The organism is Pseudonocardia phyllosphaerae, assembly GCF_046546475.1.
Taxonomy (GTDB): domain Bacteria; phylum Actinomycetota; class Actinomycetes; order Mycobacteriales; family Pseudonocardiaceae; genus Pseudonocardia; species Pseudonocardia phyllosphaerae.
In genome coordinates this window covers 225,747-282,633 of the sequence record NZ_JBKGXS010000008.1, presented here as the reverse complement: position 1 = coordinate 282,633, position 56,887 = coordinate 225,747, and the positions used below count along the sequence as shown (strand labels likewise).

Below are 56,887 nucleotides of genomic sequence, written 5' to 3'. Positions count from 1 at the left end.
TGACGTTCCGGCAGGAGGATCTTCCAGATGTCGACGTGGGCCCTGATCGGGCTGTTGGTGGTGGTGCTGGTGGCCGTCGGTATCGCGACGCTCCTGCGGTGGTTGAAGGGGCGGAAGAAGACGACCCCGGCCCCGGAGGACGAGGAGCGGCGCACCGTCGCCGACCTCGTCGACAACCGTGCGCGCGGGCAGTCGGACGAGGCCCGGCCGCAGGACGGTCCCGCCGAGCCGGACGCCGCCACGCAGGCGCCCTCGGCCGAGGACACCTCCGGATCCGGTACGGAACCCGACCGCGCGTACGCGATCGGGTCGACCCAGTCGTCGGCGCCGGACATCACCGACGCCCCCGACGACACCCCGGACGACGACGCGGCCACCCCCGCGCCCACGCGTTCCGGCCCGCGGGTCACGCCGGACGTGAGCGCCGGGCCCGTCGGACCGCCGTGGTCGCGCGGGTTCAAGGACGGTAAGCCGGTGGAGCCGGTGGAGCGCCGTCCCGCGCCGCACCCGGCCTCGCCGGCCGACTCGGCCGTCTCCGGGGCAGTCGCCTCGGACGAGGCCGTCTCGGGCGGCTCTGCCTCGGACGAGGCCGCCGTCTCGGGCGGCTCTCTCTCGGGCGGCTCTGTCTCGGACGGGGCTGCCTCGGACGCGACCGGTACGGAGGCGACCGCTACGCACGCGACCGGCACGGACGCGAGCGCCACGGACGCGGCCGCCACGGACGCGCCCGGTTCCGAGGCGCCTGGCCCCGACACGACTGGCCCCGACACGACGGGCTCCGAGGCGACGCCGGCGGGCTCCGGTTCGTCCGCCGCTGCCGACGGCTCCGGCACGACCGCGACTTCCGGCTCGGCGGCGGGAACGCCCGCGACCGAGCGGCCCGAGGGGGCCACCTCGGCTGCCGGCACCACGTCGTCCGGTGACACGTCGTCGGACACCACGTCGTCGACCGCCACACCCGGGACATCCGGAGCCGGGATCGCCGCCGGAGCGGCGGCGGTCGCGGGAGCCGGTGCCGTCGCGGCGACGAGCCGGCGCGGGACGGACGAGAGCTCGCCCGACTCCACCGCCGCGCGTGACACCGCCACCCGTGACGAGGCCGGGTCCGGCGACAGCGCCGACACCGCCACCGATGCGACCGCCACCGACACGACCTCCGCAGGCCGGGCCACAGCCGATACGACCAGCTCGGCGGCCACGGGTCCCTCGGCGGAGTCCGCGTCCGGTGGGGACACCGGCACGGCCGTGACCGGGGAGCCGGATGCCGCCGGTACGTCCGGGGCCACCAGCACGGGCACGACCGGCACCGACGTGACGAGCGCGGACGCCCCGGCCACCGGCGGTTCGGCGACCGAGCCGCGCACCGAGGACCCGGACGCCGCCGCGGACGCCGACCGGCCGTCGGCCCCGGCCCGCGGCGACTCCCGCAGCCCGGTCGACCCGGACCTGGTCAAGCGGGTCACGGCCGTCCCCTCCGACCGCGCCTCGTCCCGGACAACCGCGTCCCCGGACACCGAGCGCGAGTACCGCGAGGCCCGCGACCGCATCGCCGGCCAGTCCTGGCGCGTCCCGGAGCAGGCGACGTCGTCGGACCACGCCGGCCGCGGCGTGCCCGGCACCCGGCCGGCCACCCCGGTCGACCGGTCCCGTTCCACCGACACCGACGACCGTCCCGACGACGACGGCGGCGACGGGGAGCGCTCCGGCCGGTCCGGTGCCCGCACCGCCGCCGGTGTCGGCCTCGCCGCAGGCGCCGCCGGTCTCACCGGCTACGCCGTCTCCCGGAGCACCCGCGACGCGTCGTCGTCGGAGGGCGCCGCCACCCGTCGTGCGCCCGGCGCCGACGAGGAGGTCACCGACGACCCGGACCTCGTCTCCGACGAGCCCGCGCCGCGCCCGGCACCGCGGGTGCTGCGGTCGGCCCGGTCGGCCACCGGCGGACCCACCCCCGCACCGAGCACCCCGCAGCAGAGCAGTACCCCGCAGCAGAGCAGTACCCCGCAGCAGAGCAGTACCGGGCAGCAGAGCAGCACCCCGGCACCGGCCACCCCGGCCCGGAGCAGCGCTCCGGCACCGGGCACGGCGCCCGCCCGGAGCTCCGCCCCGGCGCAGCCCGCGGGGGCACCGGCCGAGGAGGAGACCGCGTACGGCACCGGCGGCCCCGCCGGCCGGAATGCGGCACCGGCCGGGACCGGACCGCAGGGCCCCCGCGGCCCGCTGTCCGGGCTGGGCACCCCGCCGCCGGCGCGCCCGTCGCTGCCGGACCCGGACGAGACGGTCGTCATGAGCGTCATCCGGCCCGACACCCCCGACCCGCGCCTGGAGCGGCCGACGTCGCCGCAGGACATCGAGGTCCACGTGACCGGCCAGGACGGCGACGTCCTCACCGGCGCCGCCGTCAGCGTCCGTGACCGCGCCGGTGCGGAGCTCGGCTCCGCCACCACCGGCACCGACGGCGTCGCCCGGATCTCCGCGCCGGGCACCGGGCAGTACGTCGTCGTCGCGACGCTGACCGGGCACCGGCCCGGGGTGTCGGCGGTCGTCGTCGGCGACGCGACCGCGTCCACGACGCTCACGCTGCGCCGTGCCGCGGCCGTCCACGGCACCGTCCGGACGAGCTCGGGGGACACCGTCGCCGATCTCCCGGTCGCGCTCGAGCAGGACGGTGAGGCGGTCGCCGCCGCCCGTACCGGCTCCGACGGCACGTTCCGCGTCACCGACCTCGACCCGGGCTGGTACCGGCTCGTCGCCGAGACCGGGGGAGCGGAGCTGACCGCATCGGTGCAGGTCGTCGCGGGCACCGAGGTGGAGCAGGACCTGACCGGCGAGCCGCGGCCGTGACATCGCCGGGCGTACGCGCCCCCGACGTCGACGGGACGCTGACCGGCGTCGACGACGTCGAGCTGTACTGGCAGGGCTGGCTGCCCGGCGGCACGCCCACCGGTGTGCTGCTGGTCAGCCACGGGATCGGCGAGCACTCCGGGCGCTACGGCGACGTCGTCGACACCCTGGTGCCCGACGGCTGGGCGGTCTACGGCCTGGACCACCGCGGGCACGGCCGCTCCGGCGGCACCCGGGTGCACGCCCGCCGCTACGACGACCTGCTGGCCGACTTCGAGACGTTCCGCCGCGAGATCGCGTCCCGGCACCTCGGCCTGCCGGTGTTCCTGCTGGGGCACAGTCTCGGCGGACAGATCGCACTCGCGTTCGCGCTGCGCCACCAGGACGAGCTGGCCGGACTCGCCCTGTCCGCGCCGGCGCTGGCCAGCGACACCGTCCCGGCTCCACTGGTACCGGTGCTGCAGCTGGTGTCGCGGTTCCTGCCGACCGCGCGCCCGGTCGGGATCGACGATTCGGCGATCAGCTCCGACCCGCTGGTCGTCGCCGACTACCGCGCCGATCCGCTGGTCCACCACGGCAAGCCGACACTCGCCCTCGGTGCGGCGATCTACGCCGAGATGGCGACGCTGCCGAAGCGGGCCGCCGAGCTGCGGATCCCGCTGCTGATCCAGCACGGCACCGCCGACCGGCTCGCCGACCCCTCGGGCACCCGCAGGCTCGACGAGGCCAGCGGCTCGGCCGACACCACGGTCCGCTGGTACGACGACATGTGGCACGAGATCTTCCACGAGCCGGGCCGCGCGGAACCGCTCGCCGACCTGCGCACCTGGCTCGACGACCATCGCGACCGCGGCTGAGGTCCGCCCCGGCCTGCGCGGCCACCCGGTCGATGGTGGGATTCTCGGAGCACGACGAGGGATCCGCGACGGGAGTGGCCGGCAGGGTGGGTAGTACCGACGAACGGGCGGCACACGGCGCCGTCTCCGCGCGCACCCTGCTGGAGACGACCGACTGGTCCGCCACGCCCCTGGGGCCGCCCGAGAGCTGGTCGCGCAAGCTCGCCGACACCGTCCGGTTCATGGAGGCGAACCGCCAGCCGCTGGTCGTGTGGTGGGGTCCCGAGCTCGTCCTGCTCTACAACGACGCGTTCGCCGAGCTCGCCGGCAACCGGCATCCCGCGGCGTTCGGGCGCCCGGCCGAGGAGGGCTGGCCGGAGATCGTCGAGCACCTCCGGCCGGAGCTGCCGCGGCTGTTCTCCGGTGATCACGAGGGCATCTACCGCTCCGCGGACCGCATCGTCCTGGGTCGGTGGGGGCGGCCCGAGGCGACCTGGTGGACCTACTCGACCACGCCGGTGCGCGAGGCCGGCGCGAGCGAGGCGCTGGGGCTGGTCACGATCGCCTCGGAGGTCACCGAGGGTGTCGTCGGCACCCGCCGCATGGAGGTGCTCGGCGAGCTCGGCGAGGTCCTGCGGGACGCCCCGACCGTCGAGGTGGCGGTCGAGCGGCTGACCGACGTGCTCGAGCGTGCCCACGACGACATCGGGTGCGCGCTGGTCTCGTTCCCGGGGCAGCCGTCCTCGACGCCGATCGCGGTGCGGACCGCGAACGTGCCCGACGCCCGGCTGCCGGAGGACCCCGGCCCCGGCGTCGGGTCGGCCGTGGAGTTCGTGCCTGCCGGTCCCGGGCGGGACGCCACATCCGGTCCCGACGAACTGGCCCGCGCCGTCGCCCACACCGTCGACGGGACCCGCGCCGTCGCGATCACCGTCGGGGCCGCTCCGCTGCTTCAGCTCGATGAGCCGCAGCGCGCGTTCCTGCGCCTGGTCGTCGGGAACATCGGGACGGTGCTCACCGACGCGATCTCCCGCGAGGGGGAGGGCGACCGGCGCGACGTCGCCGACGATGCCGCGCACTCCCGCGCCGAGTACTACGCCGGCCTCGGGGACGAGATCCGCGACCCGCTGACGCTGGTCCTCGGCCCGCTCGACCGGCTGACCGAGTCCGTCGGCGCCGACGACCGCACCCAGGTCGACCTCGCGCGCCGCAACGCCGAGCGCATCCTCAAGCTCGTCGACAGCCTGCGGGACGTCTCGTCGCTGAGCAACGGCCGGCACGACGGCACGTTCTCCGCCACCGAGCTGGGCACCACGACCGCCGAGCTCGCCGCCACGTTCGCCCCGGTCACCGAGCGTGCCGGGCTGGCCCTGGAGGTCTCCTGCCCGCCGCTCGCCCGGCCCGCCTGGGTGGACCGCGACGCCTGGGAGAAGATCGTCCTCAACCTGCTCAGCAACGCGGTCAAGTACACCCACACCGGTGGGATCTCGGTCGAGCTGGAGCAGCTGGGCGAGCACATCGTCCTGACCGTCGCCGACACCGGCACCGGCATCCCCGAGGACGAGATCGACCACGTCTTCGAGCGCTACCGCCGCCCTGGCAGCTCACGCGGGCGTACCGGCGAGGGCAGCGGCCTCGGGCTGCCGCTGATCCGCCAGCTCGTCCGGCTGCACGCCGGCACCATCGACGTCCGGTCGCGCAGCGGAGGCGGTACCGAGTTCACCGTCCGGATCCCGCTCGGGTTCGCGCACCTGCCCGAGGATCGGCTGGCCCGCTCCCGCACCGACGCGCGTACCTCGCCGCACCTCTACGCGCCCTACGTCGCCGAGGCGCTGCGCTGGCTGCCCGACCAGGACGAGGCGGGCGAGCGCCGCGACGACACCGCGGCCCGTGCCGCAGGCCGCGGGCGCTCGGTCGACAGCTCGGTCGTCGACGGGCTGGACCTGAGCCGGTCGGACCGGGTGCTCGTCGTCGACGACGACCGGGAGATGCGCGGCTACCTGCGCGACCTGCTCTCCGAGCAGTGGTCGGTGCAGACCGTCGCCGACGGCACCGCCGCGATCGAGGCCGCCCGCGCGGACCCGCCGGACCTCGTCGTCGCCGACGCGGCCCTGCCTGCCAGCGGCGGCATCGAGCTGCTGCGGGCACTGCGCTCGGACCCGCGCACCGTCGGGGTGCCGGTGGTGCTGCTGTCGTCGCGGGCCGGGGAGGAGGCCGCCGTCGAGGGCTTCGCTGCCGGCGCCGACGACTACCTGGTCCGCCCGTTCTCCCCGCGCGAGCTGCTCGCCCGCGTCGCGAACCACCTGCAGCTGGGCCGGGTGCGCCGGGCCGCGGAGCTGCAGTTCCGCGCCATGGCCGACTCGACGCCCGCGCTGATCTGGGTCGACGACCCGGGCGGGCACCGGCTGTTCGTCAACCGGGGCTGGCTGGACTTCACCGGCGTCGAGGACCAGTCCAGCGAGCTGGGCCTGGACTGGCGGCGTCGCATCCACCCCGACGACCGCGACCGCTACCGCTCGGTGACCCTCGCCGCCGCCCGCGCGCACGCGCCGTTCGAGGTCGAGTACCGGCTGCTCGACCGCACCGGGCACCACCGCTGGGTGCTCGACCGCGGCGCCCCGGTACACGACGGCGAGCGTTCCGCCGGGTACGTCGGCGGCTGCCTCGACATCGACGGACGGCACCGTGAGCAGCGCCGCCACCGGCTCTACTCCGAGGTCGCGAGCCAGCTCGAACGCGAGATCACCCGCACCGGGCGCACCGACCAGCTGGCCCGGGCCGTCGTCGACGACCGGCTCGCCGACATCGCCGTCGTGCACGACGCCGACCCGGAGGCCCCCGGCGCGACCCTGGCCGTGGCCGCCGAGCGGTCGGCGCTGGAGCCGTCGCTGTGGCGGCTGCGCCCGCTCGTCGACCTCGACCAGCAGGACGGGACCCCGGAGATCATCGGGCCGGACCGGCTCGACCAGCTCCTCACCCGGCTCCCGCCGCTGCAGCGCCGCGCCTGGGGGCGGCTCCGGATCCGGTCGGCGATGATCGTCCCGCTGCCCGCCCGCGGCCGGACGTCGGCGGTCCTGACCGCCGTGCGCGTCCAGCCGCAGGAGGCGTTCACCACCGACGATCTGGAGCTGCTCACCGAGATCGGCCGCCGGGCGGGCCTGGCGGTGGACAACGCACGGCTGCTGGAGCAGGAGCGGTCCTCCGCGCAGCGGCTCGGGCTGCTGCACCGCGCGACGGCGAAGATGTCCGCCGCCGCCACCCCCGGCGAGGTCGCCGCGATCGCCGCCGACCACATCGTGGACCTGCTCGACGCCGACTACGCCGGGCTGTGGGAGATCCGCGGCCAGTGGCTGGAGGCGCTCACCGGGCACGGCTGGGACGCCGAGCTGTGGCGGCGCGCCGGGCGCATCCCGGTCGACGCCGCGATGGCCTTCGGCGACGTCATCGACGGGCGTGAGCCGCTGTGGTTCCACGACGCCGCGGACTGGGCGGCGCGCTACCCGGCACAGATCGGTGTCGCGCCGGACCACGCGCAGACCATCGGCTACCTGCCGCTGGTCGCCGGTGGCCGGGTGCTCGGGGTGCTGTCGGTGACGATGCTGGTCGCCCGCCGCCTGTCCGACGCCGACAAGGAGGCCGCGGTCGCCGTCGCCGAGCTGGCGGCGCAGGCGCTGGACCGCGCCTCCATGCTCGACGCCGAGACCGAGGCCCGCCGCCTCGCCGAGAACCTCGGTGCGGTCGCGACCGGGCTGGCGCGGGCCACGGACCTGGAGTCGGTGGCCGAGGTCGTCGTCGAGCACGGGCGGAGCTCGATCGGCGCCGACGCCGTCGCGCTGCTGGTGCTGGACGACAACAACATCCTGCAGCTGCTCGGCGAGGCCGGCTGGCCCGAGGACGGCCCGGCGATGACCGTCCCGGCGCGCAGCCACCCGCTGCGGCGGGCGGTGTCCACCGGCGAGCCGGTGTGGAACGCCGGTGAGCGGGGCAGCGACGCGGTGCGCCGCTACCCGGTGCAGACCGCGGTCCCGCTGATGGTGGCGGCCCGGCCGATCGGCGTCCTCGGGTTCCGCTTCCCGCAGGAGCCGGACTTCACCCCGGAGCAGCAGCGGTTCGTGCTCACCCTGGCCAACCAGTGTGCGCAGGCGATCGTGCGGGCCCAGCTGCACCAGGCCGAGCACGAGGTCGCGGTCACCCTGCAGCGCAGCCTGCTGCCGCAGAAGCTGCCCGAGCTCGACCGGCTCTCGATCGCCACCCGCTACCGCCCCGGCACGCAGGGCACCGAGGCCGGCGGCGACTGGTTCGACGTGCTGGACCTCGCCGACGGCACCGTTGCGCTCGTCGTCGGCGACGTCGTCGGCCGCGGACCCGCGGCGGCCGCGGTGATGGGCCAGCTGCGCAGCGCCGTCGCGTCCAACCTGGTCAACGGCCAGCCGCCGGCCGGTGCGCTGGAGCAGCTCGACCAGTACGCGCTACGGGTCCGCGGCGCGATGGCGTCCACGGTCGCGATCGCGACGATCGACCTGGACTCCGGCGAGATCCGCTACGCCAGCGCGGGGCACCCGCCGCCGCTGGTGTGCGGCGCCGACGGCGTCCGGACGCTGAGCAGCGGACGTGGTGTGCCGCTGGGGATCTCGGGGCGTCCGCCGTTCTCCGAGGCGACCGCGCACATGGCACCCGGCGAGACGATCCTGCTGTGCTCGGACGGCCTGTTCGAGCGGCGCGGCGAGGTCATCGACGACGGCCTGGCCCGGCTGGCCGCCGCGTTCGACGACCTGGGGGAGACCCAGCCCCGCGAGATGGCCGACACACTGCTGAACCGGATGTCGGAGGGCCTGGCGATCCCGGACGACACCGTCGTCGTCGTGGCCCGGCTGATGCCGCCGCCGTTGCGGCTGTCGGTCGGCGCCGACCCGAAACGGCTGTACGCGCTGCGCCGCGCCGTCACCAGCTGGACCACGAGCTGCGGCATGGGCCCGGACGCGGCCAGCGACCTGCAGCTCACCGTCGGCGAGGCCGTCACCAACGCGATCGAGCACGCCTACCTGCCCGAGGACACCGACTCCGCGGCAGGCGTCGACCTGGAGCTGGCGCTGACCCCGGACGGCGCGGTGTCGGTCGTCGTGACCGACGGCGGCCGGTGGCGCCCACCGCCGCCGGACCCCGGCTACCGCGGCCGTGGTCTCGCGCTGATCCGGGAGCTGGCCGAGGACGTGCACGTCGAGCCGGGCGACTCGGGGACGACGGTCCGGTTCCGGCTGCCCGCCACCCCGGTCGAGATCGGCACGCCGGGTGCCGCGCCGCCGGTCGAGTTCGTGGCGGGCGAGGCGGGCTCCGACCGCGATCCGACGGTCGCCGTCGCCGCCGGGATCGAGCCGCAGGCCGAGCGCTCGACCCGGCTGCGGATCTCCGCCGACGCCGACAGCGTCCTGCTCTCCGTGCTCGGGGACCTGGACCTGGGCGGGGTCGCGGCGATCCGCCGGCAGCTGATGGAGCACGTCGACCGCCGGGTCCCGATCACGCTGAACCTCGGCGCGGACACCTTCGTGAGCAGCGCCGGGATAGCACTGCTGTCCGAGATCGCCCGGCGGATGCGGGCGGCCGGGCTCGCGCTGACCCTGGTCGCCCCGGCGGGCAGCCAGTCCCGGCGCGCGCTGGTGCTCTCCGGTCTCGACACCGTGATCGGCATGTCCGACGGCGGCGCCACCGGCTGAGTGGTGCCGCGCACCGCCGAGCCTGTTGTCCGGACAGGCGTGCGTGGGTCCCGGGCGATGGACGTCTCCTTGATGCGTCATCGGGCATGTGGTGACATCGTCGGTGTGAGTCAGGCAGCGACCCTCGGCCCCCTCTGGGGCACTCGTCGTGCCGACCACTTCGACCAGGGCTGTCGCCCGAGCTGAGTTCCTCCGCTTCCCGCTCGGTCCCTTCGCTGTTCCCTGGAGTCCCCGCATGTCCGCGCCCGTCCGCGCCTCCCGTCCTGCCCGCCTGACCGGTGCCCGTCCCGTCCCCGCCCGCCCGGTCGTCGCCCCGACGCCGTACGGGCTCGACGACCTGCTCGACCTGACCCGCGAGATCGCCGCCGAGGTCCGCGCCGGCCGGCACGAGGTCGTCGTCGACCCCGAGCGTCGCTGGTACAAGCTGCTGCGCAGCGACGGCCTGCTCGACGTCTGGCTGATCAGCTGGGCCACCGAGCAGATCGCCGAGTTGCACGACCACGCCGGTTCCATCGGCGCGCTGACCGTGGTGTCCGGGACGCTGACCGAGCGCCGCTGGTCCGGCCCGTCCGGGCTGCGGACCCGGTCGCTGCGCCACGGCCGCGGCGCCGGTTTTCCGCTCGGCCACGTGCACGACGTCGCGAACACCGCCGACGAGGCCGCGGTCAGCGTGCACGCGTACTCGCCGCCGCTGTCGGCCATGTCCTACTACGACGTCGAGGACGTCGCCGGAACCACCGGGCACCACCGGCTGCGGCGCACCCGCACCGAGCTCGTCCAGCCGGGTCAGGGCGTCGGATGACGCCGGGCGCGACACCGCGGCGCACCGTCGCCGACAAGCTCGCCGCGGCCCGGGAGCGGCTCGACCGCCCCGGCCCGCAGCGGGCGGCCGAGCTCGCCGCCGACGGCGCGTACCTCGTCGACACCCGGCCGGGCTGGCAGCGGGTCGAGGAGGGGGCGATCCCGGGGGCGCTGCTGATCGAGCGCAACCACCTGGAGTGGCGGCTCGACCCGGCGTCGGACGCGCGGATCCCGGAGGCCGTCGACCACGACGTGCGCTGGATCGTGCTCTGCTCCGAGGGCTACAGCTCCAGCCTGGCCGCGGCGTCGCTGCAGGACCTGGGCCTGCACCGGGCCACCGACCTCGACGGCGGCTTCCGCGCCTGGGCCGCTGCGGGGCTGCCCGTCGAGCCGGGCCGTGACGGCCCGTCCGACGCGACCCGGCCGCCGGCCGCACGCTCGGCCCACTGATCCCGCCCGGCTCGTACCGCGGGCCGGACGTGCCCCGAGCCGATCGCCCGGCCGCCGGCACGCGGCCGGGGCGATCGGCTCAGCTGAACGCGCCGATGCCGGTGATGTCCCGGCCCACGATCAGCGTCTGGATGGTCTCCGTCCCCTCGAAGGTGTGGATGGCCTCGATGTCGGCCCAGTGCCGCACGACGTGGTGCTCCAGCAGGATCCCGTTGCCGCCCAGCAGGTCCCGTGCCTCGGAGAGGATCGAGCGGGCGGTGCGGGTGTTGTGCATCTTCGCCAGCCCGGCGACGGTCGGGGACAGCTTCCCGGCCTCGGCGAGCCGGGCGATCTGCATGCAGTAGAGCTGCATCCCGGTCAGGTCGGCAAGCATCTTCACCAGGCGTTCCTGCACGATCTGGAAGCTCGCGAGCGGCTTGCCGAACTGGGTGCGTTCCTTGGCGTAGCGCAGCGCGGCGTCGTAGCCGGCGGTGGCGTGCCCGAGCGCCATCCACGCGCACGTCGAGCGGGTGGTGGCGAGCACGGCGGCGCAGTCGGCGAACGTCCGGGCGTTCACCAGCCGGTTCTCGTCCGGGACGTACACGTCCTCCAGGGTGATGTCGGCCTGCCACAACGCCCGCAGCGACACCTTCCCCGGAATCACCGACGCCGAGTAGCCCTCGGCCGGGGTCTCGACGACGAAGCCGAGCACGTCACCGGAGTCGGTGTCGCGCGCCCAGACGACGACGAGGTCGGCGACCGTGCCGTTGCCGATCCAGCGCTTGGCGCCGTTCAGCCGCCAGCCGTCGCCGTCGCGGGTCGCGGTGGTCTCCAGGGCGACCGAGTCCGAGCCGTGGTCGGGTTCGGTGAGCGCGAACGCCCCGGTCCGCTCCAGCGTCGACATCGACGGCAGCCAGCGCTGCTTCTGTTCCTCCGAACCGCACATCGCGATCGACTTCATGGCCAGCCCGGCGTGCACTCCGAGGAACGTGCCGAGCGAGCCGTCGCCGCGGTGCAGCTCCATGTGCACCAGGCCGAGCGCGAGCGGGCTCATCGCCGCGGCGCCGTAGCCCTCGATGTTCTCGCCGACGATTCCCAGCTCCGGCAGTCTGCGGAACAGGTGCCAGGGCAGCTCCGCCCGCTCCCAGTACTCGTTGATCTCGCCGAGCACCTCGTGGTCGACGAACTTGCGGGTGTCGGTGAACCGCTCCCACTGCTCGTCGGTGAACTGGTCACGGACGGAGAAGAAGTCGGTGCCGAGCGACTCGCCCAGCTCGGTGTACGGGGTGGTCGGTGCGGTCATGTGCCGGCTCCCTCGCCGTCGACGCCGTCGTCACATCCGATCGTCACATCGCCGGGCCGCCGCCGCTGCCTCTGGCCGCTATCGGTCAGGAGGCGGACTCGTGGGCCCGGCTCGTGAGCTGGGCCGCCCGCTGGTACGAGATCCCGAGCACCTTCCCGAGCTCACGTACGGACATGCCGGTCCGCTTGAGCTCGACGGCAGCGGAACGGAGCTGGGTCGCGGCGTCCGTCCGTGCGGCGCGCTCGGTGGCGCGAGCCTGCTCGACGAGGTCGAGCTTCGTTCGCACGGAGTGGGGCAGCTCGATCGCGACCTCGACCTCGACCTCGACAGGGTCCTGTTCGGTCAGTATCACCACCAGGTCGCGGGCCATCGACTCGATCTCGTCCACGGTCCGGGCCTGGGTGTACCGCTCGACCTCGGGCACATGAATCAGCCAGTATCGGCCGTCCCTGGTCGCATTCGCGTGGTAGGTCACCGTCGCCACCAGCCCTCCCCCAACACGATCTGACACTCGCGATAGATCTGTTCGGTCATCCGTTCGCCGATGTCCCGATGGCGAGGGATCGGGATCATCACGTCGCCCAGCAGGTAGAGCGTGTGGTTCGCGCCCTCGCGCTGAAGGACGAAGCCCACGCCCTGCCGGAGTGCCTCCCGGCGGATTGTCTTCACGATAACGCGGGGCGGAGTCATCGTCTACCCCGATATCGACGCAGACTGTCTATATCGGGGTAGACGATCATGCCTTCACCAGGCAGAACGGATGCCCGATCGGATCGAGGAAGACCCGGAAGTTCTCCGGGGCCGGCTGCACGTCGTGCTTGCGGGCGCCGATCTCCAGCACCGCGGCCTCGCCGGCATCGAGGTCGGGGACGTCGAAGTCGAGGTGCCCGCGCTGCGGCCGGACTTGCCCGGGCCACTCGGGCGGGACGAAGTCGCCCTCGGCGATCTGCTGGAACGCCAGGGTCGCGCCGGCGCCGCCGGAGTCGAGCTCGGCCCAGTCGGCGTGCCGCTGCGGGGTGACCGGCCAGCCGGTGATCCGCGAGTAGAAGCGGGCGAGGGCGAGCGCGTCCGGGCAGTCCAGTGCGAACAGCGAGAACGTCGCGATCGGGGTGGTGCGCTGCGCCGTGGAGGCGGTGGAGGAGGTCATGGCCGAAGTGTGCCCCGGACCACCGACAGGAAAGCCGCGACGGAACCGGCGCTCAGCCCGGCGGTGGCAGCTCGTCGATCGCCTTCTCGATGCGCTGCACCGAGATCGGGTAGCGGGTCTTCAGCGGGTGCGAGTACAGCGAGACCCGCAGCTCCTCGATCATCCAACCGATCTCGCGCAGCTGCGGCGACGGCTCGAGACCGTCCGGCAGCGCAGCGAGCAGCCCGCGGTACTCGACCTCGACCGGTGCGATCTCGGCGGTCCAGCGGGCGTCGCGGCCGGGATCGGCGTGCAGCTTGTCGAGCCGGATCTCCAGGCCCTGCAGGTAGCGCTTCAGGTCGCCGAGCCGGGTGGCGCCGGTCGCGGTGACGAACCCGGGTGCCACCAGCCGGTTCATGATCGCCTTGACGTCGGCGACACCGTCGCGGGATGCGGGCCCCTTCAGGTCGGCCAGCTTCGCACCGACCCGGTGCCACACCTCCAGGACGCCGCGGACGGCGTCGAGGACCTGCAGCGTCGTCGACGGCAGCCGCATCTTCAGCAGCTCGGCGAGCCGGTCGAACTGTGCCCGGTCGAACGGGTCGCCACCGCCACGGTTCATCAGGTGGTCGGCCGCCGCGGTGGTGCAGTCCTCCAGCAGCGCGTCGAGCGAGCCGTGCGGGTTGCGCGACAACGCCAGCCGCGCCCGGTTGTCCAGCCCGCGCTGCACCTGCTTGCCGGGGTTGGTGGTGCCGAGCATCAGCAGCCGGCGCGCACCGCGATGGTGCTGCGGGTCGCGCTCGGCGGGGGTCGCGAACACCCGGACGTCGGCGGTGGAGCCTCGGTCGCGCAGCCCCGGAAACCCGGTGACGACGTGCGCGCCGCGCCGGATCGGCAGCTCGCGCGGCAGGTCGCCGATCGTCCACGACGTCAGCCCGGACGCCTCCACCTCGGTCCCGGCCGACGCCAGCTCCTCGCGCACCTTCGGCGCGAGCCGGTGGCGCAGGCGGTCGAGGTCGGTGTCGCGGTCCAGCTCGGTGCCGGCCTCGTCGAGCACCCGGAACGTGACGGTCAGGTGCTCGGGCAGCCGCTCCAGCTCCCAGTCCTCGCGGCGGATCTCGACGTTGCGCATCCGGCCGAGCTCACGCTCCAGCCCGTCGAGCAGCGGCCGATCGGTATCGATGCCCGCTCCGCCTGCGCTCCGCGGGGTATCGATGCCCGCTCCGCCTGCGCTCCGCGGGGTTTCCGCCCGCAGCCGGGCCAGCACCGCCTTCGCGTGGTCCGGGGCGGGCGAGAAGTTGCGGCGCAGGTTGCGTGGCAGGGTGCGGATCAGTGCCGTCACCAGCTCCTCGCGCAGGCCGGGGACCTGCCAGGTGAACGGCGTCGGGTCGACCTGGTGCAATGCGGCGACCGGGACGTCGACGGTCACGCCGTCGTCCTGGGCACCCGGTTCGAACGCATACGACAGCGGCAGCGTCAGCCCGCCGGCGTCGACGTGGTCGGGGTAGTGCTCACGGTCGATCTGCTTCGCGGCCTCGGTCGCGAGCATCTCCTCGGTGAAGTCGAGCAGGTCGGGGTCGCGGCGCGACTCCTGCTTCCACCACCGGTCGAAGTGCTTGCCGGACACGACGTCGGCGGGGACGCGTTCGTCGTAGAACTCGAAGAGTGTGTCCTCGTCGACGACCAGGTCGCGCCGCCGCGCGCGGTGCTCGAGCTCCTCGGCGTCGTCGAGCAGCTCGCGGTTGGCGTGGAAGAACGGGTGGCGGGTGTCCCAGTCGCCCTCGACGAGCGCGTGCCGCAGGAACAGATCGCGGCTCACCTCGGGGTCGATGCGGCCGTAGGCGACGGTCCGGTCGGCGACCAGCGGCAGCCCGTGCAGCGTGACGCGCTCGGTCGCGACCGCGCTCGCCCGCTTGCGTGACCAGCGCGGTTCCGAATAGGTCTTCTTGACGAGATGTGCCGCGAGCGGCTCGATCCACTCGGGCTGCACCGGGGCGACGGTGCGCGCCCACAGCCGGCTGGTCTCGACGAGCTCGGCGGCCATCACCCAGCGCGGCGGCTTCTTCGCCAGCGCCGAACCGGGCCAGATCGCGAACTTCGCACCGCGGGCACCGAGGTACTCCTTCGGCCCGCGCCGCTCCTTCTTGTCCTTGGCCGCGGGAGCGCCCTTGCGGGTCTCGACGACCTCCTGCATGCCGACCTGGGAGAGCAGCCCGGACAGGACCGACTGGTGGATCCGGTCGGCGTGGGACGCCCAGTCCGGGTTCTTCTCGTTCAGGTCCATTCCCGACGACCGCGCGGCCTGCCGCAGCTGCCCGTGCAGGTCCCACCACTCGCGGATCCGCAGGTAGTGCAGGAAGTCCTCGCGCAGCTCGCGGCGGAACTTGCTGCCGGACAGCGCGTCCTTGCGCTCTTCGACGTGGTCCCAGAGGCGCAGGTAGGCCAGGAAGTCCGAGCCGTCGACACCGAAGCGGCGGTGTTTGTCGTCGGCGGCCTGACGCTGCTCGGTGGGCCGCTCGCGCGGATCCTGCACCGACAGTGCGGCGGCGATCACGAGGACCTCCCGCAGGCAGCCGTTGCGGTGCGCCTCGACGAGCATCCGGCCCAGCCGCGGGTCCACCGGCAGCCGCGCCAGCGACTGTCCGACCGCGGTCAGCGAGCGGCGGTCCGGGCGCAGCGCGCCGAGCTCGTGCAGCAGGTCGAGACCGTCGGTGACCGACCGCTTGTCCGGCGGCTCGACGAACGGGAACTCCGAGATCTCGCCCAGGTCCAGCGCGATCATCTGCAGCACGACCGAGGCCAGGTTGGTGCGCAGGATCTCCGGGTCGGTGAACTCGGGGCGTGCGTCGAAGTCGTCCTCGGCGTAGAGCCGGATCGCGATGCCGTCGCTGGTGCGCCCGCAGCGCCCGGCGCGCTGGTTCGCCGAGGCCTGGGAGATCTTCTCGATCGGCAGCCGCTGCACCTTGAGCCGCCGCGAGTAGCGGGAGACTCGTGCGGTGCCGGTGTCGACGACGTAGCGGATCCCGGGCACGGTCAGCGAGGTCTCGGCGACGTTGGTCGCGAGCACCACGCGGTTGCCGGCGTGCGGCTGCCAGACCCGCTGCTGCTCGGCCGTCGAGAGCCGGGCGTAGAGAGGGAGGATCTCGGTGTTCGGCAGGTTCCGCTCGGCCAGCGCGTCCGCGGCCTCGCGGATCTCGCGCTCGCCGGGAAGGAAGACGAGCACGTCGCCGGGGCCCTCGCGCTGCAGCTCGACGACGGCGTCGCCGATCGCGTCGTCCAGGCGGCGGTCGGGATCGGCGTCCGGGTCGTCGGGGTCGACGACGGGCCGGTACCGGATCTCGACGGGGTAGGTGCGCCCGGAGACCTCGACGATCGGGGCGGGCTCGAGCTCGCCGCCCGCGGTGCGGTGGGCGAAGTGCTCGGCGAACCGCTCGGGGTCGATCGTCGCCGAGGTGATGATGACCTTGAGATCCGGGCGGCGGGGGAGCAGCCGGGTCAGGTACCCGAGGATGAAGTCGATGTTCAGGCTGCGCTCGTGCGCCTCGTCGATGATCAGGGTGTCGTAGGCGAGCAGGTCCTTGTCGCCGGCGAGCTCGGCCAGCAAGATCCCGTCGGTCATCAGCTTGACCAGGGTCGAGTCGCCGATCTGGTCGGTGAAGCGGACCTTCCAGCCGACGGCGCCGCCGACCTCGACGTCCATCTCCTCGGCGATCCGCGCGGCGACGGTGCGGGCGGCGAGCCGGCGCGGCTGGGTGTGCCCGATCATCCCGCGTACCCCGCGGCCCAGCTCCAGGCAGATCTTCGGCAGCTGGGTGGTCTTGCCCGACCCGGTCTCACCCGCGACGACGACGACCTGGTTGTCCCGGATCGCGTCGGCGATCTCCTCGCGGCGCGCCGATACCGGCAGCACGGCGGGGTAGCTGATGTGCGGCAACGCCTCACGGCGGCGCGCGATCCGGTGCTCGGCGGTGCCGACGGCGTCGGCGACGCGCTGCTGGGCGCGTCCGTCCCGGGCCCGGTCGAGGCGCCCGCGCAGCCGCTCGGCCTCGGCGGGGCCGAGGTCGTCGAGGCGGGTGTGCAGGTCGGCGAGCTCGTCGTCGGACAGCGCGGGGAGCGGCGGCTCGGACGCGGGTGGGTGGTCGCGGTCGGGGCCGCGACCACCGTGCTGGTCGGGGCCGGCCGCCGTGACGGCAGCGCGCCGGCCCCGCGGCCCGCGGCGGCGCTGCGAGGTGCGGCGCTCCTGCCCGCGGGCCGGGCGGCCGCGCGCGGCGCCCTCCGTCCCGGGGGCGGCCTGCGCTGCGGCCTGGTCTGTGGATGGATCGGTGTCCTGCGTGCGGTCCTGCGGTGCCGCGCCGTCGCGTGGCGCGGTGCTCCGCTGCTCGGTGTTCCTGGACCCGGTGCGGCGGCCGCGCCGGCGGCGGGGCCGATCCGGGTGGCCGGCGCCCTGCTCGGGGCGCTCTCCCGGATTCGTCGGAGACGGGGCGGATTCGGAGGACATCGTTCGTTCAGTCTGCCTGGTCGCCCGCGGGACCGCGGACGACGACCATGGTGACCGCGCTCGCACGGGCGGACAACCGGATTAGCTCAGGGACGGCTTCGGCCTGGATGAGTGGGTGCCCGAACCGGGTGCCGGTCGCCTCGCGGCGAGTGGCACACCGCGGCTCCAGCCGGACGGTATTCCGCGGCGGCAGTTATCCATTGCGGCCCGGGGACTCGTGTCACCCGGCTCGGACCTTCTCTGCAACGGGCGGGGTGCGGAGTTCATTCCCCGTTCGCCCGCGAGGTCCGGAGATTTTTCGGCAGGTGCCGTCGTCGCAGGTCAGCCGCGCAGGGCGTCCAGCACCCCGTCGGTCCACGGTGTCCAGGAGTCGACCGCCCACTGCCCGAACGCCCGGTCGGTGAGCACGACGGCGGCCGCGCGCACCTCGGGGTCCACCCACAGGAACGTGCCGGACTGGCCGAAGTGCCCGAACGTGCGCGACGACGACGTCGTCCCGGTCCAGTGCGGGGACTTGCCGTCGCGGATCTCCAGGCCCAGCCCCCAGTCGTTCGGGCGCTGACGGCCGTAGCCGGGGAGCAGGCCGTCGAGCCCGGGGTAGGCCACGGTCGTCGCCTCGGCGACGGTGCGCGGGTCGAGCAGCGTCGGGGCCTGCAGCTCGGCGGCGAACACGGCGAGGTCGTTCGCGGTGGAGACCGCACCGGAGCCGGCCGGGCCCTCGAGCCGGGTGCCGGGCAGCCCGAGCGGCTCGGCGACGGCCTGGTGCAGGTAGTCGGCGAACCCGATCCCGGTGGCCTCGGCGACGGTGTCGGCGAGCACCGCGAACCCGGTGTTGGAGTAGATGCGGCGCTCGCCGGGGGCGGCCTTGACCTCGTCGGTGTCGAACGCCAGCCCGGAGGTGTGCGCGATCAGGTGCCGCACGGTCGACCCGGGCGGCCCGGCCGGGTCGTCCCAGTCCAGCGCGCCCTCCTCGACGGCGACGAGCACGGCGTAGGCCGACAGCAACTTGGTCACCGAGGCGAGCCCGAACTCCCGGCCGGTGTCGCCGGCGTGGGCGAGGACGGCGCCGTCGGCGGAGACGACCGAGGCGGCGACGTGGTCGACCGGCCAGTCGAGGACGCGGCGGACGGCCGGGGCGAGCCCGGTCATCGGGTGGCGGGGGATCGGCGGTCCATCCGCCCATCCTCGCAGCGGCTGCCCGGGCCGGGACGCGGGAGCCCCCAGGCCCCGGACCCGGGAGTATCAGCCCCGGACCCGGGAGTATCAGCCCCGGACCCGGGAGTCTCAGCCCCGGACCCGGGAGTCTCAGCCCTGGATCCGGGAGTCGCCGCGCCCGGCCCACTCCTTCTCGCGCAGCTCGAACTTCTGCACCTTGCCCGTGGAGGTCTTCGGCAGCTCGGCGACGATCTCCACCAGCTTCGGTGCCTTGTAGCGGGCGATGCGCGACTTCACGTGCTCGATCAGCTCGTCCGGCTCGGCGCTGCGGCCGTCCTTGAGCACGGCGAAGGCCTTGCAGACCTCGCCCCACTTGTCGTCCGGGATCCCGACGACGGCCGCCTCCAGCACCGCGTCGTGCGACACCAGCGCCTGCTCGACCTCGACGGTGGAGATGTTCTCCCCGCCGGAGATGACGACGTCCTTGGCCCGGTCGCGCAGCTCGACGTAGCCGTCCGGATGGACGACGCCGAGGTCGCCGGAGTGGAACCAGCCGCCACGGAACGCCTCGGCGGTCTTCTCGTCGTCGAGGTGGTAGCCCTTCATGACGTTGTTGCCGCGCATGACGATCTCGCCCATCGTCGTGCCGTCGGCGGGCACGTCGGCCATCTGCTCGTCGACCACCCGGACCCGGTCCGCGCAGATCATCCCGACGCCCTGGCGGGACTGCAGCCGGGCGCGCTCCTCGGCGTCGAGGTCGTCCCAGGCGTGCTGGTACTGGTTCACCGAGTACGGGCCGTAGGTCTCGGTGAGGCCGTAGACGTGCACGATCCGGAAGCCCATCCGCTCCATCTGCAGGATCGTGGTCGGCGACGGCGGCGCCCCGGCCGTGGTGATCACCAGCGGGCGGTCGAGCTCGACCGCCTCCGGCGCGTTCATGATCGTCGTGACGACGGTCGGCGCCCCGTTGAGGTGGGTGACGCCGTGCTCGGAGATCAGCGCCCAGATGACGTCGCCGCGGACCTCGCGCAGGCAGACGTGCGTGCCTCCGATCGCGGTGACCGCCCACGGGGTGCACCAGCCGTTGCAGTGGAACATCGGCAGCGTCCACAGGTAGACGCTGTCCGGGGTGTGCGTGGAGTGCACGATCTCGCCGAAGGAGTTCAGGTACGCGCCCCGGTGGTGGTACTCGACGCCCTTGGGGCTGCCGGTCGTCCCGGACGTGTAGTTGATCGAGATGGTGGCGCGCTCGTCGTCGACGGCCCACGGCAGCGGCTCGTCGGAGCCGAGGGCGAGCAGGTCGGCGTAGCTCGTGCCGGAGCCGACGCCGTCGCCCGGCGCGGCCGGGTCGGTGACCGTCACGATCTCGCGCACCGTGCGCAGCTCGCCGGCGACCGGGCGGACGGTGTCGTACAACGCGTTGTCGACGACCAGCACCGTCGCGGCGGAGTGGTCGAGGATGTAGCGGACCTCCTCGGTGGACAGCCGCGTGTTGATCGCGACCAGGACCGCCCCGGCCAGCGGCACCGCGAAGTGCGCGACGAGCATCTCCGGGACGTTGGGCAGCAGGTAGGCCACCCGGTCCCCGGGCTCCACACCGGACGCGCGCAGCGCGTGCGCCACCCGGGTCGCCTCGGCGGCGAACTCGGCGTAGGTGTGCCTGCGGTCGCCGTGGACGATCGCCGTCTTGTCGCCGAACACGCCCGCGGACCGGCCCAGGAAGGCGAGCGGTGTCAGCGGGGTGGTCCAGACGTCATCGGTTCCGGTCACGGTCGGCTCCTTCGCAGGCGGTGCACGGCCGAGCGATCCTCGCCGCCGATCACCGGCGGGGCAACCGCGGTCAGCGGGAGGCGCCGGTCCAGGTGGGGAGCGGCAGCGGGTTCGGCGCGGAACCCGTCGCGGCCGGGGAGGCGCTGCCGGGCGGGGTGGGGAGGACCGTGGTCGTGACCGGGGTCAGCTTCGGCGTGGTGAGGCCGGTCGTCAGGTTCGGGAACTCCGGCGACGGCAGCCGTCGCGAGGGGACCGTGTCCTGGCCGAGCACCGCGGCGGCGGCCAGCGCGGCGGCGATCGCCAGCGGGGCGACCAGTGCGACCAGGCGCGTGCGCGAGCGGTCCATCGTGTACCTCCACCTCGGTCGACGACCGTGTGGAGCGCGGGGAGCGGAACGGTCGTCGTCAGTGGATCGCCGCCGCCGTCCCGGGCGTTACCCGGCCGCTCCCGGGCGGTCAAGCGCACACGGCGCGGACCACCCGGGAGACGGGCGGGTTGTCACCGACCGGAGTAACCGTCCGGAGCAGTTGCGCCTCGAAAGGGCTCCGTCCGGGCGATGCCTGTCACTCCTTGCGCAGGACCGGGCGGAGGGTGTCGAGCACGGACGCGTCGTCGATGGTGGAGGGGACGGGCTCGTCGGCGCCGTCGGCGATCCCGCGCATCGTCTTGCGGAGGATCTTGCCGGAGCGCGTCTTCGGCAGGGCCGGGACGACGGCGACGTCCTTGAGCGAGGCGACGGCGCCGATCTGCTCGCGGACCAGCTGCACCAGCTCGCCGCGCAGTTTCTCCTCGTAGCCCTCGGCATCGCCGTCGACACCGGACTTGAGCACGACGAACCCGCGCGGGACCTGGCCCTTCATGGTGTCCGCGACGCCGATCACCGCGCACTCGGCGACGTCCGGGTGCGAGGCGAGGACCTCCTCCATCCCGCCGGTGGACAGCCGGTGCCCGGCCACGTTGATCACGTCGTCGGTGCGGCCCATGACGAAGACGTAGCCGTCGGAGTCGAGGTGGCCGCCGTCGCCGGTGAGGTAGTAGCCGTCGAACGCCTTCATGTAGGAGTTCACGTACCGGTCCTCGTCGTTCCACAGCGTGGGGAACGCGCCGGGCGGCAGTGGCAGCTTCGCGACGATCGCGCCGTCGGTGCCCGGCTCGGCGGGCGCGCCGGTCTCGTCGAGGATCTGCACGTCCCAGCCGGGCATCGGCCGGGTGGGCGAACCGGGCTTGATCTCCAGCAGCTCGATACCTGCCGGGTTCGCCGCGATCGCCCAGCCGGTCTCGGTCTGCCACCAGTGGTCGATCACCGGGATGCCCAGCAGGTCCGCGGCCCACCGGTAGGTCTCCGGGTCCAGGCGCTCGCCGGCGAGGAACAGGTACTGCAGAGACGACACGTCGTACTGCTTCAGGAACTCCCCGTCCGGGTCCTCCTTCTTGATCGCCCGGAACGCCGTCGGCGCGGTGAACAGCGACTTCACCCGGTTCTCCTGCACCACCCGCCAGAACTGCCCGGCGTCCGGGGTGCCGACCGGCTTGCCCTCGTAGAGCACGGTCGTCGCCCCGGCCAGCAGCGGCGCGTAGACGATGTAGGAGTGCCCGACGACCCAACCCACGTCGGACGCGGTGAAGATCGTCTCGCCGGGGCCGACGTCGTAGATGTTGGGCATCGACCAGGCCAGCGCGGTCGCGTAGCCGCCGGAGTCGCGCACCACGCCCTTGGGCTTGCCGGTGGTGCCCGAGGTGTAGAGCACGTAGAGCGGGTCGGTGGACTTCACCGCGACCGGATCGGCCGGCGTCGCGGCCGCCGTGAGCTCGGCCCAGTCGTGGTCGATCGCGCCCAGCTCGGCCGTGGCCTGCTCGCGCTGCAGGATCACCGTCGCCGACGGCGTGCTCGACGACAGCTCGATCGCCTTGTCCAGCAACGGCTTGTACTCGATGACCCGGGTGCCCTCGATCCCGCAGGACGCCGAGACCACGACCTTCGGCTCGGCGTCGTCGATCCGGACCGCCAGCTCCTTGGCCGCGAACCCGCCGAAGACGACCGAGTGGATCGCGCCGAGGCGGGCGCAGGCCAGCATCGCGACCGCCGCCTCGGGGATCATCGGCATGTAGATCACGACGCGATCGCCGTACTCCACGCCCAGGTCACGCAGTACACCGGCGAAGGCGGCGACCTCGTCGCGCAGCTCGGCATAGCTGTAGGTGCGACGGGTGCCGGTGACCGGCGAGTCGTAGACCAGTGCGGTGCGGTCGCCGTTGCCGGCGTCGACGTGGCGGTCCAGGGCGTTGTACGCGACGTTCAGCTCGCCGTCGGGGAACCACTTGTAGAACGGCGGGTTCGCGTCGTCGAGCGCGGTGGTGGGCGGGGTGTACCAGTCGAGCGCCTCGCTCGCCTGCAGCCAGAAACCCTCCCGGTCCTCGACGCTCGACCGGAAGATCTCCTCGTAGCTCGTCACCGGGAACGGCCCTCCTTCGCGCCGGGACGACTCGTTCGGCCGTCCGTGTGTGGGGGACGAGACTAGAAGGCGGGACCGACGTTCCGCAGTGCCTCGCGACTGCCTCGCGACGCGTCCGCGGCCACGCGACGACGCGGATCCCCAGGTTGTTCCGGGCATCCGGGTGGTGCGCGGGCGCATTCGGTGATCGGCGTGCGGGCCCCGGGTCACCCGGGAAGGGGCATGCACCTGCCCCGCACGATGGGTAACGTCTCGGTCACAGCAACAACACGTGCTGGTACCGGCGACCCCGGCACCGCGGCGGGTCGTCCGACGGCCAACGGGGAGGCGTCATGACCATCGGGGCGAAGCGCGGCATCGACGAGGAGGCGGGGTCGATTCCGGCCCCTCGCAACGCCACGGACGCGTTCCGCGTGTCCGACGAGCAGGTCCGGAAGGCCCGGCTGGTCGTCGCCGAGAACGCCGAGAGCTCCGACGATCTGCGCGAGCTGCTCGACATGCTCGGGCTCGTCTCGTCGAACCCGGAGCAGCCCCCGCCCGTCGCCCGATGAGGTGCCCGTGGGGTTCGTACGGGCTCTGAGCAGCCCGTACGCCCGGAAGTGGGGGGTGGCTGCGCGGTGCTCCCACCGGGTGTCGTATGGTTTCCCCACTCCCAACGGACAGCCGTTGAGGGAAGGTCGGGCCCTCGGGCCGGTCCCAGCCCCCATCGTCTAGCGGCCTAGGACTCCGCCCTTTCAAGGCGGCAGCGCGGGTTCGAATCCCGTTGGGGGTACCGCGGAGAGCATCCCCTAGGATGGTCTGCGCGAGAGCAAGGCCCAGTGGCGCAGTTGGTTAGCGCGTCGCCCTGTCACGGCGAAGGTCGCGGGTTCGAGTCCCGTCTGGGTCGCTCCACTCTCCGGATGTCTCCGGAGGCCGGGGCCAGGTAGCTCAGTTGGTACGAGCGTCCGCCTGAAAAGCGGAAGGTCGGCGGTTCGACCCCGCCCCTGGCCACCTCTCCTCGCAACTCACACGGCGTCGCCCTCGGGCGGCGCCGTTTCTGCGTTTCACACCAATCCGCGTACCAACACCCATCCCACGGCCGCGGCCAGCACCCCGACGACCACACTCGCCACCAGGTACGCGACCGCGGTCCCGGTGACCCGCCGCTCGGTCAGCGACACCAGCTCGTAGGAGAAGGTGCTGTAGGTCGTCAGCGCACCGCAGAACCCGGTGCCCAGCAGCGCCGCGAGCCCCGCGGGCAACACCGCCGTCGCCGCGGTCAGCCCGCCGAGGAGCAGCGAGCCGGCCACGTTGACCGCGAACGTCCCGACGGGGAACGCGGTGCCGAGCCGGCGCTTCGCCGCCGCGTCGGCCAGGTAGCGGACCGGCGCTCCGACCGCCGCACCCACACCGACCAGCAGGATCGTCCACGCGTTCACGCCGTACCTCCCCGCACCGGGCGACCGCCGAGCAGCCGGGCCACGATCACCCCGGCCGCGCACGCCAGGATCGCGACGACCGGTGTGACCAGGGCGTGCGCGAGCGCCGCACCCCAGCGGCCGGCGTCGGTGAGCTGCACGGTATCGACCGCCCAGGTGGAGAAGGTGGTGTAGCCGCCGAGCACGCCGACGCCGAGCAGCGGGCGCAGGCTCCAGTGCGGTTTCCGCAGCTCACCGAGGGTCGTGTAGAGCAGTCCGATCAGCAGGCAGCCGGTGACGTTGATCCAGAACGTGGTCCACGGCCAGTCGCCGTGCGCGGCCGGGAACGCCACACCCAGCAGGTAGCGGGCCTCCGCCCCCAGCACACCGCCGACGGCGACCGCACCCACGGTCGCGGCGGTTCCCGGAGGGCCGGATCGGGATCGAGCGGACATGCGCAGCACCTACCCACGGACGTCGAATCGTCGGGCAGGAGCCATCAGCACCGTCGCGGTGCGGTTGTCGGCGAGCTCCATCGCCATCGGTGATCACCATAACCCGGCCGGGTCCCGCGATCGGTGCGGTGCGGCGTCCGCCACGGAACCCCGTGATCGATGCAGCCGTTGGACCGGTATGAGCTCGATCCCGCGCCGCGCCGTGCTCCCGGGCCTGCTCGGGGCCGGTGCCGCCGCCGCGCTCCTGCCCGACCTGCTGCGCGTCGACCACCGGTTCCCACTCGTCGACGTCACGGCCTGGCGCCCGCACGCGAGCGTCGCCGCGCTCGCCGGCGCTGTGGCGCTGGCCCCGTTCCGGGCGGCGCGGCCGTCCGCCGTCGCGCTCGGGATGGCCGGTGCGGCCGGTGCCGCGGCGACGTTCGGGGTGCGCCGGGCGGGGGCGGTGGCCGGGACCGCGGGCCGGAGCCTGGGGGACCGGCACGGACCCGAGGCCGACGCCGACGGCCCGGAGATCACGATCCTCGGCGCGAACGTGCTGCTCGGGCGGGCCGACACAGGGGCGCTGGCCGCGCTCGTCGCCGCCGAGCAGCCGGACCTGGTGGTGTTGCCCGAGGCCGGCGTCGACTTCCGCGACAAGATCCTGCCGCTGCTCGACGGGCTCGGTTACCGCGGCTGGTCCTCGATCCGGCCCGGCGCCCGCGACGGCGGCGGGGTCGTCCTCCTGGCCTCGCCGCGGGCCGGTGACGTGCAGGTGCACGCCGAACGGGGGATGCGGATCCCGCACCTGGTCGCGACCGGCGGGATCCTCGGACGGCGCTCGCTGTACGCCGTGCACACCACCGCGCCGATGGGCCGGGCGCGGGCCCGGGCCTGGGCGCGGGACCTGCGGCTGATCGCCGGGTGGACGCGCTCGCGGTGCGCACCGATCGTCGTCGGGGACCTGAACGCCACCCTCGACCACCGCCTGATGCGGGAGGCGCTCGGTGGCTGCACCGGCGTCGTGACCCGCGCGGACGCGACCTATCCGGCGTCGCTGCCTCGCTGGGCCGGGATCCGGATCGATCACGTCCTGGTGCCGCGCGGTGCGGTGACCAGGCACTACGCCGTGCACGACGTGCCGGAAACCGACCACCGTGCCGTCTGCGCGACGGTCGTGCTGCCCGGTCAGGAGCCGTAGAGCTCCGCGGAGCGACTCTCCTGTGCGAGCCGGCGCAGCGCGCCGAGCATCGTGTCGCCGATGACCGTGCCGAGCAGCGCCACCTCGGCAGCCCGCTCGCGGCCACCGGCACGTTCGACGGCGGCGAGGTCACCCGCCGCGGCCCGCTCGGCGGCGTCGGCCCAGGCCCGCACGAGCGTGCCCTCGGGATCGAGGCCGAGTTCCCGCATCCTGACCAGTACCTCGGCCGCGGTCGCCCGGGCGGGTGCGCCCGGATGGACGTGCCAGCCGCGTTCGGCGATCAGCGCGTCGAGCTCCGCGGCCCCGTCGATCTCGGGGACCTCGGCGTCACAGTCCATACGGCCGCCGGAGACCGGGTAGACCGCCGCTCCGAGCACCTCGTGCAGCCCGACATCGGGATCGTCGATGGCGTCGAGGACCTCCTTGATCACCGCGACCGGCATCGAGCCGACCTCGACCAGCGCGCGGATCAGCTGCAGCCGGCGGACGTGGGTCTCGTCGTAGCGGGCCTGGTTCGGCGACGTCGTCTCCCCGCGTGGCAGCAGCCCCTCGCGCAGGTAGTACTTGATCGTGGCCACCGGGACGCCGGAGACGCGGGAGAGCTCGGAGACGCGCACACGGAGAGCCTAGCTATCCGCTCGGCCGGTCATCCGCTGTGCCGAGCCACGGATCTCGTCGACGATCCCGTACCGCAGCATGTCCTGCGCCGACAGCCAGCGCTCGCGGGCGTCGCCGGGCAGCGGGGCGCCGCAGTAGCGATTGGTCAGCTCCTCGATCTCGGTCCGCCGCGTCGTCAGGTGCTCGGCACGCACGCGCACGTCACCGGGATGTGAGCCGGAGACCGGGCCGTCGCCCGTCGGCAGCGCCATCGCGTGCGGCAGCGCCGTCCGCCTCCCGGGCGTGCCCGCCGCGACCAGGAACGGCACCGGTCCGGCGAGTGATCCCGCCGCGACGGTCGCGACGTCCGGGCCGAGCGTGCGCATCGTGTCGTGCACGGTCATCGCGGCCACCGGCGAGCCGCCGGGGGACAGGATCTGCAGCGTGACCGGGCGGTGCGGATCCTCGGCGGCGAGCAGCAGCAGGCGCGAGCAGGTCTCGGCGGCGACGTCGTCGTCGAGCTCGCGGGCGAGCAGCACGATCCGCCGGCCGAGCAGCTGGTCGGCGAGCGATCCCGGGTCGAACGCGGGTACGGGCATCGGTGGCTCCGCTCCTGGAGAGGCAGGTACGTCGCCGACGCTAGGCCTCCGAGTCGGTCGTGAGCTGCGATTACGCCGGTGGCGGAGCGGGTTCGCCCTCGGTGGACCGAAGGAACTCTGCCAACCTCTCGGCGGCGTAGTCGGGTTCGGCGCGCCGGCAGGCGACGGCCTCCCAGGCCAGGAGTGCGGAGCGGACGGTCCGATCTTCCGGCTCCCAGTCGTCGAGATCGAGGACAGCGCGATCGACCCGGGACTCGTCCCAGTCGAGGAAGCCGGGCCTCCCTGCGAGGACACGCACGTTCGCTGGGCCGGGATCGCCGTGCACGACCGCCACTGGACCGTGCAGGGCCGACCACGCAGCACGGAATCGTCCGACGATGTCCGCCGACAGGCCGGACAGATCGACGTCACCGCCGCGGACCGCCCCGGATGCCAGCTCGACCGTGCCGACGAAGCCGGGCCGCTGCGCACGATTCGCCGTGTAGCGATGCAGCCGTCGGAGCTCCGCGGCGACGGCTGCGTGATCACCGGGACCCGGCGGATCGCCGTCCAACCACGTGCGGACGACTATCGTCCCGGCACGCTTGGCGCCGTCGGCTGTCGGGACGGTGACGGGCACCCGGAAACCCGCGTCGTTCAGCTCCGCAGTCAGGGCGAGCTCCCAGTCCAGGGCCTCCGGCGTCCGGCCGCTGCGATGCACGACCAGCCGCCGAGTGCCGTCGCAGGCCTCCCACACTGCGCTCCGGTGGCCGCCTCGGAGCGGCCCCGTGATCCGGAGACCCGGCCAGGCCGAGAGGTCCGGCTCCCGGCTCACGCCGCCTTCGGCTCCCACAGCTCCGGCGCGTCGGCGAGCTTCAGCGGCAGCCCGAACAGCGCGAACAGGTCGGTGTTGAGGAAGATGCTCAGCCCGGTGACCGCACCGTCCTCGATCCGCAGCGCCGTGACTCCCCAGGCCTCGAACTCGCCGTCGGGGCCGGTCGGCTTCCACTGGGCGTAGCCGACGGTGCCGTTGATCTCGATCGGTGCGACGCGCGACCCCCGGCAGCTCTGCCCCGGCCCGGTGTCCATCCACGCGATGACGTCCTCGCGGCCGCGGAACCACAGTTCCAGCGGGGGCATGTTCTGCTCGACGTCCTCGTGGAGCAGCTCGGTCAGCGCGGCCATGTCGAACGCCTCGAACGCGGCCATGTAGCGCATCAGCAGCGCGGTGTGCGCCTCGTCCATCGTCGGCGCGGTCTGCGGCGCGGCCTCGGAGACGCCCTGTTCCTGCAGCGTCGCGCGCGCCCGCTGCAGGGCACTGTTCACCGAGGCCACCGACGTGCCGAGCAGCTCGGCGACCTCGGCGGCCTTCCAGCACAGCACCTCGCGCAGGATCAGTACGGCGCGCTGACGGGCGGGCAGGTGCTGCAGCGCCGCGACGAACGCGAGCCGGATCGTCTCCTTCGCGACCGCCTTGTCCGCGGGGTCGCCGGCCGGGGTCGCGATCCGCGCGTCGGGCATCGGCTCGAGCCACTCGGCGTCGGGCAGCGGTTCGCGCAGCGACTCCGCGACGGGCGCGCCGGGACCGCCGACGTCCATCGGGACGGCGCGGCGCTTGCGCCCGTTGAGCGCGTCGATGCAGACGTTGGTGGCGATCCGGTACAGCCACGACCGCAGCGAGGACCGGCCGTCGAACTTCGCGACGCCCTTCCACGCGCGGATCATGGTGTCCTGCACCGCGTCCTCCGCCTCGAACGCGGAGCCGAGCATCCGGTAGCAGTACCCGGTCAGCTCGCGGCGGTGGTCCTCGATCTGCAGGTCGAGCGGTCGGTCGTCGTCGAGGCCGGAGCCGGTGCGGGCCGGTGCGCTCATGGGTCCCCCTCGGGGCTGCGGCGACGGCGCCGCGAGCCCGGGACGCTGCGGGTCGGACGGTCCGGCCCGGTGTCTGCGTGAGTGTGCCCTGGACCACCGACAGTTCGGGAGCCCCTGTCCGCCGAGCGGCGCCGGCACGACGACGGCGGGTGGGTCGGTTCCCCCGTTCGGACCTGCCGTTCGCGGCCGCTCCGGCAAGGACGTGGGATGCTCGGAGGCAGGCGCCCCGCACGGCCACCCGGGACGCCACGGCCACGCGACGGGGCGGAGGACGGCGGCCGGAAGGCACGGACCGGATGTCGGCGACGGCCGAGAACGACACGGGAACCCGCAGCGGCGGACCCGGGGGACGGCGTGCCGGGCGACGGCCCGCGACCTCCCGCTCCGAGCTGGAACACATCGCGCTGGAGATGTTCAGCGAGCAGGGCTTCGAGCAGACCACCGTCGACGACATCGCGCACGCCGCCGGGATCGGGCGGCGGACCTTCTTCCGCTACTACGCCTCGAAGAACGACGTCGCCTGGGGAGCCTTCGACGACCAGCTCACCTCGATGCGCGCGGTGCTCGACGCGCAGCCGCGGGACGTCCCGCTGATCGAGGGGATCCGGCGTGCGGTGCTGGAGTTCAACCGGGTCGAGCCCGCGGAGCAGCCGTGGCACCGGCGACGGCTGCGGCTGATCCTGCAGACGCCTGCGCTGCAAGCACATTCGACGTTGCGCTACGCCGCCTGGCGGCAGGTCGTCGCCGACCACGTGGCCGAACGGCGGGGTGAGCCGGCGTCGGAGCTGGTGCCGCAGACCGTCGGGCACGCCTGCCTGGGCGTGTGCCTGGCCGCGTACGAACGGTGGCTCGCCGACGACTCGGCCCAGCTGCCGGACCTGCTGGACCGGGTGTTCCGGTCCCTGGAGGACGGCTGGGGCTCGCCGGCCTGACCGGTCGCGGGCGGCGACGTCGGAGACGCTCACCGGTTCCGCGAACGCGCACGTGATCAGGTGAGCGGCCGCCGGAACGGGTGAGCGTTCTGCGGTGGTGAGCCGTGCACGCGGGGGTGACGTGCCGGAGCGGCGCCCCGCGCGTTGCGGGACGCCGCTGCGGACGTCGTGCCGACGGGCGTCAGCGGGTGGTGCCGAACAGCCGCTCCCAGAGGCTCGGCTTCATGTAGTGCTTCGGAGCTGCCTTCTTCTCCGCCTTCTCCGACTTCTTCGGCGCGGCCGTCTCGGCCGGAGTGGTGGAACCGGCCGGCGTGGTCGCCTGCTCCTGACCGGCGGGCGTGGCGGGCGCCGCCGGTGCGGTGGGGCTCGCCGGAGCAGCCGGCGTCGCGGGTGCGGCCGGAGCGGTGGGGGTGGCCGGCTTCGGCGCAGCGGGCGCAGTGGGCGCAGTGGGAGCAGTGGGAGCCGGTGCAGCCGGCGCTGCCGGTGCGGCCGGAGCGGGGGCGGCGGGAGCCGGGGCAGGGGCAGCAGGGGCCCCCTGCGCCGGAGCAGCCGGAGCAGCCGGAGCAGCCGGAGCAGCCGGAGCGGCTGGAGCGGCCGGAGCCGGTGCGGCGGGGGCGGCGGGAGCGGGCGCCGGGGCCGGTGCGGCAGCCTTCGGCTGCGCCGGAGTGACGGCCGGGGCCGGTGCGGCCGGGTCGGCCGGACCGGCGGGGTGTGCCGGGTGGGCCGGTGTGGCCGGGGCAGCGGGCGCGGCGGGGCCTGCCGGGTGGCCGGGGGAGACCGGAGTGGTCTGAGCAGGCGTGGACTCCTGCGCCGGAGCCGCCTGCGGAGCAGCAGCCGGGGCCGCAGGTGCTGCGGGGGCCGCGGGGGCGGTCGGAGCCTTCGGCGCAGCAGGCGCAGCAGGCGCAGCAGGCGCAGCAGGCGCAGCGGGCGCAGCGGGCGCAGCAGGCGCAGCGGGCGCAGCGGGCGCAGCAGGCGCGGCAGGCGCGGCAGGCGCGGCAGGCGCGGGAGCCGGTGCGGCCGGAGCCTTCGGCGCTGCAGGAGTCGCAGGAGACGGTGCAGCCGGTGCCTTGGGCGCGGCCGGCGCGGCGGGGGCGGGCCCAGCCGGCGCCGCAGGTGCGGCCGGCGCAGCCGGAGCAGTAGGAGCAGCCGGAACCGGAGCAGGCGCCGGCTTCCCCGGAGCCTGAGCCGACGGAGCAGCCGGAGCGGCCGGCGCCGACGGAGCAGCCGGCTCGTCGGTCGCGGCGCCCTTCGCCGGCGCGAGGTCGGCGCTCGAGGCGCCACCCCCGAGCAGGCTGTCGAAGAGCCGGTCGAGCGGACCGCCGGACGGGTCGGTGGGGGAATCCAGAGCGGTCGGCGTCCGCACGGGTTCGGCCGCGCCGGCCACGCCGGCGCCGCAGACACCGAGGGTGCCGATCATGAGGGTCAGGGCGAAGGACGTGGTGACTCGGGATCGCACGATCTCTCCAGTTCAGCGGGGCGGGAGCCGGTGTGGCTGACGGCGGAGAGCTTGCGGTGACCTGCGGTGACGCACCAGTTACCCGATCGTGGCTGCGGCGATCACTGGCGTCACACCGGTCACGCACCGCGGATCACGAGACGTGTCACCACCCCGACGGATGACCTCGGACGGGTGGCCGGACGGGCCGGCGGGGGAGGTGCGGCCCGCTCGCCACTCGCCGGAGGGACGACGGCGGCGTCGGCGCTCACCCGTAGGCGTAGAGCTGGGGTCGTCGTCACCCGTCGGTGGAGCCGGTGACCGGATGTGGATCGAATCGGCCGTCGTTGTCACGACCCGTGGTCGAGCTGCGACGCCTGTTGCATCCGGGACGGCCGGGGCGGAGGTGGTCACCGAGCGTCGCAGCCCCTGCGGGCGCTGGGACGGTCACGGAGCGCGTGATAGCGTCCGCGCCGGTTGCAGTCGTTCTTCCCCGATCGCCGTGAAGCGTCCGTGTGAAGTTGTGACGGTGGGCTTCGTCGGCGCTCTCGAGCGCGAATCGGCGCTGCCCGCGCGACCTCCGGCCCTCGCCGTGAGGGCCGGGACCGCATGATTGAGAAGGACTGAGCTATGCCGCAGGGCACCGTCAAGTGGTTCAACGCCGAGAAGGGCTTCGGCTTCATCGCCACCGACGACCAGGGACCGGACGTCTTCGTCCACTACTCCGCCATCGAGGCCAACGGCTTCCGCACGCTGGAGGAGAACCAGCGCGTCGACTTCGAGAGCAGCCAGGGCAAGAAGGGTCCGCAGGCCGACTCGGTCCGCGTCATCTGATCTTCCGCGGGGCATGACCCCGCGAGCTGTGCGTCCGGCGCCGGCATCCCTCGTGGATGCCGGCGCCGTTCGTCTTTCCGGGCAGACCGGCACCACCGCGACCGGCCCGCGCCGGCGCCGCCCAGGGATCCCGGATCCGGCCCGGTGAACGGCACGACGACCGGTGACGCGTGGGCACACGGGAGGTTGCCACCGCCCGCCGGAGCCTCCCGGCCTCTCGCCCGCCGGTCACCGGCGGACGAGCGGTGAGTCGCACGTCGTGCGGTACGCCCGTCCCGTTCGTCTCGCGGTCACGTGTCCTCGGCGCGTCCCCCTCGCGAATCCACCACCTCGTCCCGGATCCTGGTGTTGCACTTCACAGGGGACGAGCGAGTCCCTGGTGCACGCACGAGAGCGAACCGGAAGAAAGTGGGGACCGATGTCCTGGTGGGACAGCTACCGAGCCGTCTACGGCGCGGAGCTGCGGGCGGCTGCGCGTGAGTACGTCGACCACGGCTGGCCGCTCGTACCGGGACCGGGTGCCGAGGTCCTCCTCTCGACCGGAGAGGCCCTCGACGTCGTCGAGGTCCCGGAGGCGGTCGGCCGCCGCGTCTGCCGCACGCTGCGCGACGCCGGCGAGGTCGTCCCCGTGGCGGCGACGCCGGAGGGGACCTTCTGGTTCCCGATGACGCCGCGGCACGCGCTGCCCGCCGAGCTCAGCCTGCACGCCGACGTCGTGCTGCACACCGATGGCATCGGCGTCGTCGCGCCGCCGTCCTCGCGCCCCGACGGGTGGGTCCAGTGGCGGGTCTCGCCGGCCCGGATCGGTTACCGGATCCCGGACGCCGCCGTCGTGGTCGAGGCCGTGCGCGAGGCCGTCGAGCACCGGGCCGCCGAGGCCGTCGGTTCCACCGGAAAGGGCGCCGCGGGCGGCGCCGAGCAGGCCGGTCGCTCCCTCGGGCTCGCCGACTTCGGCGCCCGCGCACTGCGGCGCTGACCGCCCCTGACCACGGCCGGGTCCGGCGGGAACACCCCCGGACCCGGCCCGTGCCCGACCCGCCCGTTGCAGGGCGGGCACTATGGGGAGGTGCACACCTCCCGCGCACCGGAGCGCCCGGGCCCGTCCGGCCCGGCCGCCGGTTCCGCCACGACCGCGCCGACGACCGCCCGGCACCGGGCCCCCTCGTCGGTCCCGTCCGTCCCGCTCGGCGGCTTCGGCCCCGGTGACGAGCAGAAGCGGCGCGACCTGCGCCGCATGAAGGCCGTCGCCACCGGGTTCCTGCTGTTCGCGACGGTCGTGTTCATCGTCGCGAAGTATCTCGAGGAGGTCCGGGGGCAGGGCTGGGCCGGCTACGTCCGTGCCTCCGCCGAGGCCGGCATGGTCGGCGCGCTCGCCGACTGGTTCGCCGTCACCGCGTTGTTCCGGCACCCGTTGCGGCTGCCGATCCCGCACACCGCGATCATCCCGCGCAAGAAGGACATGATCGGCGACAGTCTCGGCGACTTCGTCGGGGAGAACTTCCTGTCCGAGACCGTGGTCCGCGACAAGCTGGACCGGGTCGGCGTCAGTGCCGCCGTCGGGCGCTGGATCGGCCGGCAGGAGAACGCCGACCGGATCACCACCGAGCTGGTCACCGCGGCCCGCGCCGTGGTCGGCGTGCTGCGCGACGAGGACGTCCAGAACGTCATCGAGTCCGTCGCCGTGCGCAAGCTGCTGGAGATCCCGGCCGGGCCGCCGCTGGGCAAGGCGCTGGAAGGCGTCCTCGCCGACGGCGCCCACCGCCGGCTGGTCGACCTCGTCTGCGACCGCGCGTACGACTGGGTCGCCGACAACCAGGAGATGGTGCTGCGCGTCGTCCACGAGCGGGCCCCGTCCTGGACTCCCCGCTTCGTCGACGAGATGGTGGCCGACAAGCTCTTCGACGAGATCCGCGGCTACGCGTGGGGCGTCAAGACCGACCCGCAGCACCCGATGCGGTTCGCCGTCGACCGCTATCTCGCCGAGTTCGCCCAGGACCTCCAGCACGACCCGACGACGATCGACCGCGCCGAGCAGGTCAAGCGCCAGATCATCGAGCACCCCGAGGTGCAGCACTTCATCGGGCGGGCCTGGACCGTGGTCAAGGGCATGATCCTCGACGCCGCCGACGACCCCTCGAACGAGCTGCGGCTGCGCGTGCGCGACGAGATCGTGGCCTTCGGCCTGCGCCTGCAGGACGACGCCGAGCTGCGCGCCAAGCTCGACGGCTGGCTCGCCGACGCCGCCGGCTACGTGGTGCGCCACTACCGGCACGAGATCACCACGCTGATCACCGAGACGGTCGCGCGGTGGGACGCCGAGGAGACCTCGCGCAAGATCGAGCTGCAGGTCGGCCGGGACCTGCAGTGGATCCGGGTCAACGGCACCGTCGTCGGCGCGCTGGCCGGGCTCGTCATCTACACGGTCAGCGAACTGATCATCTGACGCGCGCGACACGTTCCCGCCATGACCCTGTCACGAACGTGGCGCACGCCACTGACCTGCGCTAGCCCGGGCGCTTGCAGGAGTTAGCACCTGTCCGTACGGTCGGGGACGTAGCGAAGGAACGGACCGATCGGAGGTGACGCGGAATGCCCGGTGAGAAGAAGCCCCAGGGCGACACACCGTCCGCGGAGACCTCCGAGCGGGTCGGACAGGCCGCCGTGGACCATGTCGGTCAGGTGGTCGGCCATGCCCAGCAGGCCGTGGGCAACGCGGTGGAGGACATCGGGTCCTACATCCGCGCCCAGCGCGAGGCCGCCCAGGTCTCGATGCGGCAGCTGGCCCGTACGGCCGGGGTGAGCAACCCCTACCTGAGTCAGGTGGAGCGCGGGCTGCGCAAGCCGTCCGCCGAGATCCTGCAGCAGATCGCACGTGGTCTGCGGATCTCCGCCGAGGCCCTCTACGTCCGCGCGGGCATCCTCGAGGAGCGTCCCGCGGGCCGGGTCACCGACGCCGTGCTCACCGATCCGGACCTCAACGAGCGGCAGAAACGCGTACTGCTCGACGTCTACGAGTCGTTCCGCCGGGAGAACGGTCTCCCGATCGGCACCGATGCGGTCAGCACCGGGCCGACCAGCACCGAAGAGCCATCGAACGAGACGAGGAAGTGATCACCATGGCCGTGAACCTCCCGACCAGTGCCGACGTCCGCAAGCTGCGTGAGCAGACCGCGGAGCAGGCCGAGGCCGCCCGCACCCCGCTGATGGCCGTGCTCGGCGTCGGCGACTACGCCTACAACACCGTCACCAAGGCGGTCACCGAGGCGCGCACCAACGCCACCAAGCGCGCCGAGGAGGTCCAGACCCGCGTGCAGGAGCTGCCGCAGGACGTCCGCGACCTGCGCGAGAAGCTGTCCTCGGAGAACCTGCGCAAGCAGGCCGAGGAGTTCCGCTCCGAGGCCGAGGGCGTCTACGTCGGCTTCGCCCAGCGCGGCGAGAAGGCCTGGGGCAAGATCCGCAAGCAGCCGCAGGTCAAGCAGGCCATCGCCACGGTCGAGGACCTGACCGAGAAGTTCGACGCCCGCGTCGACGAGTTCGTGGACGACACCCACGACGCGGCGGAGAAGGCGCTCGGCGTCGTCACCACCCAGACCCGCTCGGTCGGCGAGAAGGCCGCCCGTCGCGCCCAGGACGCCGCCGGTCAGGCCGCCGAGGCCGTGACCGAGGTGTCCAAGGAGGCCGCCGAGGCCATCGACGAGGCCGGTGACGAGGTCGCCCACGCGACCCGCAGCACCACCCGCAAGGCCGCCGCGCGCACCGCGCCGAAGTCCGGCTCGAAGCCGGCCGCCAAGCGCACCAGCTCGGCGTCGAAGACCGGCACGAGCACCACGCGCAAGCCGGCTGCCCGCCGGACCACGACGCAGAAGTGAGCCGGTCCGGGCGCTCCGCCCGGACTCGTCACACACTCCACGGAACCCCCGCCGACCTCCCGCCGGCGGGGGTTCCGGCGTGTCCGGGGTGGGCGGCGTGGGCGGCGGAGTCCGGATCGCCGGAGTCGGGGTGACCGGCGTCCCCGCTGCCCGTACTCTGGCGACGTGCAGCTCCAGTACCTCGACCAGTACGTCGTCACCGCCATCTGGATCGTGCTGCTGCCGGTCGGTGGTTACGCGTTCCTGCACGCCCTGCGCCAGCGCGCCGATGCGTTCACCGCGGCCGGGAAGCTGACGAAGAACGCCTGGCTCGGCATCACCGGTGTCGCGCTGCTGCTGCTGGTCATCACGAAGGGGCCGCTGTCGGGCGGGGCCATGTTCTGGCTGGCCTCGGTGGTCGCGGTGATGGTGTATCTGGTCGACGTGAAGCCCGCCGTCGTCGAGGTCCAGGGTGGCGGTCCCCGCTGGTAGTTCGCCCTGAGCGAACACCCGGAAGCGGTGTAATGGTGTAAGCGTTGCAGCCGTCATGAGTGACGCGCTGACGTTGCCGGTCCTGCCGCTCGACGACGCGGTGGTTCTTCCCGGCATGGTGATCCCGGTCCGGCTGGACCAGCCGGACACCCGCGCGGCCGTGGACGCGGCCGTCGCGGCCGCTACCGACCCCTCTTCCCCCGACACCGACTCCACCGATTCCTCCGCGGCGGACCCCGCCGCGGCCGACCTCGCCGCGACGGGCCCGTCCGCGACCGGCACCGCCGGGAGCGGCTCCGACGCGGGCATCGAGCCCGAGCGCCGCGTACTCGTCGTCCCGCGGCTCGACGGGAGCTACGGCTCCGTCGGCACCGTGGCCGTCATCGAGCAGATCGGCCGGCTGCCCGACGGGCACGAGGCCGCCGTCGTGCGCGGTGAGCGCCGCGCCCGCATCGGGTCCGGCGTCTCCGGGCCCGGCGCCGCCCTGTGGGTGGCCGCCGAGCCGGTCGCCGAGTCCGAGCCGACCGGCCGCACCCGCGAGCTGGCCGCCGAGTACAAGGCCCTGGTCGTCGGCATCCTGCAGCAGCGGGGCGCCTGGCAGGTCGTCGACTCGGTGCAGCAGACCACCGACCCGTCGACGCTGGCCGACCTGGCCGGGTGGGCGTCCTGGCTGGACGTCGCGGTCAAGGCCGAGCTGCTTGCCGAGACCGACGTGACCGCGCGGCTGGAGAAGCTGCTCGAGCGCACCAAGGAACACCTCGCCGAGCAGGAGGTCTCCGAGAAGATCTCCAACGACGTCCGCGAGGGCATGGAGCGCCAGCAGCGCGAGTTCCTGCTGCGCCAGCAGCTCGCCGCGATCCGCAAGGAGCTCGGCGAGGACGACCCGGACGGCGCCGACGACGACTACCGCGCCAAGGTCGAGGCCGCCGACCTGCCCGACGGCGTCCGCAAGGCCGCGCTGGCCGAGGTCGGCAAGCTCGAACGCGCCTCGGACCAGAGCCCGGAGTCCGGCTGGATCCGGACCTGGCTCGACACCGTCCTCGACATCCCGTGGACCACGACGACCGAGGACTCCACCGACCTCGCCGAGGCCCGCCGGATTCTCGACGCCGACCACGCCGGTCTCGACGACGTCAAGGAGCGCCTGATCGAGTTCCTGGCCGTGCGCGCACGACGCGACCGGCTCGGCACCGGCACCATCGGCGGCCGCGGCTCCGGCGCGGTGCTGTCGCTGGTCGGTCCGCCCGGCGTCGGCAAGACATCGCTGGGGGAGTCGGTCGCCCGCGCGCTGGGACGCAAGTTCGTCCGGGTCGCGCTGGGCGGTGTCCGGGACGAGGCGGAGATCCGCGGCCACCGGCGGACCTACGTCGGCGCGCTGCCCGGGCGCATCGTCCGCGCCATCCGCGAGTCCGGCTCGATGAACCCGGTCGTCCTGCTCGACGAGATCGACAAGGTCGGCAGCGACTTCCGCGGCGACCCGACCGCGGCGCTGCTCGAGGTGCTCGACCCGGCGCAGAACCACACGTTCCGCGACCACTACCTCGACGTCGACCTGGACCTGTCGAACGTGCTGTTTTTGGCGACGGCGAACGACTTCTCCGCCGTTCCCGGCCCGCTGGCCGACCGGATGGAGATCGTCTCGCTGGACGGCTACACCGAGCAGGAGAAGGTCGCGATCGCGCGCGACCACCTGCTCCCGCGGCAGATCGAGAAGGCCGGGCTGGAGCCGGGCGATGTCGAGTTCACCGACGTCGCGCTGTCGATGATCGCCGCCGAGTACACCCGGGAGGCGGGTGTGCGGCAGCTGGAGCGGGGCCTGGCCAAGGTGCTGCGCAAGGTCGCGGTGCAGCTCGACACCGGGACCGACACCGGCACCGAGACCGGCACCGATGGGGACACCGCGCAGCGGCCGGTGCACGTCGATGCCAACACCCTCGTCGCGTACCTGGGCCGGCCGAAGTTCACGCCGGAGACGGCGGAGCGGACGTCGGTGCCGGGCGTCGCGACCGGGCTGGCGGTGACCGGGGCCGGCGGCGACGTGTTGTTCATCGAGGCCACCGCGATGGACGGCGACCCCGGCCTGCAGATCACCGGGCAGCTGGGCGAGGTGATGACCGAGTCCGTGTCGATCGCCCTGTCCTACCTGCGGTCCAAGGGGCTCGCCGGGGACCTAGCCTCGCGCAAGCTGCACGTGCACGTCCCGGCGGGCGCGGTCCCGAAGGACGGGCCGTCGGCCGGCGTCACCATGACCACGGCGCTGGCCTCGCTGGCCTCCGGCCGCCCGGTGCGGTCGAGCGTCGGCATGACCGGTGAGGTCACGCTGCAGGGCAAGGTCCTCCCGATCGGCGGAGTGAAGCAGAAGCTGCTCGCCGCGCACCGGGCGGGGCTGACCGACGTGATCATCCCGAAGCGCAACGAGCCCGACCTGGACGAGGTCCCGGAGTCGGTGCGCGCGGAGCTGCGGGTGCACCCGGTCGCCGACGTCGCCGACGCCCTCGAGATCGCCCTGGAGCCGGTCGAGCAGCACGCGGCCTGACCGGCCACGACACGCACGGCGCCCGTCCCGCGAGCACGCGGGGCGGGCGCCGCCGTGTGTTGGGGTAGCTCGCGAAAACCCTGTGCGACAACGGGCGACCGGGACCTATCGTCGTCGTCCATGAAGGTGGCTGAGGCACTGGCGCTGCGGGCGGACGCCCAGCGGCGCGTCGAGCAGCTGCGGTCGCGGATCGCCGCGAACGCGCGGTACCAGGAGGGCGAGGAACCGTCCGAGGACGCGGGCGCGCTGCTGACCGAGGCCGGCGAGGTGCTCGACGAGCTGGAGGACCTGATCCGGCGGATCAACCGGACCAACGCCGAGACCCCGCTCGGTGAGCACGGCACGCTCACCGACGCGCTGGCCCGCCGCGACGTCCTGCGCCTGCGGCACTCGCTGCTGGTCGGCGCCGCCGACGCCGCGGCCGGGCGGCACGGCGTCCACCACCGCCAGCTCCGCTCGGAGCTGCGGGACTTCGCCGCGCTGCCGGTGCGGGAGCTGCGCACGCAGGCCGACGACGTCGCCCGCACGCTGCGCGAGCTCGACACCGCCGTCCAGCAGGCGAACTGGACGGTCGAGCTGCTGGAGTAGCGGCGACGGAACGGGAAGCAGGTACCCGGACGGAGGGCGGGCACGAGCCCGATGGCCGGCGGGTGAAGCCCGGTCAACAGATGGCGCGTGAGGAGCAACGCGGGTGGTTCGACTCCACCGAGCACACCTTCGCTCAGCACCGCGTACACGTGACCGCGCACGCACCACCGCGCACCACCATGTGCCGACTCCGCCCGGGGAGGGTGGGTACGGGGCACCCGTTCCGTCGCCGCGGCAGGCAGCCCGGATCAGGGGCTACCGGAAGACGATCGTCCGGTTGCCCTCGATCAGCACCCGGTCCTCCAGGTGCCAGCGCAGCCCGCGGGCCAGCACCAGCCGCTCGATGTCGCGGCCGCGCCGGACCATCGTGGCGGCGGTGTCGCCGTGGTCGACCCGGATGACGTCCTGCTCGATGATCGGGCCGGCGTCGAGGTCCGCGGTGGCGTAGTGGCAGGTCGCGCCGATCAGCTTCACCCCGCGCTTGTACGCCTGGTGGTACGGCCGGGCCCCGGCGAACGACGGCAGGAAGCTGTGGTGGATGTTGATCGCCCGGCCGTGCCAGGCCTCGCACAGGTGCGCCGGCAGGATCTGCATGAACCGGGCCAGGACGACGGCGTCGGGATCCTCGGCGTCGACCAGCTTGCGGATCTCCTCGAACGCGGCGACCTTGCCCTGCTCGCGGGCCGGGTCGCCGGGCGCGGGGAACGGCACGTGGTGGAACGGCACCCCGTGCGCAGCGACGATCGACTCCAGCGACGCGTGGTTGCCGATCACCTTGGTGATCTCCACCGGCAGCTCGCCGGTCCACACCCGCCCGAGCAGGTCGTGCAGGCAGTGCTGGTCCTTGGTCACCAGCAGCACGATCCGCTTGCGGACGCCGGTGTCGGAGATCCGCCAGGTGCCGCCGAGCTCCTCGGCGAGCGGGGCGAACCGCGCGCGCAGCTCATCGGCGTCGCACGGCACCGACGCGGCGTCGACGACCTGGCGGGTGCAGAACACCTGGTTGTCGGCGTCGGCGTGGTAGGAGGCCTCGGTGATCGAGGCGCCCAGCTCGGCCAGGAACGCCGAGATCCGGGCGACGATGCCGGTGCGGTCCGGGCAGGACAGGGTGATGACGTAACGGCGGTCGTTCATGCTCATCGGCCGATCTGCTTCGCGGTGAACTCGGCCTCGGCGTCGAGCAGGCGCCGGATCTGGCCGGCGACGGACTCCTCGATGGTGCCGCCGAGGATCGGGACCTTGACGGTGACGTCGGCGTGCACGGTCACCTCGGACCCGCCGTCGGCGTCGGTGAGGCGCATCGTCGACGTCGCCGACGCGGGTGCGCCGTGGACCTGCACCGTCCCGGTACCCTCCCAGACACCCGGTCCGGCCGGGTGCCACTCCTCGGTGCGCTCGATCCGCAGATCGCCGGGCACGAGCGAGGACACCACCGACGGCAGGTCGGCGGCGGAGATGCCGTGCCGCAGCGTGTACCGGACGCCGTCGCCGGTCTCCTCGTAGGACAGCAGCGCCGCCCCGGGCCCGCCCAGCTCCTGCAGCCGCCGCTCGATCGTCGCGCGTCCCGTCAGCACCGGGTGCACGGCCTCGGCGGGGTGCGGGAAGGGGGCGCGATGGTCGAGCGAGCGCGGCATGCGCGCAGGTTACCGTTGCGGGTGTGAGCTCCCCTGCGACGACCTCCACCGACCCCCGGCTGAGCGCACACACCACGCTGCGCCTCGGCGGGCCGGCCCGCCGGATCGTCCGGGCCGAGGGGCCCGCCGACGTCGTCGAGGCCGTCGGTGCCGCCGACGCAGCGGGGGAGCGGGTGCTGCTCGTCGGCGGGGGCTCGAACCTCGTCGTCGCCGACGCCGGGTTCGGCGGCACCGCCGTCCTGCTCGCCGGGCGTGGGATCGAGCTCGACCGCGACGGCGACGACGTGCTGCTCACCGCCGACGCCGGCGAGGACTGGGACGAGGTCGTCGCCGCGAGCGTCGCCGAGGGGCTCGGCGGGCTGGAGTGCCTGTCCGGCATCCCCGGCCGCACCGGCGCGACCCCGGTGCAGAACGTCGGCGCGTACGGGGTGGAGGTCGCGGACCTGCTCGTCGACGTCGACCTCTACGACCGCCGCACCCGCACCGTCCGCGAGCACGTCCCGGCCTCGCAGCTCGGGCTCGCCTACCGGACGAGCGTGCTGAAGGGCAACGACGACGCGGTCGTGCTGCGGGTCCGGTTCCGGCTCCGCGGCGACGGCCGCTCGGCCCCGATCCGCTACGCCGAGCTGGCCCGGACCCTCGGCGTCGAGCCGGAGAGCCGCGTCGACCCGGCCGCGGCCCGCGAGGCCGTCCTCGGGCTGCGCCGCGGCAAGGGCATGGTCCTCGACGCCGCCGACCACGACACCTGGTCGGCAGGCTCGTTCTTCACCAACCCGATCCTCGATGCCGCCGACGCCCCGCAGGTCGAGGGCCTCGCCGCCTGGCCTGCGGGGGACGGGAAGGTCAAGCTCTCGGCCGCCGGGCTGATCCAGAACGCCGGTTTCGGCCGCGGCCACGCCGGGCCCGGCGGGCACGTCTCACTGTCCACCCGGCACGTCCTGGCGCTCACCCACCGCGGCGGCGGCAGCACCGCCGACCTGCTCGGCCTCGCCCGGGAGGTCCGCGACGGCGTCGCCGCCCGGTTCGGGGTGACGCTGCGGCCCGAGCCCGTGCTGGTCGGCTGCAGCATCTGAGCCCGCTGCCGGGGCCGACGCACCAAGCCCGACACACCCGGCTCGACACGCCGTGTCCGGGTGGACCGGGTCCGCGTACCGTCATCGCCTGCAACACGGGGTGAGAACGGTGCGGGGGACATGTGCGACGGCTGTTGATCGTGCTGGTGACGGTGCTCGTCGCCGCCGGAGTGGTGGGCGCGGTCGCGCTGGCCTCGTCCCCGGGCGGGGGGAACCGGAGCGCGCCGTCGCAGGCGGCGCCCGCACCCGGCCCGGAGGTCACCTACACCCCGGGGCCCGGGCAGCAGGCCGACCCGGCCGGGCACGTCTCCGTGCACGCCGCGGACGGCACCCTGGAGAAGGTCTCGCTGACCGGCCCGCACGGCCACGCCGTCGACGGTGAGCTGTCCGCGGACCGCAGCACCTGGACCAGCACCGACCGGGTCCTCGACTTCGGCACCACCTACACCTGGCACGGCCGCGCCGTCGGCGGCGACGGCGCCGCCACCCCGGTGCGGGGCACCGTCGTGACCGCGAAGCCCGCGCACCTGGTCACCGGCTCGATCAACATCGGCGACGGCCGCACCGTCGGGATCGCCGCCCCGATCGAGATCCAGTTCGACCGCCACGTCGAGGACCGGGCGGCGGTCGAGAAGGTCCTGAAGGTCACCACGTCGAAGCGGGTCGAGGGTGCCTGGGGCTGGCTGCCCGACGAGAACGGCGGCTCCCGGGTGCACTGGCGGCCGAAGCAGTACTGGCCGGCGGGCACGAAGGTGCAGGTCGCCGCGCCGATGAAGGGCGTCGACCTCGGTGGCGGCGCCGTGGTCTCCGACGACCTCACCTCGTCGTTCACGATCGGGCGCGCCCAGGTCGTGAAGGCCGACACCCGCTCGTTCCGGATGGTCGTGCTCCGCGGCGGCAAGCAGGTCGCCTCCTACCCGGCCAGCTACGGCCTCGCCGACGACCCGGAGCGCAACACCCGATCCGGCATCCACGTCGTCAGCGAGAAGTTCACCGACAAGCGGATGATCAGCGAGCAGTACCACTACGACACCGTCGAGAAGTGGGCCGTGCGGATGAGCAACAACGGCGAGTTCATCCACGCCAACCCGAAGTCGGCGGCCGCGCAGGGCTCGTCGAACGTCACGCACGGCTGCGTGAACCTCTCGGTCGACGACGCCGAGGCCTACTACGACTCGGCGCTCTACGGCGACCCCGTCGAGGTCACCGGCACCCCGGTGAAGCTGGCGCCGCGCGATGGCGACATCTGGGACTGGACGGTGCCGTGGGACCAGTGGAAGACGCTGTCCGCGCTCTGACCAACCGTCCTCGGCGAGGGTGCGTTCCCACGGCAGCGGGTACGCACCGGCCATGACCAGCCCGCAGGACGTCCCCGACGACCGGGTCGAGGCCCGGGAGACCCCGCTGCCCGAGGAGCGCGGCACCGCCCCGGACGCGGCCGAGATCCTCGCCGAGTCCGAGGAGCGGCTCGCCGGTGCGGTGTCCGGCGACGAGCCCGCCGACGACGCCGACGAGCACCGCCGCTCCGAGGACACCGTCTGAGCGCAGGTGCTCCGGCGTCACCCGCGCCGGATCACTCCCGGTGCGCCCGGGTGCCCGACGCCTGGGCGCGCGGCTTGAGCACGATCTGGTCCAGGTTCACGTGCGACGGCCGGGTCGCGGCGAAGGTGATCGTGTCCGCGACGTCGTCGGCCGTGAGCGGCGTGATGCCCTGATAGACCTTCGCGGCGCGCTCGGCGTCGCCGTCGAAACGGACCTCGGAGAACTCGGTCTCGACCATGCCGGGGCAGATCTCGGTGACCCGGATCGGCTCGCCCAGCAGCTCGCCGCGCAGCGTGCGGTGCAGCATCGCCTGGGCGTGCTTGGCGCCGGTGTAGCCGGCGCCGTTGTCGTAGAAGTCCAGCGCGGCGATCGAGGTCACGGTGATCACGTGGCCGTCGCCGGAGGCACGCAGCTTCGGCAGGAACGCCTGGGTCACCCGCAGCGTGCCGAGCACGTTGGTCTCCCACATCCAGCGCCAGTCGTCCTCGTCGGCCTGCTCGACGGGCTCGAGCCCCTTCGCTCCACCGGCGTTGTTGACCAGCACCCGGGCCTCGGGCACGGCGTCGGCGAAGGCGCGCACGGAGCCGGCGTCGGTGACGTCGAGCGACAGCGCGGTCCCGCCGATCTCCGTCGCGATCTCCGCGCAGCGCTCGGCCCGCCGCGCACCGAGGACGACGTGGAACCCGGCTCCGGCCAGGTGACGGGCGGTGGCGGCACCGATGCCGGAGGAGGCACCGGTGACGACGGCGGTCGGGCGGTCGTTCGCGGGGGTCATGGCCGAACCCTAGGACGGGCCACAGCGGGCCCGCCCGGCCGACCCGGTCGTGGACAGCGGGTCACCACCCGGGCCGGTGCGCGGTGCAACGTTCGGGTCCCGTACGCGGCCCGGCCACCGGCCCGTCACCACCCGGACGGTTCGATCACCCAGCGTGCCCGGCATGACCACCACGATCGGGCGCCGCGGTTTTCTGGGCTGGGCCGGACTCGGAGCGGCGGCGGTGTTCGCCGGCACCGGGGCCTGGCAGGGGGACGTGGCCGCGGCCGCGCCCCGGGAGGCGAAGGGCGGCAACCCCTTCACCCTCGGCGTCGCCTCCGGTGACCCGGCGGCGGACTCGGTCGTGCTGTGGACGAAGCTCGCGCCGGAGCCGTTCGCCGCCGACGGCCGCGGCGGGATGCCGGACCGGCCGGTCGTCGTGCTCTGGGAGGTCGCCGACGACGAGCGGATGACCCGGATCGTGCGGCGCGGTCAGGTCGTCGCCACCCCGGCGCTGGGGCACGCGGTGCACCCGGAGGTCCGCGGGCTCGCCCCGGACCGCTGCTACTTCTACCGTTTCCGCGTCGCCGCGCCCGGCGGGGCGGTCTCCCCGGTCGGGCGCACCCGCACCACGCCGAAGCCGTCGGCGACCCCGGCGGCGCTGGCGTTCGCGTTCGCCTCCTGCCAGCGCTGGCAGGACGGCTACTACACCGCCTACGACCACATGGTCCGCGAGGACCTGGACCTGGTCGTGTTCCTCGGCGACTACATCTACGAGTCCGAGCTGAAGAAGCTCAAGCGCGACTCCGGTCCGCCGCCGGGTGCGCTGACCACCGAGCCGACCGAGCTCGTCGGCTACCGGAACCGGTATGCGCTGCACAAGTCCGAGGCGCCGCTGCAGGCCGCGCACGCCGCGTTCCCGTGGATCGCCGTGTTCGACGACCACGAGGTCGAGAACAACTGGGCCGGCGACATCTCCGAGGTCGACGGCGAGCCGGACAACGACCCGGCGGTGTTCCGGAAGCGCCGCGCCGACGCGTTCCGCGCCTACTACGAGCACCTGCCGCTGCGGGCCGCGCAGACGCCCAAGGGTCCGGACATGCGGCTCTACCGGCGGCTGTCCTACGGCACGCTCGCCGAGTTCACGATGCTCGACACCCGCCAGTACCGCGACGACCAGGCCTGCGGCGACTCCGACGACGCGGTGGACTGCACCGAGCGGTTCGACGAGCGCCGCACCATCCTCGGCGCCCCGGAACGACAGTGGCTGCTCGACGGCCTCACCCGCTCGCAGGCCCGCTGGAAGGTCCTCGGCAACCAGGTCCCGATGGGCCAGACCGACTCCGACCCCGGCCCGCCGGTCGCGGTGAGCACCGACGCCTGGGACGGCTACGTCGCCGACCGCAACCGGCTGCTCGGCGCCGCCGCCGACGCGCACGTGTCCAACCTCGTCGTCATCACCGGGGACCGGCACGAGAACTACGCCGGTGACCTGCTGCGCTCCTGGGAGCAGCCGGGATCACCGGTGGTGGCCTCGGAGTTCGTCGGGACCTCGATCACCAGCAAGGGCGACGGCCAGGACCTGTCCGACGACGTCCGGCGCAAGAAGGAGGCGACGCCGACGCTGAAGTTCGTCAACGACCAGCGCGGCTACGTCCGCGTCGACGTGACGCCGGACCAGTGGCGCAGCTCCTACCGGGTGCTGGACCGGGTGCAGACCCGCGGGGGTCAGGTCTCGACGCGTGCGGTGTGGGCCGTGGAGAACGGCCGCCCGGGTGTGGTCCCCGGCTGAGTGCGGGGTCAGTGCGGGTCGACGCCGCGCTGCGCGGAGCGGTCCCCGCGTCGGGCTGCGGCCCGCTGGGCGAGGAACACGGTCAGGCCGAACAGGCCGACGCCGAGCCCGGCGACCGCGGTCCACACCAGCTCGCCCGCGCCGAAGGCGAACGCCAGCGCGCCGATGACCACCCACAGCACCATGCCGCCGGCGATCACCGGTGGCGACTCGTAGAGCCGCGCCGGCAACGGCGGCGGGCTCGGTGGTGTGTGGTTCACGAACTCGTAGCCTACGGGGTACACGTATGCGTCGGCCGCGGCTCGGCCCGCGTCTAGGGTGTCGCCCGTGCTCGAGCGTCTCTTCCGCGTCTCCGAACGCGGGTCATCGGTCTCCCGCGAACTGCGTGGCGGCCTGGTCACGTTCATGGCGATGGCCTACATCATCGTCCTGAACCCGCTGATCCTCGGCAGCATCTCGCCGACCGACCCGTCGGCCAAGACCGACGTGCTCGGCGGGATCCTGCCGGTGTCGCAGGTCGCGGCGGTGACCGCGCTGGTCGCCGGCGTGATGACCCTGCTGTTCGGGCTGATCGCGAACTACCCGTTCGCGCTGGCCACCGGCCTGGGCATCAACACGCTGCTCGCGGTGACGATCGCACCGATGATGACCTGGCCCGAGGCGATGGGCCTGGTCGTCATCGACGGTCTGATCATCGTGCTGCTCGCCGTCACCGGCTTCCGGACGGCGGTCTTCAACGCCGTCCCGGTCGAGCTGAAGACGGCGATCGCGGTCGGCATCGGCGCGTTCATCGCGCTGATCGGGCTGGTCGACGCCGGGTTCGTCCGCCGCCTGCCCGACGCCGCGCACACCACCGTCCCGGTCGGGCTCGGCATCGACGGCTCGATCGCCTCCTGGCCGACGGCGGTGTTCGTCGTCGGGCTGCTGATCGTCGGTGTGCTGGTGGCGCGCGGGGTGCGGGCCGGGCTGCTGATCGGCGTCGTGATCAACACAGTGCTGGCGATCGTCGTCGAGGCGATCGTGCACGCCGGTCCGTACTCCCCGGACAACCCCGCCGGCTGGTCGCTGGCGGTGCCGGCACTGCCGGACTCGGTCGTCGGGCTGCCGGACCTGTCGCTGGTCGGGCAGGTCTCGTTCGGCGCGTTCACCCGGCTCGACATCGTCACCGTGGTGCTGCTGGTCTTCACCCTGGTGCTGGCGAACTTCTTCGACGCGATGGGCGCGCTGACCGGGCTGGGCCGTCAGGCCGGGTTGGTCGACGCCGAGGACAAGCTGCCCGACGTCGGCAAGGCGCTGATCGTGGAGGGCTCCGGCGCGGTCGCCGGCGGGCTGGGCTCGGCGTCGTCGAACACGCTGTTCCTGGAGTCCGCGGCCGGAGTCGCGGAGGGAGCCCGGACCGGGCTGGCGAACGTGCTCACCGGGCTGCTGTTCCTCGCCGCGATGTTCTTCACCCCGCTCTACGCGATCGTCCCGGTCGAGGCGGCGGCCCCGGCGCTGGTCGTGGTCGGCGCGCTGATGTTCCGGCAGATCGCCTCGGTCGACCTCGCGGACCTGCGGACGTCGATCCCGGTGTTCCTGACGGTGGTCGTCATGCCGTTCACCTACTCGATCGCCAACGGCATCGGTGTCGGTTTCATCAGCTACGTCGTGCTGTCCGCGGCGACCGGCCGGGCCCGGCAGGTGCACCCGCTGATGTGGGTGGTGTCGGTGCTGTTCGTGGCCTACTTCGCCGTCGGTCCGATCCGCAGCCTGCTCGCCTGAACTCCGATCACCCGGGGACTTGCGCGCGTAGGCAAGGCTAGGCTAACTTCTGCGGTGTCGCTTCGTGGTGGGAGCGGCGCGTCAGTTCGGGACAGGAGAGAGGCCCCGGCCCCCGCGAGGGGACCGGGGCCTCCTTCTTTCCCCAGATGCACCGCGGAGCCGCCGAGCGTCCGCGGTGGGCCGGTGCCGGGTCAGGGTGCGTAGATCCGCACCCAGTCGACCTGGAGGTCGAGCTCGTCCGGCGTGCGGGAGTCGCGCGCCGGGATCCAGTCGTTGCCGTAGGGCCCGATGTCCTGCTGGATCGCGAGGTGCATCGGACGCTCCGGGACGGTCTTCGGGTCGGTGCTCCGGAAGACCTCCTGGCCGTCGATGAAGTACGCGACGTGGTCCGGGGTCCACTCGGTGGCGTAGGTGTGCCACTGCGTGAAGTCGCCGCGGGTGCTGTGCCCGACCTGGGAGTTGTCCTCGCCGAAGTGCAGGATCGAGTGCGACTCGCTGCGGTCGCCCTTCGGGATCTCCATGAAGTTGACCTCGCCGCCCTCGGGCCAGTCCTCGGCGTCCGGCCAGAGCAGCGCGACGTCGCCGTAGCCCCAGCCGGGGTTGGTCTTGGCGCGGATCTCCCAGCGGCCGTAGGTCTGGCCGCCCTGCCACGCCAGCCCGGCGGAGGTGAGCCCGCGGCTGGTCAGGACCAGCTGGCCGTCGCGGACGGAGAGGTTCTCGGCCTTGTGGCGGCCGACGCCGCCGGTGGTCTCGCCGGTGTAGGGCGACCAGCGCGACGTGTCGAGTGCGGAGCCGTCGAACTCGTCGTGGTCGACGAGCTTCCATCCGCCCCGGACGGCGGCCTCGGTGCCGATCCGCTGCGACGGGTCCAGCGTGCCGGACTCGCCGGGGCGCTCCTGGCCGCGCACGCCACCCGGTGCGCTCGACGACGGCGAGGTCGACGGGATGCCGGTGTTGCCGTCACCGAGGAGGTCGAGGTTGGCCGCGGCGGCGACGAGCCCGACCAGGGTGCCGCCGGCCAGGAACGCGCCGACCAGGTGTGGCCAGCGCCGTGGGCTGCGGGGCTCCGGCTCGGGATCGGGGTGCTCCCAGGCCGCCGTGTCCGGCCGCTTCCGGTCCGGGGCCTCCTGTGGCACGCCGTTCTCCTCTGTCCGCGCGGGATGTGGCGGAAGAGTAGAAGTACGTGGCTGTGGTCCCGCTGAGAGCGTTCGGCCGTCAGGCCTGGGCCGTCGGGGTGCCGTCGAGTGCGTACTGACGGACCCATGCGACCTCCATCATCGACTCCTGCGGGGAGCCGCCCTCGGGGAACCAGTCCAGCTGGATGCACAGGTGCATCGGGCCGGGCGGCTGGACCTTCGGGTCGGTCGTGGAGAACCAGGGCTCGCCGTCGACGAACGCGGTGATCTTCTCCGGGGTCCACTCGAGCGCCCAGTTGTGCCACTCGGTCGCGTCGACCTCGACCGAGCCCTCGACCTGGGAGTTGTCCGCGCCGTAGTGGAAGAACGCGTTCGTCCTCTGCCGATGCGGGTCCATCATCTCCATGAAGTCCAGCTCGCCGCCCGAGGGCCAGTCCTCCGCGGTCGGCCAGAGCAGCAGCAGCGCGTTGTACGACGGGTCGGACTTCGGTGCGCGCACCCGGCCCTCCCAGCGGCCGTACTTCTGGCTGGCGCCGACCCAGGCCATGCCCGCGGTGTTGCCGGAGCCGTCGCCGGTGATCCGCAGCGCGCCGTCGACGACGCCGACCGCGTCCGGGGTGCGGCGGCCGTTGCCGGCGTGGCCGGGGCCGTCGTAGATGTTCCAGTTCGCGGTGCCGGTGGAGAAGTCGTCGACGTGGGTGGCGGTGCCCCAGCCGTGCCGTTCGGCGGCGGTGCTGCCGGTCATCGCCGCACCTCCGGAACCCGTGCCGCCCGTGGTGCCGCTTGTGTCCTGCTTCGTGCCGGTGCCGCTCTCGGTGCCATGGCCCGATGGTGCCTGGGGCGCGCCGGTGCCGCCGCCCGGTGCGGGGGTGCTCTTCTTCTCGCCCCGTTCCGGCGTGTCGGTCGCTCCGCCCTTCCGCTGCTCCTGCCCGGTTCCGGGGACCAGCGTGACCTGCGGGCGCTCGGGGGTGCTGCGCTTCGGGTCGGTGGCGTCCTTCGGCCCGGTGCTGTTCCTCGGTGCGGTGTTCTTCGGTGCTGTGCCGCCCGGGGCGGCCGTCTCCGGGGCCGTCTCCCGCGGTGCGGTCGTCTCCGGGATCCTGACCTGCGGTGCCGCCGGGGACGTCACCTGGTCCGGGGTGGACGGTGCCGCCGGGGCATCGGTCTGCAGCGACGGCGCCGCACCCAGCACGATCACCACGATCCCCTTCGCCACCAGTTTCTTGATCAGTTCCGTGAGCTCGTCGCCGGTCATGGCGCACCTCTCGTGGTCGGGGTGGGCGGGCTACTCGCCCGGTTCGGTGGGGTCGGCGGCGAGCGGGACGTCGGCGAGTACGCGCCACCGGCCGTCGTCGCCGCGGTGGAGGACGACGCGGGTGCGCCACCGCTCGGTGCGTGCGGTGCCGCCGGGCGCCGCGGTCGTCGTACGGACGTCGGCGAGGTAGGCCTGCCGCCCGCGCGTGAGGTCCTGCTCGGCGGGGGCGAGCGCGTCGACGACGGCGATCCGGCGCGCCCCGGGCGGGGGTGCGTCCAGCACCGGCGTCCCGACGGCCGCCGGCCCGCCCGGCTCGGTGAGGGTGACGGCGTCGCGGCGGGTCCGGACCGCGTCACCGGGGCCCGCCCCGTGCGCGGCGACGAGGTAGGCCCGCACCAGCCCCTCGGGCGCCGACGGAGCCGGCACCGGGAACAGCGGGTCCGCGCCGCGTTCGAGGTCGCCACCGCCGAGCGCGGCCCGGTCGTCCGAGGTCAGGACGGGTGGGGCGTGGTCGCCGTCGTCGGCGTCGGCCAGGGCGGGGACCAGCAGCGCGATCGGCAGCGCGACGACGGCGGACAGCCCGAGCAGCAGCGTCGTCCGGCGTGCGGGCCTCCCGGCGGCGCTCACTGGGTGAAGCTCACGTGGATGTGGTCGTAGTGACCGCCGGTCGGGTCGGAGGTGTCGTAGACCCCGCCACCGGTGTAGCGACGGCCCCAGCCGGAACCGTCGCCGCGGGCGTTCGGCGCCCAGTAGCGGCCCTGCCAGATCAGGTAGCGGACCTTGAGCGGCTCGGCGTTGGCCTGGAACCAGTGGGCGATGCGCCAGCCGTCGTCGAGGTCGGCGCCTTTCGGGAACCGGCCCGCGGAGCCGGGGAAGAAGTCGCACGCGCGTCCCTTCGGGTGGTCGGAGGAGGGGTTCTGGTGGTGCTCGTCCCAGCAGCCGAGCGAGCGGATGGCGCCGTCGCCGGGCTCGCCGAACACGGCCTCGACGGCGTCGAGCCCGTGCCGCGTGGCGCCGGTGAGGCAGCCGTCGGAGCGGACGGGGTCGCGCTCGGCGCACCTCGTCGCGCCGCCGGTCCACGCGGGTGCCGGTGCGGACTCGGCCGCGCTGCGACCGGGTGCCGCGGGCTTCTTCTGCGCCGCGGGGCTGCGAGGGGCGGGTTTCGGCTGCTCGACCGGTTTCGCCGGGGCGGCGGGCCTGTCGTCGGGAGCGGGCGGGGTGCGGGCGGAGTAGGCGCGGACCAGGCCGTGCACGGCGTCGACGTAGCGGTGCACGGCGTCGCTGCAGGCCTGCGTGCAGCCGGCCTCCCCGGCGGCCGGGATCCCGGCCGCCGAGCCGGTGACCCGCCGGCAGCCTGCGACGTGGCAGACGAGCATCGCGTCGAGCACGGGGACGTCCTTGGGGTGGGTGGCCAGGTGCCCGGCGGCGGCGCGCAGCGTCGCGCACAGCCAGGGCACGACGGTGCGCAGATGGGCCTGCGGGTCGGTGACCGCCGGGTCCGGCCAGGGCGCGCCGCCGGCGGCGACCCAGGTCCGTTCGGACACCTGCAGCAGCCCCGCGGCGGGGCCGGTCCGCAGCTTCGGGTCCCAGCCGGACTCGGCCTGGACCTGCGCCACGACCCACACCGGCGGCAGCTCCGGGCAGGAGCTCGTGGTGAGCGAGGTGACCAGCGGCAGGTACGGGCGGGCGGCGTCCGGGACGCGCGCGGCGTCGATACCCGACGGCGTCGGGTCGGCCGCCGGGGCGGCCGCGGCGGTGCCGAGAAGTCCGGTGCCGAGCGGGCCGGTGCCGAGGGGGCCGGTGCCCAGCAGGACGAGCAGCAGCACGAGGAGTCGGGTTCGCACGGGTCAGCCCAGCCGGACGCCGCGGACGGCGCGCAACGGGCCGCGTGCGGATGCCGCGAGTGGCCGGGTCAGGCGGCCGCCCTCGGTGAGCAGCGCGGCGATCCGGCCCAGTGCCTCGGCGTAGCGGCGGAGCGCGGCGGGCGGGTCGGTGCGGCCGAGGACGTCCGCGGCGTCGGACCAGGGGTCGGTGGCGCGGGCCCAGCCGGGCACCGCGGGCAGCGCGACGACCGCCGCCCAGCCGGGACCGGCTGCGGTGGCGTCGACGCCGTCCGGGTCGTCGGTGCCCGGATGCAGCGCCAGCACCGGGGCACCGGGGCCGGGGCGGGGGAGCGCCCGCGCGGCCAGGGCCAGCCCGGACGTGGTGTCCCGGCACAGCACGACGTCGGGCAGCAGGTCGTGTCCCGCGACGACGCCGGCGTCGCGCGCCCGGAGCGCGCGGGCCACCGTCGTGGTCCCGACCCCACCGGCCAGCCCGCCGACGACGGGCATCCGCGGGGTCACCGCGGGCCCCGGCCTGCGAGGTCGTGCGGGGACGGCGGCTCCGGCGCGGCGTCGACGACGAGATCGTCCCCGTCGCGGCCGTCGCCGCTGCGGGCGACGGTGACCTCGACGCGGACCCAGCGCGCGGCCAGGCCCCGCCACCCGCGGGCCGACGGCGCGGGTGCCGCGGCGGCCTCGCCCAGCGGCGGGTCCGGTTCGGGCTCGGGGGAGCCGGTGCCGCGGGCGTCGACGCGACGGTAGGGGACGACCCGGACGCGGACGGTGACGTGCACCCGGCCGTCGTCGCCGGGACGGACGCGGCCGGGCAGCACCAGGTCGGCGCGCTGGCGTCCGGTGCCGGTCCAGCCGAGCAGCGCCGTACCCCCGGCGTCCGCGGGCAGGTGGGCGGCGAGGGCACGGCCGCGGCGGGCGGGGTCGTCCTCGTCCCAGGACAGGAGATCGGCGGCGAACGCGCCGGCGAGGGAGCGGGCGTCGTCGGGGTCGACGGTGCCCGGGGCCGGGTCCGGCTGCGGATCCGGGTCGGGGACGGCGCGGGGCGCGGGGACACCGGGCGAGGTCGTGCCGTTGCGCGGGGCGTCCGCCCGTCGATCGTCCGAAGTCGACGGAGCGGCCACCCGGGGTTCGGACCGGGTGTGTGATGCGCCGTTGCGGGGCGCGTCCGCAGGGACGCCGGGTGGCGGTCCGGCTGCGGGCGGTGCGGAGGGCTCGGGTGGTGCAGAGGGCTCGGGTGGCGCGGAGCGTTCGGGCGGAACCGGAGCGCGGTCGGGTTCGGCCGGGGCTCCCGTGAGCCGGGTGACCGGCGGCAACGGGTACGCCGGAGCAGGCGGGACCCATGCCGCCCAGGCCGCGGCGGCGTCGAGCCCGGAGAGGTCCGGCCGGGCCTGCTCGGGCTGCTCCGGCGGGACCGCCGGTTCCGCGCCGGGTGCCGGTATCGACCCGGGCCCCGGCCCCGCCGGGGCCGTGCCACGGGACGGTGCCTCCGGCCGGACCGCCGGTTCCGCACCGGGCGCGCCGGAGCCCGGCTGCGGCGTCCCCCGCCGGTCCGATCCGGTGCGGGGAGCGCCGGGGACGCGCGGAGCCCAGGCGTCCGGCCCGGCCGCCCTCGGTGCGGCGGCACCCGCGGCCGGGACCGGCGGGAACCCGAACGGGTCGGTGACCGGCTCCGGCTCCGGTTGCGCCTCACCCGCGGGCCGGCGCGGGGTCCACGCGGTCGGCCGGGCTGCCGCCGTCGCGGGACCGGGCCCGGCGAACGAGGCCGGTCCGGTGCCGGACGCCGCGGCGTCCGGGCCGGTGCTCCCGGCGACCCCGGTGCTCCCGGCGACCCCGGTGCTCCCGGCGACCCCGGATCCCGGGTACGCGGTGGGACCCGAGGACCAGGCGGGGCGCGCACCGGCGACCGGCGGGCCGTCGAGCCACGGGTCGGGGCCGCCGTCCGGGGCGCCGGCGTCGTCGTCGCGTCCGCGGCCGAACAGGCGGAACGGGGACACGGCGGTCATCGCCGCGGACCGGTCCGGCGCGCGGCCGGACCGGCCACCGGGCTGTACACGGGGCTGTGCGCGGGCATGTCCCTCCGTCCCTGGCACCGGGCCCCGTCGTGGGGCACCGGCGTCGGGGACGGTAGGAACGGAAGGGGGTCACCGGGCCCGGTCGGCCGGACCGCTTCGCAATGGCGAACACGGCGGCCGCGGGACCCGGCCCCGGATCAGTCGGGGATCTCCCAGGTGTGGACGGGCTGGTTGGCCGTCGAGCACGCGACGTAGCGCTCGAGCATCCCGTGCAGCGCCTCGTCCCGGCTCATGCCGCGCCCCTCGAGCGCGGCGACCGTGTCGACCTGCCAGGACGCGCCGGTCTGCCGCGTCACGCAGCGCCGTTCCAGCACCGTCAGGTACCGGTCGCAGACCGCGCCACCGACGCCCCACCGGGCCAGCCCCTCGTGCGCCAGCGGCAGCAGGGTGCGCAACGTGAGCTCGTCGGGGCGTACCCAGCCCATGCCCGGCCAGTACAGCGGCGCGTGCATGCCGTGCCGGGCCGCGGTGTGGAAGTTCTCCCGCGCGGCCTCGAACGACACCGAGCGCCACAGCTCCTGGTCGGACTCGACGAGCGTGCGCAGCAGGCCGTAGAAGAACAGCGCGTTCGCGACCATGTCGACGGTCGTCGGGCCGGACGGCAGCACCCGGTTCTCCAGCCGCACGTGCGGCCGGTCGCCGCTGCTGTCGTAGATCGGCCGGTTCCAGCGCCAGATCGTGCCGTTGTGCAGGGTCAGCTCGGGCAGGTCGGGGACGCCGCCCTCGTTCATCTGCGCGACCGGGTCGACGTCGGTGGTCAGCGGCATCAGCGCGGGGAAGTAGCGGGCGTTCTCGGAGAACAGGTCCAGCACCGAGTCGATCCAGCGCTCGCCGAACCACACCCGCGGCCGTACGCCCTGGTTGTGGAACTCCGGGGTGCGCACGTCGCAGGCCTGCTCGAACAGCGGGATCCGGGTCTCGGCCCACAGCCGCGACCCCATGAGGAACGGCGAGTTCGCCCCCAGCCCCAGCTGGACCCCGGCCAGGCACTGCGCGGCGTTCCAGTAGCGGCCGAACTCGGCCGGCGCGACCTGCAGGTGCAGCTGCAGCGAGGTGCAGGCCGCCTCCGGGATGATCGTGTCGAAGTCGCCGCCGACGCGCTCCTCGCCGCCGGAGATGTCGAGCCGGATCGGCTCGCCGCGCGCGTTGAGCATCTGGTCGTTGAGGGCCTGGTAGCGGTCCTCCGGGGAGATCGACTCGGCGACCATGTGCTCGGCCCGCAGCGTCGGCAGGATCCCGATCATGACGAGCTGGGTGCGGAGGTCACCGGCCTTGGCCCCGGCGCCCGCGAGCAGGTCCAGCAGCTCGTGCTCGAGCTGCTTCCACTGGTCACCGGGCAGCGGGCGGGGCGGCAGGTTCAGCTCGACGTTCCAGCGGCCGAGCTCGCTCTGGAACTCGCCGGACCCGATCGTGTCCAACACGTCGCGCCCGTTCAGAGACGGCGCCAGCTCCGGACCGACCAGGCTGAACTCGACCTCGACGCCGGTCATCGGCTCGGAGTCGGCGAACGCGTGGGTGCTGAGCAGCTCCTCGAGGGTGTCGAGGCAGCGCTGCACCTTGATCCGGTACCGCTGGCGGTCGCGCCGGCTGAACGTCGTCCGGTCGACCACCTGACCCATGCGCTAACCGACCTCCATCGAACGGGGAGCCCTCCTCACCCACCCGGACGTGGCCCGGTTCAGGGAGGTGGCACTACACGTTGTCACATCGCTGAGATGAGCGGTACCGGCTGACCGGGCGACCGGACGCGGCGAACGGTCAGTGACGTGGGACGATCGGCCGTCGTGGCCATACTCACCACGATCGACCGCCCGGACGACCCGCGGATCGACGACTACCGGGACCTGACGACCGCCGACCGGCGCCCCGACCGCCCCGGCGGGCGGGGGCTGGTGATCGCGGAGGGTGTCGTCGTCGTACGACGGCTGCTGGAGTCCCCCTACCCGGTGCGGTCGCTGCTGGGGGTGCCGCGGCGGCTGGAGGAGCTGGAGCCCGACCTGGAGAAGATCCACGTCCCGGCCTTCGCGACGGACGCAACGACAATGGCCGACGCGGTCGGGTTCCACCTCAACCGCGGTGTCCTGGCCGTCGCGGACCGCGCGGCCGAACCGGACGCCGGGGATCTTCTCGCCGGGGCCCGGACGGTCGCGGTCTGCGAGGGCGTCGGGGACCACGAGAATCTCGGCTCGTTGTTCCGCAACGCGGCCGCGCTCGGTATCGACGGGATCCTGCTCGGGCCGGGCTGCTCGGACCCGCTCTATCGGCGCAGCGTCCGGGTGTCGATGGGGCACGTGCTGCGCGTGCCGTTCACCCGTCTGGCGGGTAGCTGGCCGGCATCGTTGGACACTCTGCGCGACAGCGGCTTCACC

At 74.0% G+C, this 56,887-nt stretch carries 48 protein-coding genes, 3 tRNA genes and 1 riboswitch (1 of these 52 running past the window's edge); of the genes, 25 read left to right on the top strand and 26 right to left on the bottom strand.

Annotated features, from left to right (window positions below; all coding sequences use genetic code 11):
- The first annotated feature begins 27 nt into the window (after positions 1 to 27).
- The 5 genes from ACLE50_RS17935 to ACLE50_RS17915 all read left to right on the top strand — a co-directional run bounded on the left by ACLE50_RS17935 (position 28) and on the right by ACLE50_RS17915 (position 10,639).
- Positions 28 to 2,841, top strand: a complete 2,814-nt coding sequence (locus ACLE50_RS17935; protein ID WP_410944718.1) for a carboxypeptidase regulatory-like domain-containing protein — start codon at positions 28 to 30, stop codon at positions 2,839 to 2,841.
- Positions 2,838 to 3,698 carry an alpha/beta hydrolase gene (locus ACLE50_RS17930; protein ID WP_410944717.1) on the top strand — a complete coding sequence of 287 codons (861 nt, stop codon included), beginning with the start codon at positions 2,838 to 2,840 and terminating at the stop codon, positions 3,696 to 3,698. Before ACLE50_RS17935 ends, ACLE50_RS17930 begins: the two co-directional genes overlap by 4 nt.
- 86 nt (positions 3,699 to 3,784) lie before the next feature.
- A complete protein-coding gene (locus ACLE50_RS17925) occupies positions 3,785 to 9,388 on the top strand; it encodes a SpoIIE family protein phosphatase (protein ID WP_410944716.1) in 5,604 nt (1,867 codons plus the stop codon).
- 235 nt (positions 9,389 to 9,623) lie between these two features.
- Positions 9,624 to 10,190, top strand: a complete 567-nt coding sequence (locus tag ACLE50_RS17920; RefSeq protein WP_410944715.1) for a cysteine dioxygenase — start codon at positions 9,624 to 9,626, stop codon at positions 10,188 to 10,190.
- On the top strand, positions 10,187 to 10,639 hold the full coding sequence (locus tag ACLE50_RS17915) for a rhodanese-like domain-containing protein (RefSeq protein WP_410944714.1): 453 nt from the start codon (positions 10,187 to 10,189) through the stop codon (positions 10,637 to 10,639). Before ACLE50_RS17920 ends, ACLE50_RS17915 begins: the two co-directional genes overlap by 4 nt.
- Before the next feature lie 79 nt (positions 10,640 to 10,718).
- Here the strand turns inward: ACLE50_RS17915 and ACLE50_RS17910 are convergent, their stop codons facing one another.
- The 9 genes from ACLE50_RS17910 to ACLE50_RS17870 form a co-directional block, all read right to left on the bottom strand.
- Positions 10,719 to 11,921: an acyl-CoA dehydrogenase family protein gene (locus ACLE50_RS17910; protein ID WP_410944713.1), complete on the bottom strand. Its 1,203-nt coding sequence runs from the start codon at positions 11,919 to 11,921 to the stop codon at positions 10,719 to 10,721.
- 85 nt (positions 11,922 to 12,006) lie between these two features.
- Positions 12,007 to 12,405, bottom strand: coding sequence for a hypothetical protein (locus tag ACLE50_RS17905; RefSeq protein ID WP_410944712.1), 399 nt, complete (start codon positions 12,403 to 12,405; stop codon positions 12,007 to 12,009).
- Positions 12,393 to 12,611 (bottom strand): hypothetical protein, encoded by a 219-nt coding sequence (locus tag ACLE50_RS17900; protein WP_410944711.1) that lies wholly within the window; start codon positions 12,609 to 12,611, stop codon positions 12,393 to 12,395. The genes ACLE50_RS17905 and ACLE50_RS17900 overlap by 13 nt, the downstream gene beginning before the upstream one ends.
- A 46-nt stretch (positions 12,612 to 12,657) precedes the next feature.
- Positions 12,658 to 13,068 carry a VOC family protein gene (locus ACLE50_RS17895; RefSeq protein ID WP_410944710.1) on the bottom strand — a complete coding sequence of 137 codons (411 nt, stop codon included), beginning with the start codon at positions 13,066 to 13,068 and terminating at the stop codon, positions 12,658 to 12,660.
- A 52-nt stretch (positions 13,069 to 13,120) separates the two neighbouring features.
- Complete coding sequence (gene hrpA / locus ACLE50_RS17890; RefSeq protein ID WP_410944709.1) at positions 13,121 to 17,545, bottom strand: ATP-dependent RNA helicase HrpA; 4,425 nt, start codon at positions 17,543 to 17,545, stop codon at positions 13,121 to 13,123.
- A 321-nt stretch (positions 17,546 to 17,866) separates the two neighbouring features.
- Positions 17,867 to 18,694 (bottom strand): serine hydrolase domain-containing protein, encoded by an 828-nt coding sequence (locus ACLE50_RS17885; protein WP_410944708.1) that lies wholly within the window; start codon positions 18,692 to 18,694, stop codon positions 17,867 to 17,869.
- A 156-nt stretch (positions 18,695 to 18,850) separates the two neighbouring features.
- A complete protein-coding gene (locus ACLE50_RS17880) occupies positions 18,851 to 20,470 on the bottom strand; it encodes a long-chain-fatty-acid--CoA ligase (RefSeq protein WP_410944707.1) in 1,620 nt (539 codons plus the stop codon).
- 70 nt (positions 20,471 to 20,540) lie between these two features.
- Entirely contained in the window at positions 20,541 to 20,816 is a 276-nt protein-coding gene (locus ACLE50_RS17875) for a hypothetical protein (protein WP_410944706.1), read from the bottom strand.
- A 217-nt stretch (positions 20,817 to 21,033) separates the two neighbouring features.
- Entirely contained in the window at positions 21,034 to 22,923 is a 1,890-nt protein-coding gene (locus ACLE50_RS17870; protein WP_410944705.1) for a propionyl-CoA synthetase, read from the bottom strand.
- Positions 22,924 to 23,255: 332 nt separating this feature from the next.
- On the opposite strand from ACLE50_RS17870, the gene ACLE50_RS17865 reads away from it, so the two are divergent.
- The 4 genes from ACLE50_RS17865 to ACLE50_RS17850 all read left to right on the top strand — a co-directional run bounded on the left by ACLE50_RS17865 (position 23,256) and on the right by ACLE50_RS17850 (position 23,913).
- Entirely contained in the window at positions 23,256 to 23,474 is a 219-nt protein-coding gene (locus ACLE50_RS17865; RefSeq protein WP_410944704.1) for a hypothetical protein, read from the top strand.
- 148 nt (positions 23,475 to 23,622) lie between these two features.
- Positions 23,623 to 23,695: transfer RNA gene (locus tag ACLE50_RS17860), tRNA-Glu, on the top strand.
- 40 nt (positions 23,696 to 23,735) lie between these two features.
- A tRNA-Asp gene (locus tag ACLE50_RS17855) sits at positions 23,736 to 23,809 on the top strand.
- Positions 23,810 to 23,839: 30 nt separating this feature from the next.
- A tRNA-Phe gene (locus tag ACLE50_RS17850) sits at positions 23,840 to 23,913 on the top strand.
- Between the two features lie 53 nt (positions 23,914 to 23,966).
- Here the strand turns inward: ACLE50_RS17850 and crcB (ACLE50_RS17845) are convergent.
- Together crcB (ACLE50_RS17845) and crcB (ACLE50_RS17840) are read right to left on the bottom strand one after the other, a co-directional pair.
- Positions 23,967 to 24,341 carry a fluoride efflux transporter CrcB gene (gene crcB / locus ACLE50_RS17845; RefSeq protein WP_410944703.1) on the bottom strand — a complete coding sequence of 125 codons (375 nt, stop codon included), beginning with the start codon at positions 24,339 to 24,341 and terminating at the stop codon, positions 23,967 to 23,969.
- Complete coding sequence (crcB, locus tag ACLE50_RS17840) at positions 24,338 to 24,775, bottom strand: fluoride efflux transporter CrcB (RefSeq protein ID WP_410944702.1); 438 nt, start codon at positions 24,773 to 24,775, stop codon at positions 24,338 to 24,340. The genes crcB (ACLE50_RS17845) and crcB (ACLE50_RS17840) overlap by 4 nt, the downstream gene beginning before the upstream one ends.
- A 28-nt stretch (positions 24,776 to 24,803) precedes the next feature.
- Positions 24,804 to 24,869: riboswitch (Fluoride riboswitch) on the bottom strand.
- A gap of 84 nt (positions 24,870 to 24,953) precedes the next feature.
- Between crcB (ACLE50_RS17840) and ACLE50_RS17835 the strand changes: the two genes are divergently transcribed.
- A complete protein-coding gene (locus ACLE50_RS17835; protein ID WP_410944701.1) occupies positions 24,954 to 25,952 on the top strand; it encodes an endonuclease/exonuclease/phosphatase family protein in 999 nt (332 codons plus the stop codon).
- Here ACLE50_RS17835 and ACLE50_RS17830 read toward each other — a convergent pair.
- From ACLE50_RS17830 to ACLE50_RS17815, 4 genes are all read right to left on the bottom strand, one after another.
- The gene (locus ACLE50_RS17830) at positions 25,940 to 26,569 is read right to left on the bottom strand and encodes a MerR family transcriptional regulator (protein WP_410944700.1); all 630 of its coding nucleotides are present in this window, start codon (positions 26,567 to 26,569) and stop codon (positions 25,940 to 25,942) included. The two genes, ACLE50_RS17835 and ACLE50_RS17830, sit on opposite strands and share 13 nt — an antisense overlap.
- A gap of 9 nt (positions 26,570 to 26,578) precedes the next feature.
- Entirely contained in the window at positions 26,579 to 27,148 is a 570-nt protein-coding gene (locus ACLE50_RS17825; protein ID WP_410944699.1) for an ATP-dependent Clp protease proteolytic subunit, read from the bottom strand.
- Between the two features lie 70 nt (positions 27,149 to 27,218).
- Entirely contained in the window at positions 27,219 to 27,767 is a 549-nt protein-coding gene (locus ACLE50_RS17820; protein ID WP_410944698.1) for an aminoglycoside phosphotransferase/kinase family protein, read from the bottom strand.
- Between the two features lie 191 nt (positions 27,768 to 27,958).
- A complete protein-coding gene (locus tag ACLE50_RS17815) occupies positions 27,959 to 28,999 on the bottom strand; it encodes a sigma-70 family RNA polymerase sigma factor (RefSeq protein ID WP_410944697.1) in 1,041 nt (346 codons plus the stop codon).
- Positions 29,000 to 29,295: 296 nt separating this feature from the next.
- Between ACLE50_RS17815 and mftR the strand changes: the two genes are divergently transcribed.
- The 9 genes from mftR to ACLE50_RS17770 all read left to right on the top strand — a co-directional run bounded on the left by mftR (position 29,296) and on the right by ACLE50_RS17770 (position 39,664).
- A complete protein-coding gene (mftR, locus tag ACLE50_RS17810; protein WP_410944696.1) occupies positions 29,296 to 29,931 on the top strand; it encodes a mycofactocin system transcriptional regulator in 636 nt (211 codons plus the stop codon).
- Between the two features lie 2,065 nt (positions 29,932 to 31,996).
- The gene (locus ACLE50_RS17805; RefSeq protein ID WP_410944695.1) at positions 31,997 to 32,200 is read left to right on the top strand and encodes a cold-shock protein; all 204 of its coding nucleotides are present in this window, start codon (positions 31,997 to 31,999) and stop codon (positions 32,198 to 32,200) included.
- A 418-nt stretch (positions 32,201 to 32,618) separates the two neighbouring features.
- A complete protein-coding gene (locus ACLE50_RS17800; RefSeq protein WP_410944694.1) occupies positions 32,619 to 33,176 on the top strand; it encodes a bifunctional DNA primase/polymerase in 558 nt (185 codons plus the stop codon).
- A 90-nt stretch (positions 33,177 to 33,266) separates the two neighbouring features.
- On the top strand, positions 33,267 to 34,643 hold the full coding sequence (locus tag ACLE50_RS17795) for a DUF445 domain-containing protein (protein ID WP_410944693.1): 1,377 nt from the start codon (positions 33,267 to 33,269) through the stop codon (positions 34,641 to 34,643).
- Between the two features lie 146 nt (positions 34,644 to 34,789).
- Positions 34,790 to 35,311 (top strand): helix-turn-helix domain-containing protein, encoded by a 522-nt coding sequence (locus ACLE50_RS17790; protein WP_410944692.1) that lies wholly within the window; start codon positions 34,790 to 34,792, stop codon positions 35,309 to 35,311.
- 5 nt (positions 35,312 to 35,316) lie between these two features.
- On the top strand, positions 35,317 to 36,069 hold the full coding sequence (locus tag ACLE50_RS17785; RefSeq protein WP_410944691.1) for a hypothetical protein: 753 nt from the start codon (positions 35,317 to 35,319) through the stop codon (positions 36,067 to 36,069).
- Between the two features lie 165 nt (positions 36,070 to 36,234).
- Positions 36,235 to 36,540, top strand: coding sequence for a DUF2516 family protein (locus tag ACLE50_RS17780; protein ID WP_410944690.1), 306 nt, complete (start codon positions 36,235 to 36,237; stop codon positions 36,538 to 36,540).
- A 55-nt stretch (positions 36,541 to 36,595) separates the two neighbouring features.
- Entirely contained in the window at positions 36,596 to 39,076 is a 2,481-nt protein-coding gene (gene lon, locus ACLE50_RS17775) for an endopeptidase La (RefSeq protein ID WP_410944689.1), read from the top strand.
- 120 nt (positions 39,077 to 39,196) lie between these two features.
- Positions 39,197 to 39,664: a DIP1984 family protein gene (locus ACLE50_RS17770; RefSeq protein ID WP_410944688.1), complete on the top strand. Its 468-nt coding sequence runs from the start codon at positions 39,197 to 39,199 to the stop codon at positions 39,662 to 39,664.
- 255 nt (positions 39,665 to 39,919) lie between these two features.
- On the opposite strand, the gene purU is transcribed toward ACLE50_RS17770, so the two are convergent.
- Together purU and ACLE50_RS17760 are read right to left on the bottom strand one after the other, a co-directional pair.
- Complete coding sequence (purU, locus tag ACLE50_RS17765) at positions 39,920 to 40,804, bottom strand: formyltetrahydrofolate deformylase (protein ID WP_410944687.1); 885 nt, start codon at positions 40,802 to 40,804, stop codon at positions 39,920 to 39,922.
- Positions 40,801 to 41,298: a DUF2505 domain-containing protein gene (locus ACLE50_RS17760; RefSeq protein ID WP_410944686.1), complete on the bottom strand. Its 498-nt coding sequence runs from the start codon at positions 41,296 to 41,298 to the stop codon at positions 40,801 to 40,803. The genes purU and ACLE50_RS17760 overlap by 4 nt, the downstream gene beginning before the upstream one ends.
- A gap of 23 nt (positions 41,299 to 41,321) precedes the next feature.
- Here ACLE50_RS17760 and ACLE50_RS17755 point away from each other — a divergent pair, with 23 nt between their 5' ends.
- The 3 genes from ACLE50_RS17755 to ACLE50_RS17745 all read left to right on the top strand — a co-directional run bounded on the left by ACLE50_RS17755 (position 41,322) and on the right by ACLE50_RS17745 (position 43,913).
- On the top strand, positions 41,322 to 42,371 hold the full coding sequence (locus ACLE50_RS17755) for a UDP-N-acetylmuramate dehydrogenase (protein WP_410944685.1): 1,050 nt from the start codon (positions 41,322 to 41,324) through the stop codon (positions 42,369 to 42,371).
- A gap of 122 nt (positions 42,372 to 42,493) precedes the next feature.
- The gene (locus ACLE50_RS17750) at positions 42,494 to 43,669 is read left to right on the top strand and encodes a L,D-transpeptidase (RefSeq protein WP_410944684.1); all 1,176 of its coding nucleotides are present in this window, start codon (positions 42,494 to 42,496) and stop codon (positions 43,667 to 43,669) included.
- A 52-nt stretch (positions 43,670 to 43,721) separates the two neighbouring features.
- The gene (locus ACLE50_RS17745) at positions 43,722 to 43,913 is read left to right on the top strand and encodes a hypothetical protein (protein ID WP_410944683.1); all 192 of its coding nucleotides are present in this window, start codon (positions 43,722 to 43,724) and stop codon (positions 43,911 to 43,913) included.
- Positions 43,914 to 43,944: 31 nt separating this feature from the next.
- On the opposite strand, the gene ACLE50_RS17740 is transcribed toward ACLE50_RS17745, so the two are convergent.
- Positions 43,945 to 44,688, bottom strand: coding sequence for an SDR family NAD(P)-dependent oxidoreductase (locus ACLE50_RS17740; protein WP_410944682.1), 744 nt, complete (start codon positions 44,686 to 44,688; stop codon positions 43,945 to 43,947).
- A 163-nt stretch (positions 44,689 to 44,851) separates the two neighbouring features.
- Between ACLE50_RS17740 and ACLE50_RS17735 the strand changes: the two genes are divergently transcribed.
- Complete coding sequence (locus ACLE50_RS17735; RefSeq protein WP_410944681.1) at positions 44,852 to 46,459, top strand: alkaline phosphatase D family protein; 1,608 nt, start codon at positions 44,852 to 44,854, stop codon at positions 46,457 to 46,459.
- A gap of 8 nt (positions 46,460 to 46,467) precedes the next feature.
- On the opposite strand, the gene ACLE50_RS17730 is transcribed toward ACLE50_RS17735, so the two are convergent.
- Positions 46,468 to 46,719, bottom strand: a complete 252-nt coding sequence (locus tag ACLE50_RS17730; RefSeq protein WP_410944680.1) for a DUF2530 domain-containing protein — start codon at positions 46,717 to 46,719, stop codon at positions 46,468 to 46,470.
- A gap of 67 nt (positions 46,720 to 46,786) precedes the next feature.
- Between ACLE50_RS17730 and ACLE50_RS17725 the strand changes: the two genes are divergently transcribed.
- The gene (locus ACLE50_RS17725; RefSeq protein WP_410944679.1) at positions 46,787 to 48,220 is read left to right on the top strand and encodes an NCS2 family permease; all 1,434 of its coding nucleotides are present in this window, start codon (positions 46,787 to 46,789) and stop codon (positions 48,218 to 48,220) included.
- 191 nt (positions 48,221 to 48,411) lie between these two features.
- Here ACLE50_RS17725 and ACLE50_RS17720 read toward each other — a convergent pair whose 3' ends face one another.
- From ACLE50_RS17720 to ACLE50_RS17690, 7 genes are all read right to left on the bottom strand, one after another.
- A complete protein-coding gene (locus ACLE50_RS17720) occupies positions 48,412 to 49,356 on the bottom strand; it encodes a glycoside hydrolase family 16 protein (RefSeq protein ID WP_410944678.1) in 945 nt (314 codons plus the stop codon).
- Positions 49,357 to 49,435: 79 nt separating this feature from the next.
- The gene (locus ACLE50_RS17715; RefSeq protein ID WP_410944677.1) at positions 49,436 to 50,608 is read right to left on the bottom strand and encodes a glycoside hydrolase family 16 protein; all 1,173 of its coding nucleotides are present in this window, start codon (positions 50,606 to 50,608) and stop codon (positions 49,436 to 49,438) included.
- A 30-nt stretch (positions 50,609 to 50,638) separates the two neighbouring features.
- Positions 50,639 to 51,235, bottom strand: coding sequence for a hypothetical protein (locus tag ACLE50_RS17710; protein WP_410944676.1), 597 nt, complete (start codon positions 51,233 to 51,235; stop codon positions 50,639 to 50,641).
- Positions 51,232 to 52,452, bottom strand: a complete 1,221-nt coding sequence (locus ACLE50_RS17705) for a hypothetical protein (RefSeq protein ID WP_410944675.1) — start codon at positions 52,450 to 52,452, stop codon at positions 51,232 to 51,234. The genes ACLE50_RS17710 and ACLE50_RS17705 overlap by 4 nt, the downstream gene beginning before the upstream one ends.
- A gap of 3 nt (positions 52,453 to 52,455) precedes the next feature.
- Entirely contained in the window at positions 52,456 to 52,941 is a 486-nt protein-coding gene (locus ACLE50_RS17700; protein ID WP_410944674.1) for a hypothetical protein, read from the bottom strand.
- A gap of 8 nt (positions 52,942 to 52,949) precedes the next feature.
- A complete protein-coding gene (locus tag ACLE50_RS17695; RefSeq protein ID WP_410944673.1) occupies positions 52,950 to 54,449 on the bottom strand; it encodes a hypothetical protein in 1,500 nt (499 codons plus the stop codon).
- Positions 54,450 to 54,655: 206 nt separating this feature from the next.
- Positions 54,656 to 56,137 (bottom strand): glutamate--cysteine ligase, encoded by a 1,482-nt coding sequence (locus tag ACLE50_RS17690; protein ID WP_410944672.1) that lies wholly within the window; start codon positions 56,135 to 56,137, stop codon positions 54,656 to 54,658.
- A 165-nt stretch (positions 56,138 to 56,302) separates the two neighbouring features.
- On the opposite strand from ACLE50_RS17690, the gene ACLE50_RS17685 reads away from it, so the two are divergent.
- Positions 56,303 to 56,887 carry the 5' portion of a TrmH family RNA methyltransferase gene (locus tag ACLE50_RS17685; RefSeq protein ID WP_410944671.1) on the top strand. Its footprint extends 225 nt past the window's final position, so 585 of the gene's 810 nt are visible here — the first part of the coding sequence; it begins with the start codon at positions 56,303 to 56,305; its stop codon lies off the right edge, out of view.

What these genes read in the sequence shown, in the direction of transcription:
- ACLE50_RS17875 (WP_410944706.1), bottom strand. Translation starts at nt 20,816, where the DNA reads ATGGACCGCTCGCGCACGCGCCTGGTCGCACTGGTCGCCCCGCTGGCG.
- ACLE50_RS17865 (WP_410944704.1), top strand. Translation starts at nt 23,256, where the DNA reads ATGACCATCGGGGCGAAGCGCGGCATCGACGAGGAGGCGGGGTCGATT.
- ACLE50_RS17910 (WP_410944713.1), bottom strand. Translation starts at nt 11,921, where the DNA reads ATGACCGCACCGACCACCCCGTACACCGAGCTGGGCGAGTCGCTCGGC.
- ACLE50_RS17690 (WP_410944672.1), bottom strand. Translation starts at nt 56,137, where the DNA reads ATGGGTCAGGTGGTCGACCGGACGACGTTCAGCCGGCGCGACCGCCAG.
- ACLE50_RS17740 (WP_410944682.1), bottom strand. Translation starts at nt 44,688, where the DNA reads ATGACCCCCGCGAACGACCGCCCGACCGCCGTCGTCACCGGTGCCTCC.
- ACLE50_RS17700 (WP_410944674.1), bottom strand. Translation starts at nt 52,941, where the DNA reads ATGCCCGTCGTCGGCGGGCTGGCCGGTGGGGTCGGGACCACGACGGTG.
- lon (WP_410944689.1), top strand. Translation starts at nt 36,596, where the DNA reads ATGAGTGACGCGCTGACGTTGCCGGTCCTGCCGCTCGACGACGCGGTG.
- ACLE50_RS17735 (WP_410944681.1), top strand. Translation starts at nt 44,852, where the DNA reads ATGACCACCACGATCGGGCGCCGCGGTTTTCTGGGCTGGGCCGGACTC.
- crcB (WP_410944702.1), bottom strand. Translation starts at nt 24,775, where the DNA reads ATGTCCGCTCGATCCCGATCCGGCCCTCCGGGAACCGCCGCGACCGTG.
- ACLE50_RS17715 (WP_410944677.1), bottom strand. Translation starts at nt 50,608, where the DNA reads ATGACCGGCGACGAGCTCACGGAACTGATCAAGAAACTGGTGGCGAAG.
- ACLE50_RS17695 (WP_410944673.1), bottom strand. Translation starts at nt 54,449, where the DNA reads ATGACCGCCGTGTCCCCGTTCCGCCTGTTCGGCCGCGGACGCGACGAC.
- ACLE50_RS17760 (WP_410944686.1), bottom strand. Translation starts at nt 41,298, where the DNA reads ATGCCGCGCTCGCTCGACCATCGCGCCCCCTTCCCGCACCCCGCCGAG.
- ACLE50_RS17790 (WP_410944692.1), top strand. Translation starts at nt 34,790, where the DNA reads ATGCCCGGTGAGAAGAAGCCCCAGGGCGACACACCGTCCGCGGAGACC.
- mftR (WP_410944696.1), top strand. Translation starts at nt 29,296, where the DNA reads ATGTCGGCGACGGCCGAGAACGACACGGGAACCCGCAGCGGCGGACCC.
- ACLE50_RS17835 (WP_410944701.1), top strand. Translation starts at nt 24,954, where the DNA reads ATGAGCTCGATCCCGCGCCGCGCCGTGCTCCCGGGCCTGCTCGGGGCC.
- ACLE50_RS17800 (WP_410944694.1), top strand. Translation starts at nt 32,619, where the DNA reads ATGTCCTGGTGGGACAGCTACCGAGCCGTCTACGGCGCGGAGCTGCGG.
- ACLE50_RS17920 (WP_410944715.1), top strand. Translation starts at nt 9,624, where the DNA reads ATGTCCGCGCCCGTCCGCGCCTCCCGTCCTGCCCGCCTGACCGGTGCC.
- ACLE50_RS17770 (WP_410944688.1), top strand. Translation starts at nt 39,197, where the DNA reads ATGAAGGTGGCTGAGGCACTGGCGCTGCGGGCGGACGCCCAGCGGCGC.
- purU (WP_410944687.1), bottom strand. Translation starts at nt 40,804, where the DNA reads ATGAGCATGAACGACCGCCGTTACGTCATCACCCTGTCCTGCCCGGAC.
- ACLE50_RS17895 (WP_410944710.1), bottom strand. Translation starts at nt 13,068, where the DNA reads ATGACCTCCTCCACCGCCTCCACGGCGCAGCGCACCACCCCGATCGCG.
- ACLE50_RS17825 (WP_410944699.1), bottom strand. Translation starts at nt 27,148, where the DNA reads ATGCCCGTACCCGCGTTCGACCCGGGATCGCTCGCCGACCAGCTGCTC.
- ACLE50_RS17805 (WP_410944695.1), top strand. Translation starts at nt 31,997, where the DNA reads ATGCCGCAGGGCACCGTCAAGTGGTTCAACGCCGAGAAGGGCTTCGGC.
- ACLE50_RS17915 (WP_410944714.1), top strand. Translation starts at nt 10,187, where the DNA reads ATGACGCCGGGCGCGACACCGCGGCGCACCGTCGCCGACAAGCTCGCC.
- ACLE50_RS17785 (WP_410944691.1), top strand. Translation starts at nt 35,317, where the DNA reads ATGGCCGTGAACCTCCCGACCAGTGCCGACGTCCGCAAGCTGCGTGAG.
- ACLE50_RS17815 (WP_410944697.1), bottom strand. Translation starts at nt 28,999, where the DNA reads ATGAGCGCACCGGCCCGCACCGGCTCCGGCCTCGACGACGACCGACCG.
- ACLE50_RS17885 (WP_410944708.1), bottom strand. Translation starts at nt 18,694, where the DNA reads ATGACCGGGCTCGCCCCGGCCGTCCGCCGCGTCCTCGACTGGCCGGTC.
- hrpA (WP_410944709.1), bottom strand. Translation starts at nt 17,545, where the DNA reads ATGTCCTCCGAATCCGCCCCGTCTCCGACGAATCCGGGAGAGCGCCCC.
- ACLE50_RS17900 (WP_410944711.1), bottom strand. Translation starts at nt 12,611, where the DNA reads ATGACTCCGCCCCGCGTTATCGTGAAGACAATCCGCCGGGAGGCACTC.
- ACLE50_RS17935 (WP_410944718.1), top strand. Translation starts at nt 28, where the DNA reads ATGTCGACGTGGGCCCTGATCGGGCTGTTGGTGGTGGTGCTGGTGGCC.
- ACLE50_RS17745 (WP_410944683.1), top strand. Translation starts at nt 43,722, where the DNA reads ATGACCAGCCCGCAGGACGTCCCCGACGACCGGGTCGAGGCCCGGGAG.